The organism is Armatimonadota bacterium (genome assembly GCA_025059775.1).
Taxonomy (GTDB): Bacteria; Sysuimicrobiota; Sysuimicrobiia; order Sysuimicrobiales; family Sysuimicrobiaceae; genus Sysuimicrobium.
This window is the reverse complement of sequence record JANXCW010000010.1, coordinates 56,270-112,572: the sequence shown is the minus strand read 5'-3', so window position 1 is coordinate 112,572 and position 56,303 is coordinate 56,270. Positions and strand designations below refer to the sequence as shown.

55 protein-coding genes, 1 CRISPR repeat array and 1 riboswitch (1 of these 57 cut by a window edge) are annotated in these 56,303 nt (G+C 65.8%); of the genes, 18 read left to right on the top strand and 37 right to left on the bottom strand.

Annotation, left to right across the window (positions count from 1 at the left end):
- Positions 1-19: 19 nt before the first annotated feature.
- Positions 20-710: a CRISPR direct-repeat array (repeat unit 30 nt; unit sequence GTTTCAATCCCTCATAGGTAGGCTCTGAAC).
- 200 nt (positions 711-910) lie between these two features.
- The 25 genes from cas2 to N0A24_08790 all read right to left on the bottom strand — a co-directional run bounded on the left by cas2 (position 911) and on the right by N0A24_08790 (position 25,247).
- Positions 911-1,174 carry a CRISPR-associated endonuclease Cas2 gene (gene cas2 / locus N0A24_08910; GenBank protein ID MCS7173487.1) on the bottom strand — a complete coding sequence of 88 codons (264 nt, stop codon included), beginning with the start codon at positions 1,172-1,174 and terminating at the stop codon, positions 911-913.
- A gap of 7 nt (positions 1,175-1,181) precedes the next feature.
- On the bottom strand, positions 1,182-2,174 hold the full coding sequence (gene cas1b, locus N0A24_08905) for a type I-B CRISPR-associated endonuclease Cas1b (GenBank protein ID MCS7173486.1): 993 nt from the start codon (positions 2,172-2,174) through the stop codon (positions 1,182-1,184).
- Complete coding sequence (gene cas4 / locus N0A24_08900) at positions 2,171-2,782, bottom strand: CRISPR-associated protein Cas4 (GenBank protein ID MCS7173485.1); 612 nt, start codon at positions 2,780-2,782, stop codon at positions 2,171-2,173. Before cas4 ends, cas1b begins: the two co-directional genes overlap by 4 nt.
- Positions 2,783-2,807: 25 nt before the next feature.
- Entirely contained in the window at positions 2,808-4,988 is a 2,181-nt protein-coding gene (gene cas3 / locus N0A24_08895) for a CRISPR-associated helicase Cas3' (GenBank protein MCS7173484.1), read from the bottom strand.
- The gene (locus N0A24_08890; GenBank protein ID MCS7173483.1) at positions 4,985-5,683 is read right to left on the bottom strand and encodes a CRISPR-associated protein Cas5; all 699 of its coding nucleotides are present in this window, start codon (positions 5,681-5,683) and stop codon (positions 4,985-4,987) included. Before N0A24_08890 ends, cas3 (N0A24_08895) begins: the two co-directional genes overlap by 4 nt.
- Before the next feature lie 2 nt (positions 5,684-5,685).
- Positions 5,686-6,735 (bottom strand): type I-B CRISPR-associated protein Cas7/Cst2/DevR, encoded by a 1,050-nt coding sequence (gene cas7i, locus N0A24_08885; protein MCS7173482.1) that lies wholly within the window; start codon positions 6,733-6,735, stop codon positions 5,686-5,688.
- Positions 6,736-7,504: 769 nt separating this feature from the next.
- The gene (locus N0A24_08880; protein MCS7173481.1) at positions 7,505-8,779 is read right to left on the bottom strand and encodes a DevR family CRISPR-associated autoregulator; all 1,275 of its coding nucleotides are present in this window, start codon (positions 8,777-8,779) and stop codon (positions 7,505-7,507) included.
- Complete coding sequence (locus tag N0A24_08875) at positions 8,776-9,078, bottom strand: hypothetical protein (protein MCS7173480.1); 303 nt, start codon at positions 9,076-9,078, stop codon at positions 8,776-8,778. Before N0A24_08875 ends, N0A24_08880 begins: the two co-directional genes overlap by 4 nt.
- An 88-nt stretch (positions 9,079-9,166) precedes the next feature.
- Complete coding sequence (locus tag N0A24_08870; protein ID MCS7173479.1) at positions 9,167-10,213, bottom strand: hypothetical protein; 1,047 nt, start codon at positions 10,211-10,213, stop codon at positions 9,167-9,169.
- A complete protein-coding gene (gene cas3, locus N0A24_08865; protein MCS7173478.1) occupies positions 10,173-12,470 on the bottom strand; it encodes a CRISPR-associated helicase Cas3' in 2,298 nt (765 codons plus the stop codon). The genes N0A24_08870 and cas3 (N0A24_08865) overlap by 41 nt, the downstream gene beginning before the upstream one ends.
- Positions 12,467-13,984: a hypothetical protein gene (locus tag N0A24_08860; GenBank protein MCS7173477.1), complete on the bottom strand. Its 1,518-nt coding sequence runs from the start codon at positions 13,982-13,984 to the stop codon at positions 12,467-12,469. Before N0A24_08860 ends, cas3 (N0A24_08865) begins: the two co-directional genes overlap by 4 nt.
- A gap of 40 nt (positions 13,985-14,024) precedes the next feature.
- The gene (cas6, locus tag N0A24_08855) at positions 14,025-14,843 is read right to left on the bottom strand and encodes a CRISPR-associated endoribonuclease Cas6 (GenBank protein ID MCS7173476.1); all 819 of its coding nucleotides are present in this window, start codon (positions 14,841-14,843) and stop codon (positions 14,025-14,027) included.
- 159 nt (positions 14,844-15,002) lie between these two features.
- Positions 15,003-15,449, bottom strand: coding sequence for a hypothetical protein (locus N0A24_08850; protein ID MCS7173475.1), 447 nt, complete (start codon positions 15,447-15,449; stop codon positions 15,003-15,005).
- A 4-nt stretch (positions 15,450-15,453) separates the two neighbouring features.
- Positions 15,454-15,597: a hypothetical protein gene (locus N0A24_08845; protein MCS7173474.1), complete on the bottom strand. Its 144-nt coding sequence runs from the start codon at positions 15,595-15,597 to the stop codon at positions 15,454-15,456.
- Complete coding sequence (lexA, locus tag N0A24_08840) at positions 15,594-16,205, bottom strand: transcriptional repressor LexA (GenBank protein MCS7173473.1); 612 nt, start codon at positions 16,203-16,205, stop codon at positions 15,594-15,596. The genes N0A24_08845 and lexA overlap by 4 nt, the downstream gene beginning before the upstream one ends.
- A gap of 94 nt (positions 16,206-16,299) precedes the next feature.
- Positions 16,300-17,175: a threonine/serine dehydratase gene (locus tag N0A24_08835; GenBank protein MCS7173472.1), complete on the bottom strand. Its 876-nt coding sequence runs from the start codon at positions 17,173-17,175 to the stop codon at positions 16,300-16,302.
- 77 nt (positions 17,176-17,252) lie between these two features.
- Positions 17,253-17,699 (bottom strand): hypothetical protein, encoded by a 447-nt coding sequence (locus N0A24_08830; protein MCS7173471.1) that lies wholly within the window; start codon positions 17,697-17,699, stop codon positions 17,253-17,255.
- A gap of 56 nt (positions 17,700-17,755) precedes the next feature.
- Positions 17,756-18,709: a DUF72 domain-containing protein gene (locus N0A24_08825; GenBank protein ID MCS7173470.1), complete on the bottom strand. Its 954-nt coding sequence runs from the start codon at positions 18,707-18,709 to the stop codon at positions 17,756-17,758.
- Positions 18,690-19,571 (bottom strand): alpha/beta fold hydrolase, encoded by an 882-nt coding sequence (locus N0A24_08820; GenBank protein MCS7173469.1) that lies wholly within the window; start codon positions 19,569-19,571, stop codon positions 18,690-18,692. Before N0A24_08820 ends, N0A24_08825 begins: the two co-directional genes overlap by 20 nt.
- A complete protein-coding gene (aroA, locus tag N0A24_08815) occupies positions 19,559-20,839 on the bottom strand; it encodes a 3-phosphoshikimate 1-carboxyvinyltransferase (protein MCS7173468.1) in 1,281 nt (426 codons plus the stop codon). Before aroA ends, N0A24_08820 begins: the two co-directional genes overlap by 13 nt.
- 2 nt (positions 20,840-20,841) lie before the next feature.
- Positions 20,842-21,204 (bottom strand): chorismate mutase, encoded by a 363-nt coding sequence (gene aroH / locus N0A24_08810; protein MCS7173467.1) that lies wholly within the window; start codon positions 21,202-21,204, stop codon positions 20,842-20,844.
- Between the two features lie 2 nt (positions 21,205-21,206).
- Positions 21,207-21,662: a type II 3-dehydroquinate dehydratase gene (aroQ, locus tag N0A24_08805; GenBank protein MCS7173466.1), complete on the bottom strand. Its 456-nt coding sequence runs from the start codon at positions 21,660-21,662 to the stop codon at positions 21,207-21,209.
- On the bottom strand, positions 21,659-23,245 hold the full coding sequence (aroB, locus tag N0A24_08800; protein MCS7173465.1) for a 3-dehydroquinate synthase: 1,587 nt from the start codon (positions 23,243-23,245) through the stop codon (positions 21,659-21,661). The genes aroQ and aroB overlap by 4 nt, the downstream gene beginning before the upstream one ends.
- Positions 23,246-23,249: 4 nt before the next feature.
- Positions 23,250-24,377 carry a chorismate synthase gene (aroC, locus tag N0A24_08795; GenBank protein ID MCS7173464.1) on the bottom strand — a complete coding sequence of 376 codons (1,128 nt, stop codon included), beginning with the start codon at positions 24,375-24,377 and terminating at the stop codon, positions 23,250-23,252.
- A 6-nt stretch (positions 24,378-24,383) separates the two neighbouring features.
- Positions 24,384-25,247 carry a shikimate dehydrogenase gene (locus tag N0A24_08790; protein ID MCS7173463.1) on the bottom strand — a complete coding sequence of 288 codons (864 nt, stop codon included), beginning with the start codon at positions 25,245-25,247 and terminating at the stop codon, positions 24,384-24,386.
- A 226-nt stretch (positions 25,248-25,473) separates the two neighbouring features.
- Here N0A24_08790 and N0A24_08785 point away from each other — a divergent pair, with 226 nt between their 5' ends.
- Both N0A24_08785 and N0A24_08780 read left to right on the top strand, forming a co-directional pair.
- Positions 25,474-26,055: a phosphoribosyltransferase family protein gene (locus tag N0A24_08785; protein ID MCS7173462.1), complete on the top strand. Its 582-nt coding sequence runs from the start codon at positions 25,474-25,476 to the stop codon at positions 26,053-26,055.
- A gap of 6 nt (positions 26,056-26,061) precedes the next feature.
- Positions 26,062-27,285: an MFS transporter gene (locus N0A24_08780; GenBank protein ID MCS7173461.1), complete on the top strand. Its 1,224-nt coding sequence runs from the start codon at positions 26,062-26,064 to the stop codon at positions 27,283-27,285.
- A gap of 8 nt (positions 27,286-27,293) precedes the next feature.
- Here the strand turns inward: N0A24_08780 and gltB are convergent, their stop codons facing one another.
- The 3 genes from gltB to N0A24_08765 all read right to left on the bottom strand — a co-directional run bounded on the left by gltB (position 27,294) and on the right by N0A24_08765 (position 34,107).
- The gene (gltB, locus tag N0A24_08775; GenBank protein MCS7173460.1) at positions 27,294-31,727 is read right to left on the bottom strand and encodes a glutamate synthase large subunit; all 4,434 of its coding nucleotides are present in this window, start codon (positions 31,725-31,727) and stop codon (positions 27,294-27,296) included.
- A gap of 146 nt (positions 31,728-31,873) precedes the next feature.
- The gene (locus N0A24_08770; protein ID MCS7173459.1) at positions 31,874-32,401 is read right to left on the bottom strand and encodes a response regulator; all 528 of its coding nucleotides are present in this window, start codon (positions 32,399-32,401) and stop codon (positions 31,874-31,876) included.
- A 38-nt stretch (positions 32,402-32,439) separates the two neighbouring features.
- A complete protein-coding gene (locus tag N0A24_08765) occupies positions 32,440-34,107 on the bottom strand; it encodes a GAF domain-containing protein (GenBank protein ID MCS7173458.1) in 1,668 nt (555 codons plus the stop codon).
- Positions 34,108-34,142: 35 nt separating this feature from the next.
- On the opposite strand from N0A24_08765, the gene N0A24_08760 reads away from it, so the two are divergent.
- From N0A24_08760 to N0A24_08735, 6 genes are read left to right on the top strand one after another with little or no spacing between them, the layout of a single operon-like run.
- Positions 34,143-34,670, top strand: coding sequence for a MogA/MoaB family molybdenum cofactor biosynthesis protein (locus tag N0A24_08760; protein ID MCS7173457.1), 528 nt, complete (start codon positions 34,143-34,145; stop codon positions 34,668-34,670).
- A 48-nt stretch (positions 34,671-34,718) separates the two neighbouring features.
- Positions 34,719-35,165: a transcriptional repressor gene (locus N0A24_08755; protein ID MCS7173456.1), complete on the top strand. Its 447-nt coding sequence runs from the start codon at positions 34,719-34,721 to the stop codon at positions 35,163-35,165.
- Positions 35,153-36,025, top strand: a complete 873-nt coding sequence (locus tag N0A24_08750; GenBank protein ID MCS7173455.1) for a zinc ABC transporter substrate-binding protein — start codon at positions 35,153-35,155, stop codon at positions 36,023-36,025. The genes N0A24_08755 and N0A24_08750 overlap by 13 nt, the downstream gene beginning before the upstream one ends.
- Before the next feature lie 10 nt (positions 36,026-36,035).
- Positions 36,036-36,770: a metal ABC transporter ATP-binding protein gene (locus N0A24_08745; protein ID MCS7173454.1), complete on the top strand. Its 735-nt coding sequence runs from the start codon at positions 36,036-36,038 to the stop codon at positions 36,768-36,770.
- 1 nt (position 36,771) lies between these two features.
- On the top strand, positions 36,772-37,569 hold the full coding sequence (locus N0A24_08740) for a metal ABC transporter permease (GenBank protein ID MCS7173453.1): 798 nt from the start codon (positions 36,772-36,774) through the stop codon (positions 37,567-37,569).
- Between the two features lie 3 nt (positions 37,570-37,572).
- On the top strand, positions 37,573-38,118 hold the full coding sequence (locus tag N0A24_08735) for a DUF488 domain-containing protein (GenBank protein MCS7173452.1): 546 nt from the start codon (positions 37,573-37,575) through the stop codon (positions 38,116-38,118).
- Here N0A24_08735 and N0A24_08730 read toward each other — a convergent pair.
- Positions 38,033-38,758, bottom strand: coding sequence for a YceI family protein (locus tag N0A24_08730; protein MCS7173451.1), 726 nt, complete (start codon positions 38,756-38,758; stop codon positions 38,033-38,035). The two genes, N0A24_08735 and N0A24_08730, sit on opposite strands and share 86 nt — an antisense overlap.
- A gap of 79 nt (positions 38,759-38,837) precedes the next feature.
- Positions 38,838-38,950: riboswitch (TPP riboswitch) on the top strand.
- Positions 38,951-39,010: 60 nt separating this feature from the next.
- Here N0A24_08730 and thiC point away from each other — a divergent pair.
- Complete coding sequence (gene thiC, locus N0A24_08725) at positions 39,011-40,333, top strand: phosphomethylpyrimidine synthase ThiC (protein ID MCS7173450.1); 1,323 nt, start codon at positions 39,011-39,013, stop codon at positions 40,331-40,333.
- Positions 40,334-40,343: 10 nt separating this feature from the next.
- Here thiC and N0A24_08720 read toward each other — a convergent pair whose 3' ends face one another.
- The 5 genes from N0A24_08720 to N0A24_08700 form a co-directional block, all read right to left on the bottom strand.
- Positions 40,344-42,674: a sodium-translocating pyrophosphatase gene (locus N0A24_08720; protein ID MCS7173449.1), complete on the bottom strand. Its 2,331-nt coding sequence runs from the start codon at positions 42,672-42,674 to the stop codon at positions 40,344-40,346.
- Positions 42,675-42,785: 111 nt separating this feature from the next.
- Positions 42,786-43,220 carry a DUF1850 domain-containing protein gene (locus tag N0A24_08715; protein ID MCS7173448.1) on the bottom strand — a complete coding sequence of 145 codons (435 nt, stop codon included), beginning with the start codon at positions 43,218-43,220 and terminating at the stop codon, positions 42,786-42,788.
- The gene (locus tag N0A24_08710; GenBank protein MCS7173447.1) at positions 43,220-43,669 is read right to left on the bottom strand and encodes a DUF192 domain-containing protein; all 450 of its coding nucleotides are present in this window, start codon (positions 43,667-43,669) and stop codon (positions 43,220-43,222) included. The genes N0A24_08715 and N0A24_08710 overlap by 1 nt, the downstream gene beginning before the upstream one ends.
- Before the next feature lie 10 nt (positions 43,670-43,679).
- The gene (locus tag N0A24_08705) at positions 43,680-45,116 is read right to left on the bottom strand and encodes a lysophospholipase (protein ID MCS7173446.1); all 1,437 of its coding nucleotides are present in this window, start codon (positions 45,114-45,116) and stop codon (positions 43,680-43,682) included.
- 2 nt (positions 45,117-45,118) lie between these two features.
- The gene (locus N0A24_08700) at positions 45,119-46,150 is read right to left on the bottom strand and encodes a trypsin-like peptidase domain-containing protein (GenBank protein MCS7173445.1); all 1,032 of its coding nucleotides are present in this window, start codon (positions 46,148-46,150) and stop codon (positions 45,119-45,121) included.
- A 111-nt stretch (positions 46,151-46,261) separates the two neighbouring features.
- Between N0A24_08700 and N0A24_08695 the strand changes: the two genes are divergently transcribed.
- From N0A24_08695 to holB, 6 genes are all read left to right on the top strand, one after another.
- Positions 46,262-47,506 carry an endonuclease Q family protein gene (locus N0A24_08695; GenBank protein MCS7173444.1) on the top strand — a complete coding sequence of 415 codons (1,245 nt, stop codon included), beginning with the start codon at positions 46,262-46,264 and terminating at the stop codon, positions 47,504-47,506.
- Positions 47,467-48,702: a class I SAM-dependent rRNA methyltransferase gene (locus tag N0A24_08690; protein ID MCS7173443.1), complete on the top strand. Its 1,236-nt coding sequence runs from the start codon at positions 47,467-47,469 to the stop codon at positions 48,700-48,702. Before N0A24_08695 ends, N0A24_08690 begins: the two co-directional genes overlap by 40 nt.
- Before the next feature lie 189 nt (positions 48,703-48,891).
- The gene (locus N0A24_08685) at positions 48,892-50,418 is read left to right on the top strand and encodes an AAA family ATPase (GenBank protein ID MCS7173442.1); all 1,527 of its coding nucleotides are present in this window, start codon (positions 48,892-48,894) and stop codon (positions 50,416-50,418) included.
- Positions 50,415-51,116 carry a dTMP kinase gene (gene tmk / locus N0A24_08680; GenBank protein MCS7173441.1) on the top strand — a complete coding sequence of 234 codons (702 nt, stop codon included), beginning with the start codon at positions 50,415-50,417 and terminating at the stop codon, positions 51,114-51,116. The genes N0A24_08685 and tmk overlap by 4 nt, the downstream gene beginning before the upstream one ends.
- Entirely contained in the window at positions 51,109-51,450 is a 342-nt protein-coding gene (locus N0A24_08675; GenBank protein ID MCS7173440.1) for a cyclic-di-AMP receptor, read from the top strand. Before tmk ends, N0A24_08675 begins: the two co-directional genes overlap by 8 nt.
- On the top strand, positions 51,450-52,460 hold the full coding sequence (gene holB / locus N0A24_08670) for a DNA polymerase III subunit delta' (GenBank protein ID MCS7173439.1): 1,011 nt from the start codon (positions 51,450-51,452) through the stop codon (positions 52,458-52,460). Before N0A24_08675 ends, holB begins: the two co-directional genes overlap by 1 nt.
- Here holB and N0A24_08665 read toward each other — a convergent pair.
- Positions 52,457-52,690, bottom strand: coding sequence for a hypothetical protein (locus N0A24_08665; GenBank protein MCS7173438.1), 234 nt, complete (start codon positions 52,688-52,690; stop codon positions 52,457-52,459). The two genes, holB and N0A24_08665, sit on opposite strands and share 4 nt — an antisense overlap.
- On the bottom strand, positions 52,687-53,541 hold the full coding sequence (locus N0A24_08660; protein ID MCS7173437.1) for a deoxyribonuclease IV: 855 nt from the start codon (positions 53,539-53,541) through the stop codon (positions 52,687-52,689). Before N0A24_08660 ends, N0A24_08665 begins: the two co-directional genes overlap by 4 nt.
- A gap of 57 nt (positions 53,542-53,598) precedes the next feature.
- Between N0A24_08660 and N0A24_08655 the strand changes: the two genes are divergently transcribed.
- Together N0A24_08655 and N0A24_08650 are read left to right on the top strand one after the other, a co-directional pair.
- Complete coding sequence (locus N0A24_08655; GenBank protein ID MCS7173436.1) at positions 53,599-53,703, top strand: PLP-dependent transferase; 105 nt, start codon at positions 53,599-53,601, stop codon at positions 53,701-53,703.
- On the top strand, positions 53,700-54,155 hold the full coding sequence (locus N0A24_08650) for a hypothetical protein (GenBank protein MCS7173435.1): 456 nt from the start codon (positions 53,700-53,702) through the stop codon (positions 54,153-54,155). Before N0A24_08655 ends, N0A24_08650 begins: the two co-directional genes overlap by 4 nt.
- 142 nt (positions 54,156-54,297) lie before the next feature.
- Here the strand turns inward: N0A24_08650 and N0A24_08645 are convergent, their stop codons facing one another.
- Positions 54,298-55,512 carry an MFS transporter gene (locus N0A24_08645; GenBank protein MCS7173434.1) on the bottom strand — a complete coding sequence of 405 codons (1,215 nt, stop codon included), beginning with the start codon at positions 55,510-55,512 and terminating at the stop codon, positions 54,298-54,300.
- Positions 55,513-55,569: 57 nt separating this feature from the next.
- Here N0A24_08645 and N0A24_08640 point away from each other — a divergent pair, with 57 nt between their 5' ends.
- Positions 55,570-56,303: the 5' portion of a PQQ-dependent sugar dehydrogenase gene (locus N0A24_08640; protein ID MCS7173433.1), read on the top strand. It continues 334 nt past the right edge of the window; the window shows 734 of its 1,068 coding nt (coding positions 1-734); its start codon is at positions 55,570-55,572; the stop codon falls past the right edge of the window.

Here is a 56,303-nt window from a genome sequence, read left to right as displayed (position 1 = left end):
CCGTTGGAGGCTGTGGGAGGTTTCAATCCCTCATAGGTAGGCTCTGAACCCCCCGTGGGGGGGCTAGTCTACATCTTCAAACAACGTTTCAATCCCTCATAGGTAGGCTCTGAACGCAACAGCTGAGCTTGTTGGGGTCCCCGTGAACCGGTTTCAATCCCTCATAGGTAGGCTCTGAACGAGAGGAGGAGAGAAGAAGTGGTGGGGGTGAGTCGTGTTTCAATCCCTCATAGGTAGGCTCTGAACGGCGCAGACCATACCACAGGCTGCAAGAGTAGAAGAGTTTCAATCCCTCATAGGTAGGCTCTGAACCACGAGGGTGACGTCGCATACGTTGTGAAACTCCGCGTTTCAATCCCTCATAGGTAGGCTCTGAACCTGTACGCCCAGGCCACCGCCGAAGCGCGAATCACCGTTTCAATCCCTCATAGGTAGGCTCTGAACCAGCAGGAGAGTTCTGTTTGTCGCTCTCCTCAAATAGTTTCAATCCCTCATAGGTAGGCTCTGAACTCTGTGTTATCTGTGCCTCTCGACTTATCAGTTCCCGTTTCAATCCCTCAGAGGTAGGCTCTGAACCTTCTTCTCTTCTTCTAGTGGAGTTCTGTGATTTTGGTTTCAATCCCTCATAGGTAGGCTCTGAACACCTTCGGGCGTGCTTCGTCGCGGATGAGGGCCACCTGGTTTCAATCCCTCATAGGTAGGCTCTGAACAAAAGTGTACACTCCCCACGCGGGTTCCGTCAAGATCCCATTTCCGGTCGGCTCTCCCAAGAGGACGGAAGGATGAGTCAAGTGGCGGATCTTTTGGGATTTCGGGCGATCCTGGATGAGTCGTCGATCCTCTGAGGTCTTTGTCGCATCGACGGTAGACGACCCACCGATAGCGCCACAGCTCCTGGAGGCGACCCATCTTACAGCATCCACTTGGGCTCCCCTTTCCGAACTCCCAGATTCTGTCGCTCCAGCCAGTCTGTAGAGCGCAGGAGGTAGAAAAGCACACTGTCCTCGGACTCGTCGATTACCTCACGCACCTCCGCCTTCAGCCGCTCGAACTGGGCTCGAGTGAGGTCTCCCTCAAGTACGGAGTTCTGGACCCAGGTGAGGTATTTCCGCCCCACTTTCAGAATCTTCACAACTCGCTCTACTGCCACATCGTAAACCATGATCACGTACATACCTTCCTTACCAGCGGGTCCGAAATGGCCGGTATTCCCGATCGCCCAACAAGTGTTTTTCGAGCTTGTAGAGCTCTAACCGGATGAGCGTACGGTAGGAGACATGTCGCTTCAGTCCTCGGTGATGCAGAGTGGTCCCCAATCGCTCCTCCCATGCCTCTAAGAACCGCCGTCGTCCCTCCTCCTTAAGGTACAATCCACCTAAGGCTTCATCGAAATGTCTGGCCTGGATTTGACGCTTTTGCACAAGACTTAAAACTGTGCGATCAACGAGGATGGGCTTAAAAACTTCTGCTACGTCCAGGTTTAGAGCAAAGCGGCGGAAATTTGTCGCATGTAGGAACCCAATCCGCGGATCGAGATGGGTCCGGTAGATCTCCGAGAGCACGGCAGTATACAGGAGGCTATTGCCGAATGAGAGGAGTGCATTCATACGGTTGCGTGGCGGTCGTCGCGTGCGCTCTTCGAACTCAAAATCGGGATCCTCCAAGATCCGATCAAACGCTCGATAGTAAGCTTCTCGAGCTTGCCCCTCTACTTGCATGAGCTGTTCAATTCCTTGCTGGCTATGCACTCGTCCAAGTTGTCCTTCGAGCGCTGTGAGGATGTCTTCAAGCGCCTTACCTCTTCGCTGGTAGTACCGAAGGACGTGCAGAAGGTTCTGGATAGCGCCAAAGACGAACCGACGGGCCAGATCTAGCCGCTTCTCTGCATCTAAGTAGTGCACCACCTGTTGCAGAAGTAGATAGCCGGAGTTATTATGCTCTCGCGGGTAGAAGGTCCCCATGTACCATCCGTGGTAGCTGTAGATGTGAACCATGATCTCATGCTGGCTTAAAAATTCCAGCAAGCGCTTGTTGAATTCCACCTCTCCAAAAACGTGGATTTCAAGCACTTGTTCCACCGGCACATATCGCTTTGCTCCTTCACGCTCGAGACACAGCGTGTTCTGCTTGCGGCTCAAGGTCCCACCGCCCATAAGGTAGAGAGCCCGCCTCATACGTCCTCCGATTCGTCGAACTCATCTCCCCAGCAAAACTCATCGTAAGCACAGGAGCGGCAGACCGCCATGCGCCGGGGGACGGCAGGTGGGGTTGGCATCTGCCGAATTTCCCGAACCTTCCGGAGCGCATCTTGCAGCTCGGATTCCAGATCCGGCCCCAGCTGCACGATCTCCCTTCTCCGCTGCCGTGGATAATGCAGGATTCCTTGGGTTTCGACGCCGCGCTCGCGCAACAGCAGGAGGTAATAGGCCAGCTGGAGTACGTGCGCTCTATGTTGAGTGGGACCGCGCTTCACCTCGTGCATGATCCCCTCTGAGGTAAAGTCCACGCGGGCAAATCCCTCAATGTCTACGTTCCGCTGAGCTTGCCGCCTGAAGCTCGTCTCGTGCAGCAGCCGTCCCAAAGCGACCAGCTCGGAACCTGCTTCATGCTCCACCCCGTGCACGAAAAGCCAGCACTTGCGAGGACACACCACGACGTAATTCACCTCAACTCCCCGTACAGGCACGTCCTCACCGAAGATCCTCTCCAGAAACGACATCTCCGTATCCGGTGCCTCCGCCTCTTTCTCTCCCGGCTGCAAATCGTCTCTGTCCCGGCGCATTCCCCCACCTCCTTCCACAAACGGTTCAATCGAGGATCAGCCCACTTATTGCCTCTCCCATTTCATCCGGTGCCTGAAGTCCAAACTCGGAATCATAGGACAGAGTGGTCTGAAGACATCTTAGATCTTCCATGGGTGCGAAGAACTCTCGTTGCTGCAGCCAATAAATGGGTATGGAAACCAGCAGCTCCGGAATCTTCCACCCCTGCCCGTTTTCCCGAAGTCGGTAGGCTTTATCTGTGAATACCTTCGGAAGAACCTCGACGGATACCATCCCTCGTCGCGCCGTAAACCGGGCACGCATTTCCTCATCCATGAGGTCGATGGTGTAGCAGCCTAACCTGCTTTGAACCTCTCTCAGCATCTGCCGGCCGTCTTGTAGTTCCCGTTGCCACTCGCGTGTCGCTGTCACGTGTTCATACAACGTGTGAGCAGCCTGGAACAAATCCCTGTCGGTCGGCACATCTGGCAGGTCCCTGAGAATCTCCAAGCTCCACTCGAGAACCTCTCTGCCATAGATCCGTCGTGATCCATCCGCATATTGCCTGTAGATGACCACCGGAGCTGCTTCTTGCTGCCCACGACGGTTCACCCGTCCCATTCGTTGCACCAATGCATCGACCGGGGCCACTTCGGTAACGAGAGCGTCGTACGAGATGTCCAGACTCACCTCCACCAGCTGGGTTGCCACAGAGATCATCCCCGGCTTGGGATCACTGATCCGGGCCTCCTTTGCCTGTCGGTGACCAAAGGTGAACCGCGCGTGCAGAAGTTCTCTGCTCGACCATTTCCACTCATCCCGGAGCCTTCGATAAAAGACCTGAGCATCCCGCACAGTATTGGCCACCACGAGTACGGACTTCCCGCACCTGGCGAGCTCCGTGGCTGTCGCAAGACCATCGTCTAAGAGAGTACCGTCCCGTACCATCAGCCGGTGGCGCTGACGCTTCCACAGCTCGGGTTCGGCTTCTACCAAAGACCCTTGAGGGAAAAGCTCAAGGAGAGACCTGGGGAGCGTAGCACTGGCGAGTGCCAAGCGTCGGGGTCGTTCCCGCTCGAGGGCCTCGAGGAGGAGCCCGAGGGTGTATGGTTCATAAGCATGGATCTCGTCCAAAACCACGGTAGCTTGCCGGGCCAGCGTGCGGCGCTCTTCCCAGTGCCGGCCGTTGAGGTGCGCCAGCAAGTATTGGTCCAGCGTGGCAACGGTCACAGGTTTGGCAAAAACCGAGCCAAAGAGGCGCAGGTCCAACGGGTCTTCGTCCGACTCCTGGTGCAGCATGTAGGCAGCACGTCCGTGCGCCAGCGCCACGGCGTCGTCACCGTAAATCCGACGCAGCCGCCGCCACATGGCGTTGCTTGTGGCTTGCGTGGGCAGAAGGTAAATCAGCCGCTCCGTATCGCCTGCCCAGAGCAGGAGCGCTTCCGTCTTGCCTGTGCCCGTGGGTGCCCGGAGCCAGAGCACGCTGTCTTTTGTCGTGCGCGCGGCCTCCTGAAAGCCTCGCAGAGGGGCATTAAGCTTCTGGACGTGCTGGGCAATCGCCGTACTGCCATGTTCAAGGAAGAGCAGCTGAGGTTCCGGATTTTTCGCCGAGGCCAGCCAATCGGCCAAGTGCAGCACCGCTTTGACGCGGGCAAAATCTCCTGTTGGTAGGCGTTGCATGACGCCACGCAATGTGGTCCGCTCTCCACCGATGCACAGTGGCGTATCCAGGAGCGCTACGGGTGCGTGCTGCAAGAGCGGCTGAACCTGCTTCCAAAACTCCTCCACAGACGGCAGCCCTTCTATCCCAACTTCTTGCAGCAGGCGCCAGACGTCCTCCAGCACCTTGCGGAGCTCAGGATGGTAGTTCGGCTTATTATTGTAGTCCTTGTAGAGCTCCGGACTTAGAGGAGAATGGTGTGTGAGTACGGCGGCGGTGGCATCGTAGCGCGTCTTTTCTATCCCAAGCCGCGGATTGAGCAGCCCCTCCAGCAGCAGTGCGAACGGCAAAGACGCCAAGGCGTGGGGATAGGCTTTTTTGCGTTCCCCGCGCATGTACTCTTGGAAGTCCGTTGTGGCTTTGCCGATATCGTGCAGCGCGCACGCCAGGATCGCCTTCGTGCGCAGCGGCTCCTCAAGCCCAAGCCGTTCGGCAATCTGCGCCCCCAGCCGGGTCACTTCCGCCAGGTGGTCAGCAAGTGACGCATCGGGCTTAGCAAGGATCATATTTTTTCAATCCACACCCACGCCCGATCTTTCCACCACCACGCCGAAAGTCCGGAAAGCTCCCACTCCACACCCAGCGGCAGGAAACTCACCGGCACCGGAGGCTCCGGATGGCGAATGCCTTTGGCGTCTACCGTGAACGCAAGCGGAAGGGTCTCGACAACAGGCGGCTCGAAGACCGAACCTTCGCGCAAAATCGGGCGCAGATTGGACATCTGACGCACATCCCCGACCACCAGCGTGCCCTGAAGACGCGGCTCTCCGGGCTTGGCTTCGTCAAGCTGCACTTCCTCCACGAGCAAAAGCTCATCTTCCCGACCAAGCGAGAGCGGATACGCAGGGTCGCGGAATGCCCGCTTCAGCTTCTGCAAGAGCGCCGCGTCGCCACCGTAAAGCAGCGTGTAGCGCGTGAAAAACAGGAGCTCCCGGAAGTACGGCGAGCGGGCTTCGATGCGGGCGTTTTTGATCTTGAGCACGGTCCAAAGGTCGCGGGCACGCCCGGGCTTGGCGTCCATCCACACCGAGATCTTCAGCCCACGCATAGGGCTCTCCGGCGCCCACAGCTCTCGGTCCGAAAGCCCCAGCGCCGCCCCGGCGATGCCCTTGAGCGTCGTCGGTGGAGGCATGGGAAGCGTGCGCTGGTAGTTGTGGTCCAGCGGACGCCGGAACGACGCCACCGGCGCCCGCACCCGCACGATTAGGACTGGCTCCATAGCGTGCCCACGTCCTGCTTCGCCTGCGCAAGGGCTTCGTGAACGGTCAGCACCGCTCCATAGCCGGCAAGCGTGGAGCGAATCTCTTCTTCATTCCCGAACACGCCTGGCTCCAACCCGAAAAGGGTTTGCTCTCGGTAGTCATCAATTTTCTGGAGCGCGTTCAGGAGCGGCTCCAGCTCCAGCACGTACTTGCCGTCCTCGTAGTGCGCCGAAAGTGCCTCCAGAAAGACCGGGTGCTTCACACGCAGGCGGGCATAGGCGATGAACTTGGGCGAAAGATCCGCCAGCATCCGCGTCGTGCGGCCGCCGCCCCAGAGGATATTGAGCGCCTCCAGAAGCTTTTGGAGACGCTCGCGTTTCACCTCCGGCTTTAACTCCGCCCAAAATCCTCGTTGCGGAGGGCTGGTATCTTTGACCAGCACATCCAGAACTGATCGAAGTTCTTCCTTCTTCTTTTTATCTGAGTCAGCTTCTTCCCGCTCTCGTTCTTGCTCTTTCTCTCTTTTACTCGGCTGAATCAGTTCATACCGACTCGGCCACTTACCCACGCGGTCCAGCTCTACGAGAATCGTGCCCTTGAAGAGATTGGCGTAGAGCTCGGTTTCGTACATGTTGCCGCCGGCAGCCATGGCCTGCCCGAAGCGCTCGAAGGAGCGCGTGCCAAGGTCGCGGTCACCTTGGAATGGGAAGAGTCCCACGGCAGCCGAGACGCGTACGGGCGACGTGCGCCGCCGTCCACCGGAGGGGTCCAGGTACCCAAAAAGATCTTCGTCCACGAACTCCCACGGGCGCACAGGCGGTGTCACTTCTTGTCCGCTCACCTGCGCAAAGGGCTCCGAGAGCGGATAGCCCAGCTCTTCCAGGCGGTCCCGGAGCATCCGCCGCAGTGCCTGTCCGGAGATATAAGGCACCGTGCTTCCGTCGGGCAGAGTGACTTTCTTTGCCACCACGACGTTGCCCTCGCTGTGCGACGCATTCACATTCGCTGCCGACACTTTCGCCAGATACCCGATGACAATCGCTTTGCTCATGGTTGACCCTCCGTTATCTTTCTACTCGCACCAAGATTGCCCACGTCTCGCCGCTACGCTTGACGGTGAGGGGGAGCACGTAAACTTGCTTATCCAAGTTTGCTCCGCGTGGATTTCCACCAAAGGGGTTAAACCCATCGAACTGAGAAGAAGCGGTCAAATCCGAGAGGCGCACAACCAAACCAGCTTGCGTAGATGAGGCTTGACGAAAGGGTTTAGGACACAATGCTTCAGGTGGTCCTTCAAGACTACGACAAATCTCCACACACCAGCAGACAGAATCTGAAGTCCCAAACCGACGTATCTTAGAGAGGAGGTGAGCGATTTCCTTCGCGTCAGGTTCTGGGACTTCAATGTATACGGACAGAGGTTCTTCCAGGAGGAAGTAATCACGCACACCGGTAGACTCAACTGTGGACTTCCCCGGACCTTGTGAGGAATGAGGGGGCTTTAATCGTTTCACGAACGCTCGAAATCGTACGACCTGCCGCGGCGGGATAACGCACACACGCAAGGTCTTGACGATGTCAAAAATCCGCCGCCCCTCATTGACGTTCCCGCTCCATCGGATCGCTGTATCTACCAGCGCCAGCTTGACTGTGGCCGGGGACGGCACTGGCGATCCAATGGCAAACTGAGCAGAAGCGTCGGGCATGCGATAGGAAAACGTGCTTGGGAACTCGTAATCCGCCTGAAGCCAGACCATTGGCTCCGCTGGTGATGGTGGAGCCGCTGTAGGTTGAGAAGAACGGCGCCGTGCCATGGGCGCTCACTCTTCCGCAGTCTCGGTCCCTGTGGGCTCTTTGGCTACCTCAGAGCCCCCAGGTGCTCCTCCTGCCCGCCGACTTCGACCGCCCCGCCGTCCGGTGGCTTCTCCGGCAGAACCCGACTCACCAGTTGACGGCGTTTCTTGGAAAGACATTCGGAATGGAGCTTCTTCTTTAAGTTCGGCGAGGATATTCACGAGCCCATCCAGGTCGTCAAACTCTCGAGCTTCTACCTCCTTTTCAGCCAGTCCCTTCACCTTTTCCCGGCAATCTTCTTTCCGAGCTTCTACCCCCTTCAGTCCCTTCACCTTTTTCCGGTAATCTTCTTTCAATGGGCTGAGCATAGGCACCGGAACAGGCTGCCGTGAAATCAGCACGATTCCCTCTATGCCCAAAATATGCGGAAAGCGCGTCGTAGTCATTGCGCCATCCGGCCGTTTCAGAGCCCACTCATAGGCGGTAAGAGCCACCTTGAACCGGCGCTTCTGCTCATCAGCGGCAAGGACATAAGTGTAGTTCACTTCGTTGAGCCCGATGCGCCAGGGCTGGAACAGCGTGACCAAAGCATAAACGCCAGAGCGGGTAGGACGGTGGTAAAGCATCTGGGCTGCAACTTCGGTTCCCTTAGCCTCATCTGTAGCCTGCTGCTGGGCTTCTTCTTCCTCGCCGCCTTCCTCAGTTTTATCTGCAACCCCACGCTCGGCCACAGCATGCCGTGCATGAACGTGAATATCTCGGTAGAACTTCCCAGGCACTCCTACGATCCAACCAAACTCCACAGTTGATTGGCGGTGAATCGTGGGACGTTGCACCAGAAAGCCATGCAAATCACACAAGACGCAGCGCGTAATGGCAGTCCCCATTGCCTGAGCATTATCATTTTGGTTAAGTTCTTGACGAGCAGCGTCAGCTCGTTGCGGTTGGAAAGTCCGGCATGCGGGACAGAGCGCAAGATTCTTGGTCTTTGCCTGTAGCCACGTCCAGTAGGCGTGGATGTGCTTCATCATCTCGCCGCTGACGCCGTCGGTCTTAGTGCCATCCCAGAGCATAACGGTCCGAGGTTCCGTTACGTTGCCAATGGAACCCTCGTTGTTCAGCGAATGGAGGTTCCATGTGACACGTGCCAGAATAGCAATCTCAAAGACACCTTGTTGATTGGCATCAGGTGTGCTTTGAGACTGGGTTTGCTGTTCAGATGGCAGAGGTATCCCCTCGACGCCCTCTGTATCATGGGACGCCTGTCCTTCCTGCATCGAAAACAGGTCTTGTTCTGTCATGACTGTCCTCCTTCTTCTGATGCCACTGAAGTCGTTACCGAACTTTCTTCGGTTTCAGCTCCCATCTTGTTAGGAACCTTCTCAACTTTCTGTTCACCCTGAACGAGAGCGTGACTGATCAAAGCTGCACGAACTATTTTAACCCCGTGAAAATCTACGAGACTGACAACAGCCTCAAGCGATTCTTGGGTGGGACGACGTAGCTTCTTGCGCCTTGCCAGTCCTTCAAAACGACGGAGAAAGCGTTTCAACGCCTCTGCAAAGGCTTCTGGCGTCTCAGCAAACTCCAGATCCAACAAGGAGGCATAATCCTCACCTATCCGTAAAGCGCGACGCAATGTTACTCCAAATTCCTGCACTGCAGGATGGCTGAAGACTTGGCTGAGTTCATGAGATGCTGACATAGCTTATCACCTTTTCCAAAGTTTTCGTGTCTGGAAGATTTTCTCGTTTAATATGCTTCTGGTACCGAATCATCGTTCGCACCAAACGGTCGTAGGTGTCCAGGTCCCAGCGCATGACGAGTTCAGTCGCCGCCAGGGTAAGGTCTTCGGCACCAGTCGTGGAACCCAGGCGAAAACAGTAGTCCAGCCACTGTAGCATGGGTTGCGTTTTATCCGGGTCTTGGGCAATCGCTTTCATTAGCGGTTCCAGGCGGAGCTGGTTGCCCTGAGCAGGTTTTATCTGTTGACGTGCTCCAAAGAGGCGGAAGTAGAGCACAGCCGAGTAGCGGTCCTGAAGATCGCCCTGAGCAGCTGCTCGGCGCCGCAGGCGTTCGGCTAACTGCACCGCATAATGGGCTGCGGCATTCTGGACACCGTGATATTTGAGTCCGGGCACCCGAAAGAGCTCTTGCACATCACGGAAGTAGCTAAAGTGGATGTTCTGCGGCACAGGCAAAAGCGCCAGCCAGTTAGACTGCCCAGCCTCCTTGGCATCGCGATAGGTTCCGCACCTAGCCATTCCCAGGCAGGCAAGAGCCCAGTGGTCTTTGCGCACCTTGAGCTGTCCTTCCTGATATTGAGCACGAGTTGTGTGTCTTAGCCCCTTGAATCCGGTGGGGTCCAGCCCGCCGGGAAGGCTTTCGCCTGTTCCAAAAGGAACTATGTTAGTTGGGTTTTGTAAGTCACAGAGTATGGTAGCAATTTGCTGCTGCAGGGTATTCCTTGCCTTATCACGCTTAGAAGACCAGTCTCCTTTTACTGTCAGAAACACGCGCTGCCAATTCCCATCTTCAAATAAGGTTTCCCATCCAGTGTTACCTGCTAAATTGGGGTTAGCAGAAACAGCTGATGCAGGTTCAACGATATATGCCCAGTATGAGTCGGTAATTCGCACCTCATCACCCGTGATGACATTTATCGTCGTCCCAAGGCCCCACGCTCGGGCCGTATCAAAAGCATCCAAACCAGTTTTCGTAATGTAGTACGGCATCGGGTCCTCCTGTTGCGATGCGATCAGCCAGTCGGAGCCAACGCGAAAGTAGCACATAAGCCGTGTACAACTTCTCATTCTCCAGAGGGGGAAACTTTTCTCGCAGATTAGTCGGGCTCGGCTGGCATGAAAGAATGCAGCCCACATTAACACTGCCGCTTAATCCGTATTGGCGCAAAGCTTCACTGACCGCTTCTTCCCACCGCCGATGGAATTCGTAGCTCGGTACCTCTTTAGCCCGCACAGAGTGATGATGGGCGATAGCAAAACAAACCGCTTTTGCCAGCAATCCGGGCAATGTGCCACCATCTACTTCTACTAATGCAGGCCAGAGCGCATAGGCACTGACCGTGGCATGCGGGGGGAACTGAACGTAATCACGCCCATCTGAGTGGGCCAACAAATCCTCCGGACCTGCTGAAGGCGTCACTCCTGCTTTCTCTTGCCACTCTTGATTCAGCTTACCCAAGTCGTGTAGGAGTGCTGCAAGTTTTACTGCCTGTTTCACCGTGTCCTCGGATACCCCCAACAACCGAGCTAGAGCGGAAACAGCGTGGTATTCATCCTTTAACACCTGGTCTATCGTTTGGGCTACCCGCACATTGTGTTCAATCCAGCTCTCCCGCGAAAGAGTTCCGTGCAACTCTTCTCGTTCTGAATCGCCCCCTACTGGAAAATCTTGGCCGCCTCTATCCCACCGCAGACCTAAATCGTCCGAATATGCAAGCAGCGAAGGAGGAAAGACCAAGCGGTCCCCAATAAAGATGTCATCCGCCTTCTGGATAGCTTCCATTTTCACTGTCACGTGGGCATCGGACGGGCTGCGATCTATTTCTATCCGCCACACTTGAGACTTGGCTTGATGTGCTTCTTGCGCCCACTTCTTGGCCGTGCCGATGTGCACACTGAGAGTCGGCAAGCGTAGCACGTCCCGTCCTAAACGTGAGGGATTGCTATGAAGGGTCACTTCCACGGTGTTGATATCTCGTATGGCAGCCTCTGCTTGGCTCCGGCTCCCCTCAAAGGCCGCACGGCTGAGCTGAGCTACTACCTGCTTGTAGGCGTTGCTTTCACGGAGAATCGTGCGGTAGGAATCGTTGAGGACTTGATTGACCCAGCACTTCACTCTCGTCCAGTCTAAGGCAGCTCCTGATTCTTTCTGAAGAAGCTCTTTTGACTGGTTTACGAGCTCTTGCCGATAAGGAGCGGCATGCTCCACATCGTAAACCCAGACCTTACCGTTGCCGCCCCATCGGGCTACGCGTCCCGCACGCTGAATCAGCGCATCTATGGTAGCCACTTCTGTCAGGAGCAGGTCTGCGGAAATATCCAGGCCGACTTCCACCACCTGTGTGGCAATAAGGAGCGCCTTTGTGTTTTCGGAGCTATTCTTGCCGAAATGCTGTTCAATCCAATCTTCTTTTCTCCTTCGGCCTTCAGGCAAAAATCTGGAGTGAAGCACGTTACACTCGTATCCTTGTTGTTTCGCTGCGCTTGAAACCTGCTGATAGACCTCTATGGCTTTGTCTACGGTGTTACAAACAACAAGTATTCGCCCAGCCTCTCCCAGGGCTTTTATCACCTCATCCGGGGTAAGAAGGGAGGCTTTCCATTCTATAGGTACCTCGCGCTGGACAAACTCACTGTAGGCTTCCACGACTTCGGCACCCAACTGGTCGTGCCAGAATTCTAGTACCGAGTCTGGCAGGGTCGCCGAAAGCACTGCATAGAGCAATCCTAACCGATTCAACCGCTCGCAGATCAGCCGGGTAGCCTGAAGCCCGAGCTCGGGGTCAAAAAGATGCACCTCGTCAAAAACCAGAAAGGAACTCATGACGGCACCCGCAGGAATATTCCCGTGGCGTACGGGCAAGGTGAGAGGAGAACAGGCATAGGAGGTAACCACTTGATCAATGGTGGCTACAACAATATCGGCGGTGAACAAAACCGATTCGGGGGACTCGCCATGCTGGAGACGCACTCGTAGAGAACCTTGCTGAGATCGGGCAGCGTAGCTCTCTATCCTCTCCGAAAGCCGGTTGGCAAGGGAACGTAAAGGCAAAGCATAAATCATGCGATGAGGCAAAACACCTTTCCGAAAATGCAAAAATGGCAATGCCACCGCCTCGGTTTTTCCCGAGCCAGTTGGGGCTCGCACAATAACGGGCTTGCCTTGAGATAGGAGTTCCCAGCAGGCCTTTTGATGCGCGGCCGGACTTTGTCCCGAAAGCTGCGTGTAATACTTCTCGCACATCATGAGACCCCGCTAACTTCAACTGTTTCGCTCTCCTGCTGCGGTGCGCCCTTTTGCGCAAGAACGCGTTCCAAGAACGCGTTCATGGCGTAGATGGAGAGCAGGGTCTTCACACGCACCCACGGTGTGCCAGCGATGCGCTCTCCTCGCTCGATCTTGAGGAGTGCCTCGGGAATCGGGATCCCGAGCCGAAACTGCGCATCGTTGAGCATCCGGTAGAAGTCCTCCGGATTCTTGGCGTTGCGCAAGGCGTAGAGCAAGCCCATCTCGTTGTGCTCGTGGGCAGCCGTACCGAGCGCACGTCCAAAGCCTGCAAGAATGCGTTGAAATTGCTCGTTCATACCGAGTACCTCCCGCACGTAATGGTTCAACACCTCTATCGTACCCCGCACCAGCGGGCGGGGATGGTCTTCTTTCGCACGGGCTTCGTAGAGAAACTGTTCCACAAAGGGCAGCGGATCGCCAAACTCCAGGATCGCCCAGCAGATCTTGTCACGCCAGATGCTTTCCGCGCTTTTGCCCTGCTGCTGCCCAAACTGCTGTAGCACCTTCACAAGACGCCGATGTGGATTGGGGTCCTGCGTTTCCCGCTGGATGACCTCCAGCCACTGCTCGTAGAGCCGATAGAGCCGTTGGAGCTTGGAGAATTCCCGCACGGCCTGCATGGTGAAGGCTTGTCCGGACGTGCCCGTGATGGCGTAGAGCGTGATGGGCGCAGGTGGGGCATCCGCGGCGCCTAAGAGCGTTGCCAGGAGCTCGCGTGCTTCCTCGGAGAGCCGGTCGGACTCCCGCACATGCCGGAAGAGCCCCAAAAGAAGCCCAAGAGTGGTCTCGTGAATGTAGGGTCCAGAAAACTCCACCGGCGCTGTCCCGACCTTCTCGCCGCTGATTCGGAGCGGCCCCAGCACCTCCCTGTGAAGGCGCACGAGCTCCTTCAGTTCCGAGTGAAACACGAAGAAATGCAGTACATCGCCTCCTTGTGCCCTCCAGAGCCAGCCGAGATATGCCGCAAGCCCCGCCAAGGCGCAGCGGGCGCAGAGCCGAAGCCCCCGCTTCGTGCCGGAATAGAAAGTACCGAACTTCTGCGGGTCCACCACGAAGGGATACATCCACATCTTGGCATCGGTGAGCGGCGCTCTGTTGCCACAAAGGTCACAGGGGTCCGAACGCTTGCTGAGATCTAAGTCAAGCTCAAACTGTGGAGGTTGTGTGGGATAGTCTTGGCCATTGATCTTGACCTTCTTCCCCGATTTGCCTGCAACCTTGATGAAGATGTTCGTCGGATAGACCCAGTTGACTTTGTCGTACTCCCGAAGCTGTTTGGTTGCTTGGTCGTAGTATTCACCCTTTTTGCCGGTGGGCTGCACGAGCTGCTTCAGGAGCCAGTTGAGCACATCGTCCACTGAGTGTTCTCCTTCGCCGAACTGTTCAACAAGCACCACCAGGCCGGTATCTATCCAAAACTGCCCGCTTGGCTGATCCAGGCTAAGCCATATCGTAGGTGCCGAATCCAGCATAGCTCACCTTGCTGAGTGATCAACACGGGCACAAGTGAGCTCACTCATAGTAAGCCTCCTGAGACAATTTAGCTTGGACTACTCCCTTTTCCCTAATCGCGTGGGGATACCCGGGAGCACCAGAACTCCTGGGCCTCCACACCTCCACACACCCGAACCCCTGGCTGTTCTTCGATCCCAATCCGGCGTCGAGGGCCATGCGGAAGTAGGGCTCGGGGGCACGGAGCTCATACACCCCACTCCACCCCTTGATGACCGTACCCTTGTACAGGACGATATGCTGGTTGCGGGCACTCACCCGTGCGGGCCGGAAGGAGGCAGCCTCCTCCGGGATGTCCTCGCCCGTCCAGGCCCGGACCTTGCGGCGGAGGTTCGACAGCACTAAGCGTTCGAATTCATCCTCCGGGGGTGCGTAGTAGTATGTCTTTTTACGGCCGTCCGGGGTGAAGAGGGTGCTGTAGACCACGACAGGAGACAAAGCCCGTAGGAGCACGGGGTTCTGGTAGGGCTGTTGGAACTCCACCTCTACGGCCTCCACGGCAAACCGGGCCGGGCCCAGCCGCAGGATGCTATTGGTGACGAGGTGCAGGGCGAAGGACTCCAGAAACGGAACCATGGGGGAGGCCACCACCAAGCGCAGGGTGCCCTTGGGCTCCAGCCAGCCACCCTCCACCCGGCAGGGGCCCAGAAGTCGGGAGAAGGTGAAGAGCTTGAGGCGGCGAAGGCCCTCCGGGATTCCCTCCTCGTGCAGGGCCCGGGCCAGGTGCTGGTCCAGGTGGGTGTAGATCAGGGCCTGGAGGTACTCGTTGTAGTGCACAGGAAGCCGCTCACCGGGCTTCTCCGGATGCAGACGAAGCATGAGCCGCACGTGGGGTCCCCCCTTTCGGGCTTCCCCGATTCGCTCCTCTACCCCGCGTTCCTGCCCCACCTCCCTGGGGCCGAAGACCTAACCAAATTATAATTATACCGAATTATACCGACACCGCGAGCACGCGGCAGACGTCGATGGGCCACCCCTTCACGCGATGGAAGTACAGGGGGTGGTCCACAGAGGGGGGTCGGTGGGGTGGGCTGGTTCGCCCAGGAAGTGGCGGGCCACCCGATGGCTTCGGAGACGCTCTTCCTCGGTGCTGAGCCCTACCTCTACCCGGCGGTAAGTGTGCAGGAGAGTGCGGATCTGGAGGTAGGTGCCCAGGAACTGCGGGGCCACCTCCTCTGTGTGCGAGAGCCAACGCACCACCTCCGGATGATCCACGGCCAGGCGGACGGTGCGGCCGTAGCGGCGGGCAATCCACAGGGCTCGCAGCACGGCCCGCAGCAGCACGCCGCGGAGGTCGCCGGCCTCCACCGCTCGCCCCAGTTGCCGCAGGACCCGGCCCCGGCCCGACCGGATCACGATGCCGTACGCAAACCGGCCCTCCCGCTCCGCGGCGCTGACAAGAACGTGCACCCGGTACACCTCCATGAGCCTATACCCACCTCTCCAGCACCAGCCCCAACACGAACAGTAGACCAATGAACCCCAGTTTCAGTCCCGCGCCCCGGCGGTCGTCGTACCACAGGGACCACGGATCTCCGGGATCGCGCCGGGTGCTCCGGACCGGAGCGGTCACGACCGCACCTCCGGATATCGGCGCAGCAGTCCCACCACCTTCCCCACGATCCGGAACGGTTCCCGGATAGGTGGGTAGGCGGGGTTCTCCGCGCGGAGGAGGTAGCGCCCATCTTCTACCCCAAGCCGCTTCACCGTGGCCTCCTCCTCGACGAGGGCCACCACCAGATCTCCCGGGAGGGCCGTCTGCTGGCGGCGTACGACCACGAGATCCCCATCGAAGATCCCGGCGCCCACCATGCTGTCCCCCCGAACCCGGAGGAGGAAGCATCCTTCCTGCCAGCCCAGGTTTCTGGGGACCGGGAGGAAGTCCTCGATGACCTCCTCCGCCACGGCTCCCCGGCCCGCGGCCACCCGGCCCACGAGCGGCAGGTGGACCACGTCTTCGCTCCCCAGGGGTTGCAGGAGTTCCAGGCCCCGCATCCGGTGGGGAATTCGGCGCAGGTAGCCCTTCTCCACAAGCGCGCGCAAGTGGCGCTGGGCCGTGGCCGGGGAGCGCAGACCCAGGTGCTCCGCCACCTCCCGCACCGAGGGAACCACTCCGCGCTCCCGGATGCACCGGGTCACGAACTCCAGAGCCTCCCGCTGGCGTCGGCTAAGCGTCTTCATGAGCACCTCCCATCCTCAGTATGGCGAACATATATTCGCATGTCAAGCCCAAAATCCCCTATCGGCAGGTTACGGATATGTGAACAGATGTCCGCTAGGAGGCTAGGAGGGAAGTAAGGAGGGTAGGGTCTATGTTACCGCCGCTCACCACGGCCACGGAGGGGACCTGAGGGGTGTCGAGGAGGGCCGCGGCCACGGAGACTGCACCCGAGGGTTCGGCCAGCACCTTCCCTTCGAGGAGCAGGAGGCGGGTGGCGGAGAGGATCTCGTTTTCCGGCACGGTCACGAAGGCGTCCACGAGTTGGGAGGCGATCCCCCAGGGGAGCTCTCCGGGCTCTGCGGCCCGGAGTCCGTCCGCCACGGTCTCCACCCGGTGTAAGCGCACGCGGCTTCCCGCCCGCCTGGAGGCGAAAAAGCAGGCGGCTCCTTCGGGCTCCACCCCGATCAGTCGTACCTCGGGATTGAGGGCCTTCACCGCCACCGCGATCCCGGAGATGAGGCCGCCTCCCCCGCACGGCACGTAGATCCTCTTCACCTGTGGACACTGCTCCAGGAGCTCCAGACCGACGGTCCCCTGACCCGCGATGACGTCGGGGTCGTCGAAGGGCGGGACGTAATGCAGGCCCTGCTCTTGAGCCAGCCGCAGGGCAAGCGCGATGCGCTCCGCGGTGGTGCGGCCGCACCGGACCACCTCGGCCCCCAGCCGCTCAATGGCCCGGAGCTTGGTGGGTACTACGTCCTCGGGAAGCACCACCACGCATCGAACTCCCAGCTCCCGGGCCGCGTACGCCACCGCCTGCCCGTGGTTGCCGCTGCTGGCGGTGATCACCCCACCTGCGCATGCCTCCCGATTCCGGAGGATGTGGTTGAAGGCACCCCGCGGCTTGAAGGAGCCGGTGACCTGGAGGGATTCCAGCTTGAGGAAAAGCGGGAACTCCCACGCCCACAGGCGCACCAGCGGTGTGCGCATCACTCGGCCCTCCAGCCGGCGGGCCGCCTCGCGCACCTCCGCCAGGTCGGGAGGGGGCCTACGGATCACCTTAGATCTTAGATCTGGATGTCGATAATGGCGGAAACACCCACCCCCACTACCCGGCGCAGGTGTCGCCAGGGCTCCAGGCTATCTACGGGGATGAGGGCCCGGATCTGGAACACCCCCTGGTAGTTGGCATCCACCGCCGCCACCGCCTGCACCCGCCGGACCGCGGCGGCAGGACCGGCCACCTGGGCGGCGCCGATGGTGGCCCGGCCGGGCGCGTTGAGGCCGATGGAGACGCTGAGAATGGGGACCACCTTGGTGGTCTGCTGGGTGGCGGCGTCCCGGGAGAGCAGGAGGCCGTTGATGAAGTCGTTGATCTGCGGACCGAACATCCGCACCGCGGCCCCGACCCCGATGACCTTGATGAGGGACGTGATGTCCTGGGCGTAGGCAATGGTTCCGCCCGCGGCGAGGGCCAAGCACAGGATCAGGACTACCGCCGTATTCTTCCTCATGGTGTTCCCTCCGAGGAGTGTCCTCCTCCAGTGTACGGGGTCCTGGGCGGACCGGTTCACGGCTCCTGCAGGAGCCGCAGGAGCATCTGGGCGTTCCTGACACTACTGCCGCGCACGTGGTTGTTGAACATCAAGAACAGCCGGTCTACCTCTTGGGCAAGGGAGCGGGCCCGGTAGGCCCACGGCCGCAGCTCCTCCTCGGCGTAGCAGTAGTCGTAGACCTCCAGGGTGGTCGCCCCTCGTCTGCTCCAGGCGGCGGCGTTCCGACCGTGGAACCGTACCACGGACCAACTGGAAGTCACCGCCACCTCCGGCGGGACGGTCCAGGGAAGGTCGGGCTCGTCGGGCACGGTGTAGATGAAATCCAGGGCCCGCAGGCTCTCCAGGGTCTTCCGGCGGTTCGGTGGCACAAGCCAAGAGCGGTGCCGGAACTCCACCGCCACCCGGTAGTCCCTCAGCATGGCCCGGATGTGCTCCAGCTCCGTGAGGGCTTTTTGGGAAAACGTCGCCCACCGGGGGAATTGGAAGAGCACGTATCCAAGCCGGCCCGCCTGCTGGAGGACCCGCAGGAACTCCAAAAACGCCTCCCAGCACAGGGTCTCGACCTCCTCCGGGATCTCCTCCCGCACAAGGCGGGGCCTGTGGAGGAGCTCTGGAGGGAGAAAGGACTGGATGTGGGGAGGAAGCCGCCGGGGATCCACGCCGTGGCCGGTGAACAGCCCGAAGGCCTTCGTGTGCAGCAAGAACCCTGGGGGCGTCCACTCCCCATAGCGGCGGGCGAGGGCCGGAGGGAGGAGGGCGTAGTAGGTGGCATCCAGCTCTACGGTGGGAAAGACCGAGGCGTAGTACCGCAGCCGGAGATCCGGCCTGTGGCGCACCTTAGGAGGGTAGAAGTCGCCTTCCCGTACGAAGTGGGGATCGGCCCACGAGCAGGTGCCTACATACACCTCCGCCCGTCCCAGGCGCAGGGGGTAGGCGGCGGGAGGATGTTCAAACAGAGGCTCCGGCATCGGTGCGCGACTCCACCTGCGTGAGGAACGCCACCAACTCCCGGTGGAATTCCTCCGGCCGCTCCCGGGGTACCCAGTGTCCGCACCCGGTAAGGACCACGAGGCGCGCGTGTGGGATCCGGTGCGCGGCCTCCCGAGCGGATCCCACCGGTACCAGACGATCCCGGTCTCCATGCAGAAGCAGGGTGGAGGGGCGCAGTTCGTGCAGCCGGTCGAGGTAGCAGGTGCGCACAGCCTTTCGATCGAGCTCCGTGGCGAGCCACGCGTAAAAGAGACTCCGGGGTCCCCGCGTCCGCATCGCCTCCCGGATCTCCCGCAGCAGGTCCGGGGAGATGGCTCCGGGATCGGATACGATCCACCGGAGGCCCAGACGCAACAGGAACGGGTTCGGGGAGGCGCGCAGGCGGGCGAGGAGGGAGAGGAAAGGGGGAAGGCGTACGAGGCGGTAGGCGAGGGCGTGCAGGGGCACCCGGCGCATAAGGCCGTAGCTGGCCACCAGCACCAACCGGCCCACCCGATCCGGGTTTTGAAGTGCGAATCCCAAGGAGATGGCACCCCCCAAGGAGAGACCTACCAGGGCAGCCCGTTTGATCCCCAGAGCGTCCATGAAAGACCCGAACCACCGGAGGTACGCCTCCGTGGCGGGAGGACCGGGAAGAGATGGGGTGTGGCCGTGGCCGGGGAGGTCTGGGGCGATGACGCGGAAGTGTTCGGCCAGCACCGGAATGGTGGGCCGCCAGGTGAGCTCGGCACTCCCGAAGTCCGCTCCGTGGAGGAGGAACACCACGGGCCCCGAGCCGGCCTCCAGGAACCGGACCGGTACGCCCCCGGCGGGGATGCGGCTTTCCCTCACGCCCCACATAGCGATCCCAACGTCCGCTCAAAGTCCGGGAAGCTGGTGGCGATGCAAGCGGAATCCCGAACGATGCCCCCCTCCTCCGACAGCAGGCCCGCCACCGCAAAGGCCATGGCGATGCGATGGTCCCCGAAGGATTCCACCACTCCTCCCCGGATCCGGCCTCCTCGGATGACGAGGCCGTCGGGAAGCTCCTCGGCTTCGATCCCTACGGCCCGCAGGTTCAAGACGAGGGAGCGGATACGGTCGGACTCCTTCACCCGCAGCTCCGTGGCATCCCGGATGACCGTCTCTCCTTCCGCCGCGGCGGCGGCCACCGCGAGGGCTGGAATCTCGTCGATGAGCCGGGGGATGATCTCCCCTCGGATCTCCGCCCCGTGCAGCTCCGCGCCCCGCACCACCACGCACCCCACGGGCTCCCCGCCCTCCTCCCGCAGGACAGCGGCCTCCAATTGGGCTCCCATGGCGCGGAGGGCTTCGAGGACTCCCGTCCGGGTAGGGTTGAGGCCCACGTCCTCTACCACAAGCTCGGAACCGGGCTGCGCCGCGGCCGCCACCAGGAAGAAGGCGGCGGAGGAGAGATCCCCGGGAACGGTGAGCTCCAGGGCCCGGGGTTGGGCGGGTCCGGCCAGGGAGATCTCCCGTCCAACGGTCTCCACGGGCACGCCCATAGCTCGCAGCAGACGCTCCGTGTGATCCCGACAGACCTGGGGCTCAAGTACCGCGGTCCTCCCCTCCGCGGCCAGGCCCGCGAGCAGGATTGCCGATTTGACCTGGGCGCTCGCCACGGGGAGGGCGTAGCGGATGGGCCGCAGGTCTCCGCCCCTCACCCGCAGGGGCGCGAACCGGTCCTCGCGGGCCTCAAACCACGCGCCCATCTCCCGGAGAGGCCGCATGACCCGATCCATGGGCCGGCGGCGGATGGACGCATCCCCGTCCAGGGTGGCCTCAAAGGGGTGCTGGGCCAGAAGCCCGCACAGAAGGCGCAGGGTGGTGCCGGAGTTGCCCACGTCCAGGACGCGCTGAGGCGGCAGGAACCCCCGAATCCCACGGCCCCGCACCGTGAGGGTGTCGCCGTTGAGCTCTGCTTCCACGCCGAGCGCTTGCAGGCAGCGCACAGTGGATAAGGTATCCGCGGCGACCAGGAACCTCCTGGCCCTGGTGGTGCCGGAGGCCACGGCGCCCAGGAGGGCGGCCCGGTGGGAGACGGACTTGTCCGGGGGTGGACGGAGGCGGCCGCGCAGGCAGGCAGGGCGTACCACGAGCTCGGGCATGGCTACTGGGCACTCTGGAGGTCGGGCCGCAGCTTCTCGGCCTCCCCGAGGTATACGTGCACGATCTCCTCTTGAGGAAGGGAGGTGTTCACCAGCATGAGCACCCGGAGCACCCGGGTCATCGCCCCGGGTACGTCCATCTCCTGGCCGCAGAGCAGCGGGACCCGGTTCCATCCCATGTCGCGGGCGGCCTCCGCGGGAAAGGTGGCGTTGAGGTCCGGGGTGCAGGTGAAGATCACCGCGGCCACGTCCTCGGGTTCCACGGCGTTGGCGCGGACCATCTCCTGGAGCAGCCGACGGGAGGCTTCGAGGATCGCCTCCGCGGTGTTGTCCTCCACCCGGATGGCTCCGCGGATTCCCCGCACCTTCACCGCACTTCCTCCTTTCCCCGCGCAAGCCGCACCGCGGCCTCCAGTCCGAGGACGTAGCTCTCAGGCCCGAACCCTATGATGAGGCCCCGGACCACGGGTGCCAGCACCAGCCTTCTCCGGAAGGGCTCCGAAGCCCGCGCGTAGACGTTCGTGAGATGCACCTCCACCACAGGGAGGGATAGGGCCGCGATGGCGTCCCGCAGGGCGAGGGAGGTGTGGGCGAAGGCCCCAGGGTTCAGAACCACCGCCGCACAGTCCCGACGGGCCGCGTGCAGCGCATCGATGAGCTCCCCCTCGTGGTTGGACTGCACAAACCGCACTTCTACCCCCAGCTCCTCCGCTCGCCTGCGTACCTGCGCCTCGATCTCCGCCAGGGTAACGGTACCGTAGATCTGCGGTTCCCGCTCACCCAGCAGGTTCAGGTTCGGTCCTGAGAGCACGAGGATTTTCATCGCCGTGACTCCTGAAGGATCTCCAGGACGAGTGGGGGCTCCACGGAAACGCCCGTCCGTACCCTCCCGATGCGCTCCGGGAGCGAAAAACGCAACCTTCCCGCGCGCACCTTCTTGTCGAGGCCCATCCGGTTCAGGAGGTCGTGGGGATCTAGGGGAGGAAGGCGGGTTGGGAGGCCGGCCCGTGCAACGAGGGCTTCCAGCCGAGCCGCCTCCCCGGCCCCGAGCAAACCCATCCGCACGGCCAGCCGGGCTTCCGCTACCATGCCCTGGGCCACCGCCTCGCCGTGGGGGATCCGGTAGTCCAGGGCGGCCTCGAGGGCATGGGCCACCGTGTGCCCGAAGTTCAGGGCCTCCCGGGCTCCGTCCGTCTCCCGCTCGTCCGCCACGACGAACCGGGCCTTGATGGCCACGTTGCGGGCCACGAGGTCGGTGAGAACCCCCGGCTCCCGGCGGAGGATCTCTGGCAGGCGCTCCTCCAGCCACGCGAAGAGCCCCTCGTCCGCGATGGCCGCGTGCTTGATGGCCTCCGCAAGTCCCGCCCGCAGCTCCCGAGCGGGCAGGGAGTGCAGGGTGGCCACATCCGAGACCACCGCCGCGGGCTGCCAGAAGACACCGATGAGGTTGCGGGCCGTAAGGTTGAGGGCGGTTTTCCCGCCGACGCTCGCATCCACCTGCGCGAGCAGGGTGGTGGGGAGGAGGAAAAGGGGGATCCCGCGCATGTAGGTGGCGGCCACAAACCCTCCCAGATCCCCCACCACTCCCCCGCCCAGGGCCAGCACACCGGAAGTACGGTCCAGGCGGGAGGCGGCCATGGCCTCGTATACCCGGCGCGCGGCCGCGAGGGTCTTGCTGCGCTCCCCCGGGGGCACGAGGATCGGGGACGGCTCGATCCCCCAGGCCCCCAGGGCTGCGGCGAGTCTTTCGCCGTAGCGGCGCCACAAGGACGGGTGTGTGAGGAGGGCTGCCCGGCGGACTCCCACCCGGAGCAGGTCTAGGGCCACGAGCGGGAGGATCCCCTCCCCTACGTGAACGGAGTATCGGTGGTGGGGGAGGACCACCTCCACGGTGCGGCACTCGAGCTCCGCGATCCCCTCGAGGATGCGCTCCGCGGCCGCGGATACGGAGAGGTCCGAGGTGTCCACCACCAGGTCTGCCACCTCCCGGTAGCGGGGTGTGCGCTCCCGCAGGAGCTGTTGCGCGCGGCCCGCAGGATCCCCTTGCAGAAGCGGCCGGTTCGCACTACCGCCCACCCGCGCCAGGACCGTGGGGAGGTCAGCCTCCAAGAGCACAAGGCGGCAGGTGCGACGCAGCTCCAAAACGTTCGCGGGATCCATAGGAACCCCACCCCCGCACGCGATGACCGCGGGGTGCATGCGAGCCGCCTCCCGCACCGCCTCCCGCTCCAGGGCCCGGAAGGTAGCCTCCCCGTCCTGCACGAAGATCTCGGAAATGGAGCGTCCCGCTCGGAGCTCCACGAGTTCGTCCGTGTCCACAAAGGACCATCCCAACCGTCGCGCCAGCTCCCGGCCCACGCTGGTCTTCCCGCTTCCCATGAACCCGATGAGGGCAATGCTCCGCATGCGCTTACGGAGGGCTCCAGTGGATGCGGCGGAGATAGCGGTCGTAGGCCTCCCGCATCTCCTGAAGGGTGTCGGATCCGAACTTCTCACAGAGGGCGTCCGCGAGCACCAGACACACCATGGCCTCGCACACCACCCCCGCCGCGGGCACCGTGGTGACGTCCGACCGTACCACGGCCCCGGGACTGGGCTCCCGGGTGCGCAGGTCCACGGAGTGAAGGGGGGACCGGAGGGTGGCCAGAGGCTTCATGGCCGCCCGGATGAGGATGGGCATCCCGTTCGTGACCCCGGCCTCCAGCCCTCCCGCCCGGTTGGTCTCCCGGTAGAACCCCCGGGCGGGGTCGTAGAAGATCTCGTCGTGAGCCCGGGAGCCCGGAGCGGCGGCGATGGCAAACGCATCGCCGATGGCAACCCCCTTAATGGCCTGCACGCTCATCACTGCCTGCGCCAGGCGGCCATCGAGGCGCCGATCCCAGTGCACGTAGGAGCCTAGCCCCGGCGGAACGCCCAGGGCCACGATCTCCACGACCCCGCCCAAGGTATCCCCGCGGGCCTTCGCCTCGTCAATGGCCTCCCGCATGCGGGCGGCGGCTTCAGGATCCGCGCACCGCACCTCGCTCTCCTCCGCGGCCTGGGCGATGGCCTCCCAGGAGTCCGGGAGATGCTGCACGGAGACCCCACCCAGGGTGACCACGTGGCTGAAGACCCGGATCCCAAACTGCTCCAGCAGCAGCCGGGCCAGGGTGCATCCCGCTACCCGGGCTGCGGTCTCCCGGGCGCTCGCGCGTTCGAGCGCATACCGGACGTCGTCGAACCCGTACTTCAGGGCGCCCACGAGGTCCGCGTGTCCGGGCCGGGGGCGAGTGATGGGATTCTCATGAGTGCGCCAGTCCCGGTTCCACACGAGGATCGCCACCGGGGCTCCGATGGTGCGGCCGTCCAGCACCCCTGAGAGGATCTCCGCCCGGTCCTGCTCGATCTGCATCCGACCGCCCCGGCCGTAGCCCCGCTGCCGGCGTGCGAGCTGATGGTCCAGGGCTTCCGCGTCCACGGGAAGCCCCGCGGGAAGCCCCTCCACCACCGCCACGAGACCCCGGCCGTGTGACTCCCCCGCGGTGAGGAGGCGGAGCACCACGGGTCACTCCTCCAGTACGCCGATGGCCCGGAGCATGACCTCCACCGGCGCGGGCTTTCCGGTCCACAGCTCGAAACTGCTGGCGCCCTGATAGGCCAGCATCAGCAGCCCCCCGATGGTCCGGGCTCCCGCCTGCTGCGCCATCTGCAGCAGGCGCGTACGGGGGGGATTGTACACCAGATCGAAGACCGCCATGCGGTGGTGCAGGAATTCCGGGGAGGGGAGGGGGCTTGCGTCTCGATCCGGGTGCATGCCCACGGGCGTGGCGTTCACGAGGAGATCGGCCCCCACCAGGTGCGTCCGGAGGGCCGCGGGCTCGAGCGGATACGCCGCAAAGCGCACCTGGGGAAAGAGGGTGCTCATCTGTCCAGCGAGGAACTCCGCCCGCTCCACCCGCCGGGCGAAGAGAGCCACCTCCGCCACACCCTCCTGGGCCAGGGCCACGCACACCGCCCGGGCCGATCCGCCGGCCCCCAGCACCGCGGCCCGACATCCCGCCGGCCGGAAGCCCGCGTGCTCCAGGGTGCGGCGCACGCCCGCCACGTCCGTGTTGTAGCCGTACGCCCGGCGGCTCTCCCCGAAGACAACGGTGTTCACGGCCCCGCAGGCCCTGGCCACCTCATCCAGCCGATCCACGAGCTGCACCGCTGCTTCCTTGTGGGGGACGGTGATGTTGGCGCCCGCAAACCCCAGGGCCCGCAAGCCCCGTACCGCCTCCGGGAGATCCGAGGGAAGAACCCGCAGGGCCACGTACGCCCACCGCAGCCTCAGGGCCGCGAAGGCCGCGGCATGCATGCGGGGCGACAGGCTGTGGGCCACGGGGTCGCCCAGCAGAGCCACGAGCTGCGTTCCCGGTGGAATCTCCATGGCTTTTGCCTTTCATTTTAAGCCTTTCTACCCGTGACGGCTCCGCGAGGTGGCGGAGAAGCCAAGCAGGGCCGATCCTCCACCGGGTCGGCGGAATCCGCGAAGATGGGGCTTGGTTCTGCGGGCGTGTGCCAGGTACGGGGGGCTACGGAGCTGACAGGGAACGCACAGAGTGCTAGTGTAAGTGGATAACAAAGACCTCACGCTTCCGTTCCCGAGGGAGGCCATGCGCTACGAGGGTCAGACCCACTACGAGCTCCGGGTAGCCGGGGTCAGACGGCTGCTGCCCGTGGAGGAGGTCCGGCCGGGCGTGTGGGTGCCCTTCTTCCGGATGGTGGGAGATGTGGAGCTCACCAACGCCTGCGCCCGGGCGCTCGCGGCGGAGCTGAGACAGTGCGAGTTCGAGGTGCTGGTGGCCCTGGCCATGAAGTCCGCCGCCCTGGCCCACATGATCTCCACTTACCTCTCGGAGCCCCGCCACGGGCAGTTCTTCCCGTACGTGGTGTGCCGGCGGGCGGTGAAGCGGTACATGCGGAATCCCGTGGCGGTGGAGGCCCGCTCCATCATGGAGCCCGGGGCCCACACCCTCGTGCTCAACGGCCTCGACGCGGAGGTGGTGCGGGGTAGGCGGGTGGGGGTGGTGGACGACGTGGTGAGCACGGGGGGGACCTTCCGGGCCGCGACGGCCCTCATGGAACAGTTGGGAGCCCGCATCACCGCGAAGGCCGCGGTCCTGCTGGAGGGAGACGCCTACCGTGACCCCGAACTCATCCACCTGGAGCGCCTCCCTGTGTTTACCACGGACTGAGACCGCGTGGCGGGGCGGGCACGACCCGGACTGTATGCCCTGGGAGGTCTCGGAGCCTCCCTGCTCCTCCAAACCCTGGTCCTCTGGGTCTACCCCTTCTACGCACCGCCCACGGGGGACCGCCTCCTGCCCCCGGGGCAGGTGGGGTTGGCCCTGGCCCTGGGCCGTCTCACGAACGCGGTGGCAGAGCCGCTGGTGGCTTCCTGGAGCGACCGCCTCAGGTCCCCGTGGGGCCGTCGGCGCCCGTTCGTGGTAGGCGGGGCGCCGCTGCTGGCTCTGACCTTCGCGCTGGTGTGGATGCCGTCTCCCGGGCAGCCGTTCATCTCCCTGGCGGGACTGCTCTGCAGCTTTTTCTTCCTGTTCTCTCTGGTGGTGAACCCCTACCTTGCCATGCTGACGGAGTTCTGGCCCGGCAGGGAGCGCGTCTTAGCCGCGGTGGCACAGGCGGCGGGGAATGTGGTGGGCACGGGCATCGCCTACACCCTCTCCGCGTGGCTGGTGCACGGCTCTGGCTTTCCCGCCATGGGTGGGGCGTTCGCGGGGGCCGCGGTGCTGCTCCTGTGGGCCGCGAGCCTCGCGGTACAGGAAGGAGGGCAAGGAGGTCCGGAGCCCCTCAACCGCACCCTGGCTGAGGTCCTGGGCCGACCGCAGCTCCGGGCGTACTTGCTGAGCCTAGGGCTTGCCTGGGTGGGGCTCAGCCTCCTCCCGCCGGTCCTGGTGTTCTTCGCCACCGTGCTCATGGGCGTGGCCCTGGAGGCCGTGGGGAGGGTTCTCAGCCTCGCACTTCTCTCGACCCTCTGCGGACTCCCCGTGATCCTGACGTGGGGAAAGCGACTCGGCCCCCGACGGGCTTTAAGACGGGTGCTGGCCGTGGCGGTGCCCCTGCTGCCGCTGGTCTCCCTCATTGGCCTCGTACCCGGGATCCCCCCCCTGTGGCATGGATACGCCCTCATCGCCCTCGCGGGGCTTCCGCTCGCGGGGCTGTATGCCCTGCCCAACGCGGTACTGGCGGAGATCGCCGCGGGGAACGGGGGGCACGAGGCCCTGCACTTCGCCCTCCAGGGGGTGACGTTGAACCTGGCCAACGCCATAGCCGCGGCCCTCAGCGGCCTTCTGCTCTCCCTGGGATACGCGCCGGGAGAGGATCTAGGACTTCGCCTCGTCCCCCTCTGCTCTGCGGGGCTTTTGGGCGGCGCCCTCCTCGTGTTTCGGGTCCTCTGGCGGGAATAAAATGGGAACTACCCCACCCGCCGCCGGACCACCGGGACCGGGGCCTTGGCCGCCTCTGTGACCCTGGGACGCACGCCCCAGATCAGCTCGGGCCACGCTTGCCGCCGCTGGAGCAACCACTGGGCCCGCGCGCTGTAGGTGGCCTCGTAGTACCGTACCAACAGCCGGTGCAGCTCCTCCGCCTCCCCCTCCACGAGCTGTCCGACCTCCACGAACTCCGGGTTGATGCGGCGTTCCAGGACCCGGCGGTCCATCAGCACGAAGGCCTTCCCGCCCGTCATGCCCGCCCCGAAGTTCCTCCCCACAGGCCCGAGCACCACCACCATCCCGCCCGTCATGTACTCGCAGCAGTGGTCGCCTGCACCTTCCACCACCGCTACGGCCCCGCTGTTGCGCACCGCGAACCGTTCCCCGGCCCGTCCGGCCGCGAACAGCACCCCGCCTGTGGCGCCGTAGAGGGCGGTGTTCCCCAGGATCACGTGCCGATGGCTCTCCCGCCGCAGCTCCGGCGGGGGCACCAGCACGATCTCTCCGCCGCTCATCCCCTTGCCTACGTAGTCGTTGGCCTCGCCGACGAGGCGGAAGTGCATCCCGGGAACGAGGAAGGCTCCAAAACTCTGCCCCGCGGCCCCCTCGAACTCCAGCCGCAGGGTGCCATCCGGCAGCCCATCCTCTCCCCACCGGGCCGCGATCTCGCCAGCCAGGGTGGCTCCCACGGTGCGGTCCCGGTTGGTGATGGGGTGATGGCCGGTGGCCGGGGTGCCGCGTTCGATGGTGTCCCGATACTGCTGCACCAGGCGCTGATTGAGCGTCCCCTCCACCCGGAGGGGCGGGTTCCAGCCGCCCCGGGCGGGCCCTCCCGCGGGCTCCAGGAGCCTGGAGAGATCCAACCGCTCGGACTTCGGCAGCGGCACGTCCTCCCGTACCCGCAGCAGGTCCACCCGGCCGATGATCTCCTCGAGGCTACGGACCCCGAGCCGTGCAAGCCAACCGCGCACGTCCTCTGCCAGGGCTCGGAAGAAGGCCTCCACCCGCTCCGGGGTACCGGGGAACTTGGCCCGGAGATCCTCCCGCTGGGTGGCGATGCCCACGGGGCAGGTGTTGGCGTGGCACTGCCGGGCCATCACGCACCCCAGGGCCACCAGGGCCGTGGTCCCGAACCCGTACTCGTCCGCACCCAGCAGGGCCGCCAGGATCACGTCCCGCCCCACCTTGAATCCGCCGTCCACACGGATCCGAACCCGGTCCCGCAGGTTGTTGCGCACGAGCGCAATCCGTGTCTCCGCGAGTCCCACTTCCCACGGCATCCCCGCGTTTTTGATGGAGTCGAGCGGAGAAGCTCCGGTTCCGCCCTCGTGCCCACTGATCTGGATCACGTCCGCGTATCCCTTGGCCACGCCAGAAGCGATGGTGCCCACGCCCGTGGTGGCTACCAGCTTCACGGCCACATAGGCTTCCGGGTGGACCTGCTTGAGGTCGTAGATGAGCTGGGCTAGGTCCTCGATGCTGTAGATGTCGTGGTGGGGCGGCGGGGAGATGAGGGTGGTGCCGGGCTGGGTCTTGCGCAGCCGGGCGATCTCCTCCGTCACCTTGTGGCCCAGGAGCTGTCCGCCCTCCCCGGGCTTGCTGCCCTGGGCCATCTTAATCTCCAGCTCCACCGCGGAGCGCAGGTACCCTGCCGTGACTCCGAACCGGCCACTCGCGACCTGCTTGATGGTGGTGTTGGGCCAGTCGCCGCTGGGGCGACGCCTGCGGCGCTCCGGGTCCTCCCCACCCTCGCCGCTGTTGCTGCGCATCCCAAGACGGTTCGCGGCAATGGCGAGGGTCTCGTGCGCCTCCCGGGAAAGCGCTCCGTGGGACATAGCGGAGATCACGAACCGCCGCAGGATGGCTTCCGCAGGCTCCACCTCCTCGAGGGGCACCGGGGGCCCCGCGGGCACGATCTCCAGCAGATCCCGCAGGGCCTGGAGCGGTCGCAGGGTCGCGGTCTCCACGAGAGTCCGGAAGTCCTCCTGGCGGCCGGTCTGGCTCACCCGGTGGATGGCCTTCACCACCGCGGGCTCATACCCGTGGGCCTCTCCACCGTGCCGGTACCGGTAGAACCCGATGTCCGGAAGGTCGGAATGCTCCCGGGCATGGCAGTATGCCGCATGGCGCCGCAGGACGTCCTGCGCGATGGCTTCCAATCCCACTCCAGGCGCGTGCACCGGAGTGCCGGTGAAGTACCGGGCCACCAGCTCCTCGTCGAGTCCGATGACCTCGAAGATCTGGGCCCCGCAGTACGCCGCAAAGGGCGCGATGCCCATCTTGGCCATGACCTTCAGAATTCCCGCTTCCAGGGCCTTGCGGAGCTTCGCACTCCCCTCCGGGTGCAACCGGTCCGCGGTCTCCAGGGCTAGGTACGGGAAGACGGCCTCCGCTCCGTAGCCCACCAGACAGCACACATGGTGCACTTCCCGGGCCTCCCCGGTCTCCACCACCAGCCCCACCCGCATGCGCAGGCCCTCCCGGATCAGGTGGTGGTGCACCGCGCCCACCGCGAGCAGCATGGGAATGGGGGCCCGGTCCGGGCCGACGTCCCGGTCGCTGAGCACCAGGATCCCCGCCCCCTCCCGCACGGCTCCCGCGGCCTGCTCCATCAACCCTTCCAGGGCTTCCCTGAGTGACTGGGCTCCGCCCCGGGGATCGAACAGGGCCTCAAGCCGTACTGTTCGGAAGGGGCAGGCGGGGCTCAACAGCCACTGGAACTCCTCCGGGGTAAGGATGGGGCTCCGGAGATGCACCAGGTCCGCGTGCTCCGGGGTCTCCTCCAGCAGGGAACGCCGCGGCCCCAGGAGCACGTCCAGGGACATCACCGTGTGCTCCCGCAGGGAGTCGATGGGCGGGTTGGTGACCTGTGCGAAGCGCTGCCGGAAGAACTGATACAGGAGCCGGGGATGATGCGAAAGGGCGCTGGGCGGGGTATCATCGCCCATGGAACCCACCGCGTCCTTTCCCTCCACGGCCATGGTACCCAACACCCGCTGCACGTCCTCCTTGGTATACCCGAAGGCGAGGTGCAGGGCATGCAGGAACGCCTCGCCATCCCCCGAGGCCGCGGAGAGCACCGGGGCCTTGCCTGCTTCCTGGATCCGCTGGGCCCACACCGCGTACGGACGGCGACGGCTCAGCTTCTGAAGGATTTCCGCGTGGTGGTAAACCGCGCCCGCGCGGAGGTCCACGGCGATCATCTGGCCCGGGCCGAGGCGGCCCCGCTCCAGGATCCGTCCGGCCGCCAGGGGGAGAACCCCCACTTCGCTTCCCGCGATCACCAGTCCGTCCCGGGTGATGGTGTACCGGGCGGGCCGCAGGCCGTTGCGATCCAGGGCCATCCCGATCACCTGCCCGTCGAAGAAAGCCAGGGCCGCGGGGCCGTCCCAGGGCTCCACAAGACAGGCATGATACCGGTAGAAGCCCCGGACCTCGGGAGACAACTCGGGGTCCTTCTCCCACGCCTCCGGCACCAGCATCCGGAGGACGTGGAGGAGGTCCCGGCCGCTGTGGCGCAGCAGCTCCGCCGCGTTGTCCAGCATGGCGCTGTCGCTGCCGCCGGGCTGGATGACGGGGAGGAGCTCGGTGATGGCCTCGCCCCACAGGGGACTCCGGAGTTCCGGTTCCCGGGCCCGCATCCAGTGGATATTGCCCAGCAGGGTGTTGATCTCTCCGTTGTGCGCCAGCAGCCGGAAGGGCTGCGCGAGAGGCCAGGAGGGGTTGGTGTTCGTGCTGTAGCGCTGGTGGAAGACCGCGGCCTGCACGGAGAAGTCCGGGTCCTGCAGATCCAGGTAGAACTGCTCCAGCTGCGGCGCGCTCACCAGGGCCTTGTACACGATGGTGCGGCACGAGAGGGAGGGAATGTAGGCCCCCAGGGGCACCACGTGCCGCTCGATCCGCCGGCGCAGCCGGTACAGGAGCCGCTCAAACGCCTCCTCCTCCAGGCCATCAGGCCTGCGCAGGAGCGCCTGTTCAATCCACGGCAGGGTGGCGAGCGCGTATTCCCCCAGAGCCTTGGGCTGCACGGGGACCCTGCGCCAGCCCAGGAGCGACACGTCCAGGGCCGCGAACTCCGCCTCGCAGGCCCGGCGGCACGTCTCCCGCACCCGGGGATCCCGGGGGAAGAAGAACATCCCCACCGCGAAGGCAGGCACTTCCCCACGGATCCCCATCTCGTGCAGGATCCGGCGGAACATCCCCTGGGGAATCTGCGTGAGGATGCCGGCCCCGTCGCCCGTCCGGCCATCCGCGGCCTGGGCCCCCCGATGGGTCAGGTTCCGCAGGGCCTGTAGAGCCAGGCGAAGAACCCCATGCGAGGCGGCTCCATCCGTGCGGGCTACAAAACCCACCCCGCAGGCGTCCCGCTCCCCGAGGAGCAGCGTTCCCAGGTTCGAGTGGTCCGTCCACGACATCGCGGTCGCTGGCTCCGTCCTGCGAAATATGGGAAAGCCCGAGAGGGCCGAAGCACGTCCCCTCGGGCCCACAGCACCTACAGTTGCCCTTTAGGTAACAGTTCCCGGGCCGGAATGTCAAGGAAGTCTGTGATAAATCTTGTTAATCAAGGTGGCTCCTGAGCCAGGATGGCCTCCGCCACCGCCCGCATGGGACGCCGGGTGCGCCGGGCCTCCTGCTGGATCCGGCGGTACGCCTCCTCCTCCGTAAGGCCCTCCCGGCGCATGAGCACCCCCTTGGCCCGCTCCACGACCTTGCGGTCCTCCAGGGTCTGCTGCAGTTCCACGATGCGGCTTTCCCGCTCCCGCAGGTCCCGGAACCGGGCGAGGGCCACCTCGAGGGTAGGTACCAGGTCCTCCTCCTTAATGGGCTTCACGAGGTATCCCAGAACCCCTGCGGTCTGGGCCCGGCGCACCAGTTCCCGCTCGCTGTAGGCGGTGAGCATCACCACCGGGGTAGGACAGAGCTCCTGGATTTTCTGGGCTGCCTGGAGGCCGTCCATCTCCGGCATCTTGATGTCGAGGATCACCAGATCCGGACGCAGCTTGCGCACCAGCTCCACGGCACGGCGTCCGTCGGAGGCCTCCCCCACCACCCGGTAGCCTTTTTCTTCCAACATGGACCGCAGCCCCATGCGGATGAGGGATTCGTCGTCCGCGATCACGATGCGGATCACGCGCCCAACACCTCCCGGGGAATGCGCACGAGGAACACCGCGCCTTCCCGGTTCTCCGCCCGCAGCTCCCCGCGCAGATCCTCCTGGACCAAGGTGCTGGCGATGCGCAGCCCGAGCTCGCTGGAGGCCCGGGGATCAAAGCCCGGGGGCAGGCCTTGGCCGTCGTCCGCCACCTCGAGGAGCACGTGGGTGGAGGTCTGGCCGAGGCGCAGGGTGAGGCGACCGCGGCTTCGGTTCCGGAAGGCATGTTCCAGCGCGTTCTGCACCAGCTCTGTGACCACCAGGGCCGCGGCGGTGGCGGGCTGAGAGGGGAAGTACACGTCCTCCCCCTCCACGGAGACCTCCAGGACGAGGTGGGGGGGGCACATGTTTGCTACCACCGCACGGGTCACCCGGTCCAGGACCTCCCGCAGGTTCACGGTGCGGAAGCCCTCCAGGGAGAGGATCTCGTGTACCGCGGCGATCCCCAGGACCCGGTTAATGGTCTCCGTGAGCACCTCCCGTACCCGGGGATCCGGATCCCCGCTCAACTGCAGCCGCAGGAGCATGGCGATGGTCTGGAGGTTATTTTTCACCCGGTGGTGCATCTCCCGCACCACCGCGGACCGCATCACAAGATGCGCGTTCTCGATGGCGAGGGCGGTTTGGGTGGCCAGGGCGGTGAGGAGGTTCACGTCCCCCGAAGAGAAGGCGTGTGGCTGCCCTCGGTAGCAGTTCAGCACCCCGATGGTGCGATCCCGGACCCGGAGGGGAACGCACACCATAGAGCGCAGCCCCTGCTCCCGGGCCAGCTGGGGGTCGTAGAACCGGGGGTCCTGCACGAGATCCCGGATCACCTCCACCTCCCCAGTAGCCGCCACCCGGCCCGCAATCCCCTCCCCGAGGGGAATAGGGTCCCGGTCCGTGTAGCGGCCGTCCGGGGGATGGGCCGCGGCCCGCCGGAGCGCTCCGGACTCCTCATCGAGCAGCAGCAGGCTCACCAGTCGCGCGTCCAGCATGCGGGCGGCCATCTCCACGATCACCTGCAGCACCTGCTCCAGGTAGAGGGGGGAGGCCAGGGTCTGGCTGAGCTCCGCCAGGGTGCGCAGCTCGTGGAGCTGCCGGCGCATGTGGTCGTAGAGCTGCGCCTTCTCGATGGCACCGCCCGCCAGGTCCGCGATGAGGCTCAGGAGTTCGATCTCCTCCTCCCGGAACTCGTGCTCGGCCCGGGTCTGGACGTTCATGGCTCCCAGGATCCGACCCCCCACCGTGAGGGGCACCGCCAGCAGGGATCGGAACCGGTACTCCTGGGTCTCCGGGAGGAGAACGAATCGGGGGTCCCGGGCCGCGTGGCTGCTCCAGGCGGGCTGCCCGTGCTTGGCCGCCCACCCCGTGAGTCCTTCCCCCAGGCGCAGCCGGGCCCGGCCCACCGCATCCGGCGCAAGCCCCGTGGTGGCCTTCAGCACCAGATACTCCCGCTGGGGATCCAGCAGGTAAAGGGAGCAAGAATCCATGCCCATCACTTCCGCGGTCTTGCGGGTGATCAGGGCTAGGGTGGAGTCCAGATCCAGGGCCTGGCTGATGGCCCGGCCGATCTCCCGCAAAGCGGCGATCTCTGCCGCCTTGCGCTGCAGCCGCTGCTGGAGCTCCGTGGGGGTCATTCCAAGGGGATTGTAGGACCACATCCTTCGGCCGCCAAGCACGTGCCATAATGGGGGCGATGGCGTCCCCCAGTGCACAGCAGCATCGGGGGACCGCGCCCACGAGCGTGGGGTGTGCGGTCCTCACCATCAGCGACACCCGAACTCCGGAGACGGACACGGGCGGCAACCTCCTCGTGGAGCTGCTGACCGCCCGCGGGCACCGGGTGGTGCGGAGAGGGATCGTCCGCGACGAGCCGGAGGCCATCCGCGACTGGGTGGAGCAAGCGGTCCAGGATCCTCAGGTGGAGGCCATTCTCACCACGGGCGGGACCGGGATCGCCCCGCGTGACGTGACGTACGAGGTGGTGGAAGCGCTCCTCGAGAAGCGCCTGGATGGATTCGGGGAGCTGTTCCGCATGCTCTCCTACCAGGAGGTGGGGGCCGCCGCCATGCTGAGCCGGGCCATCGGGGGGGTCTACCGGGGAAAGGTGATCCTGAGCATGCCCGGCTCCCCGCACGGGGTACGGCTGGCCATGGAGAAGCTCGTCCTGCCGGAGCTGGGGCACTTGGTGCGGGAGGCCCGTCGGTCCCCGAGCCCCCGCTGAGCGGCGACCCCGGATGCGGTGTTGACGCGGAGGGGCTTGCCCGTATAATTGAAACTGAAATTCGATTTCAAATTGCCCACCATGCGGAACCGGCCTTCCCACCGCCTGACTCCCCAGCGCCGGGCCGTCCTGCGGGCCCTGGAGGAGCTAGGCTGCGCCCAGGACGTGGACGCCATTCACGCCCGCGCCCGCCAGTTCCTGCCCCGGATCGGCCGGGTCACCGTGTATCGAGCCCTGGACCTGCTTCAGGCCCAGGGACTCGTAGAGGTCCTGTACCTGGGAGACGGCCGAACCCGGTACGAGCTCGCCCGCCCGCACCACCATCACCTCATCTGCCTGCGGTGTGGGCGGCTGGAGCCCTTTGAGGGGTGCAACGTGACCACGCTGGCGCGGGCCGCCCGGACCCGCGGGTTTCGGGTTACCGGGCACCGGCTGGAGCTCGTGGGCTACTGTGCGCGATGCCAGGTCCACAAAGAGCCCCCATGCGAGGCATAGCGTTGGTCCTGCTGCTCCTCCTCGGCGTGCCCGGGGCACCGGGGAGCCCACCGGGGGTTCTGGTGGTGGCCTCCTTTTATCCCCTCTTCGAGTTCACCCGCCGGGTTGGAGGAGATCGGGTAGAGGTACGGCAGCTGGTGCCTCCGGGAGCGGAGGTGCACCACTACGAGCCGACTCCCCGGGATGTGCTCACCCTCCGCCGGGCCAGCCTGCTCCTCTACAATGGGGCGGGACTGGAGCCGTGGGTGGAAAAGCTCCGCCACGAGCTCTCCGGACACACCCTCCTCGTGAACACCACGGAAGGGCTGCCCTTGCTTCGCACCGGTGCTGGGCAGGCGGATCCACACGTATGGTTGGATCCCGTGCTGGCGCTGCGCCAGGTGGAGCGCATCCGGGCAGCCCTTTCCCGGGTGGATCCCGGAGGGGTGTGGGTTTACCACCGGAACGCCCAGGCCCTGCAGGCGGAACTCACCGCCCTCCACAGGAGGTTTCAGGAGCGCCTGAGACGGTGCCGCACCCGGGTCTTCATCACCGCGCACGCGGCCTTCGGATACCTCGCGCGGCGGTACGGGCTCCAGATGATCTCCATCGCAGGACTCTCCCCGGAGGTGGAACCCTCGAGCGCGAAACTCCGGGAGGTGGTGCGTCTTGCCCGTCTGCACCGCGTGCAGGTGATCTACTTCGAATCACCCACGAACGCCCGGGTGGCGGAAGCCATCGCCCGCGAGGTGGGTGTGCGCACCGCGGTACTGCATTCCCTGGAGAGCCTGCGGCCGGAAGACCTGGCCCGGGGACATACGTACTTCACCGTGATGGAGGAGAACCTCCGGAACCTCGCCCATGGACTGGGATGCCGCTAGAAGATCTGTGGTGGTGGAACTCCACCAGGTGTGTGTGGAACGGGACGGTGAGCGAATCCTGGAGGACGTGGACCTGGTGGTGCACCGGGGTGACTTCCTGGGGATCATCGGCCCGAACGGCGCGGGCAAGACCACCCTGCTGCGGGTGATGCTGGGACTGGTATCTCCCAGCCGCGGACTCGTGCGCCTGTTCGGGGAGGATCTCCGCTCCTTCCGGAGCTGGCATCGCATCGGGTACGTGCCCCAGCGGTCCGTACCCTACGAAGCGCGCCTGCCCGCCACGGTGCTGGAGGTGGTGCTGAGCGGCCGGATAGGGCGTGTGGGGCTCGGGCGGCGGTTCACGAGGGCGGACAGGGAGGCCGCGGAGCGGGCCCTGCTGACCGTAGGGATGGAGCGGTACCGGGACCGGCCCGTGGCCCGGCTCTCCGCGGGCCAGCAGCAGCGGGTGCAGATCGCCCGGGCCCTTGCCACGGAGCCGGAACTGCTGATCCTGGACGAACCCACCGTAGGAGTGGACGTGGAGGCCCAGGAGCAGTTCTACGGGCTTCTCCACCGGCTCAACGGGGAAGGCGTCACCCTGGTGCTCGTCTCCCACGACATCGGGGTGGTGGCCCGGGAGGTCACGCAGCTCGCGTGCCTGAACCGTCGTCTCTTCTTCCACGGAAGCCCCCAGGAAGCCCTCCGCTCCGGGGCCCTGGAACGGCTGTACCCGGCGGGAAGCTGGCTCGTGGCGCACCGGCATTAGGATGCCCGAGATCCTGAGCTATGGATTCATGCAGCGGGCGCTCGCCGCGGGCGCGGTGGTGGGTGTGGTGGCGCCGATGATGGGCGTGTTCCTGGTACTGCGACGACTGAGCCTCATCGCGGACACCCTTTCCCACACCGCCCTCGCGGGCATCGCCCTGGCTCTCCTCCTGGGTGCCGATCCCCTGTGGGGAGCTCTCGGGGCCGCTCTCCTGGCTGCGGGAGGGATCGAGCGGCTGCGCGCCCGGAGACAGATTCCGGGAGAAGCGGCCCTGGCGGTGTTCCTCTCCGGGGGGTACGCGGTGGCGGTGGTGCTCCTCAGCCTGGGTCGGGGGTTTAGCCCGGACCTCTTCGTGTACCTCTTCGGCGCCCTCACCGCGGTCCAGCCCCGGGATCTCTGGCTCCTGGTACCCCTCGGGGGGATCGTGGCGGGGACCGTGGGAACCCTGTACAAGGAGCTCCTGGCCATCACCCTGGATGAGGAGGCAAGTCGCACGCAGGGGATCGCGGTGGACGCCCTTAACCTCCTCTTCACCCTGCTCGTGGCCGTCACCGTGGTGGCAGCCACGCGGGTGGTGGGAATCCTCCTGACGGGTGCCCTGTTGGTCCTGCCGAGCCTCTCGGCCATACAGGTGGCCCGCAGCTTCCGGGGTATGTTGGGGCTTGCGGTGCTCTTCGGGCTTCTCTCCGTGCTGGTAGGGCTCACGGCGAGCTTCTACCTGAACATCGCGCCCAGCGGTGCCGTGGTGCTGACCGCCCTCGCGGTGTTCGCGGGGAGTACCCTCCGGATCCGCGGGTAGCGCATGCGTGCTCCGGCTGGCTGCGAACTCCCTCGCACCGTGCACACCATCGGCCACTCCACCCGCCCCCTCGAAGGCTTCCTGGACCTCTTGGAGGCCCATCGGATCGAGATTTTGGTGGACGTGCGCCGGTGGCCCACCTCCCGCCGCTTTCCCTACTTCCGGAGGGAGGCCCTCTCGGAGGCCCTGCGGAACCGAGGCATAGGGTACGTGTGGCGCGGGGACCTGGGCGGCTACCGCACGCCACAGCCCGGAAGCCCCAACACGGGCTGGAGGGTGGGGGCCTTTCGGGCCTACGCGGACTTCATGCTCACGGAGGTGTTCGCGCACATCCTCCGGGAACTGGAGGCCCTGGCCGCGATGCACCGGATGGTCCTTATGTGCGCGGAGGCCAGCCCGTGGCGGTGTCACCGGCAGCTGCTGAGCGACGCCTTCCTGGTCCGCGGCTGGAACGTCCGCCACATCACGGACCGTGGCTGTGCGCCACACCGGCTCCCGCGGTTCGCCCGGGTGGAGGGGACCCGGATTCTCTATCCTGCGCTCGACTAAGTGTTCGCTCCGTTCCAAGGAGGTTCCGGCCTGGGGGGAGAGACCACGGGCGCGCGGTCCGGAAGAAGAGATCCACCGTAACCCGCACCGGATCCTCTGCCACGAAGAGGAAAAACCGCGGGATGGGGATCCCGTACTCGCTCATGCGGATGATGAGCTCCGCCCGGCCGCGGAACCCATCCGGGTACGGAATGATGCGGGCCGGAAACAAGAGCTTGCCCTGAACGCCGTGCAACAGGAGCGTACCTTGGACCTCCGCGATGAACTCCGAGGCGACCCGCACCCGTTCCGCCACGGTCGTCCCGGTGAAGGCGATCACCGGATACCGATCCGTATGCAGGTGTGATCGATGCATCTGCGTGTCCCGTAGCCCGAGTCCCGTGGTGAGGGAACGGGTCGGCACCCGCACGTCGAGCTCCGCCGCATAGGCGAACCCCTCCGTCTGCCGCACCCAGGCCCCGCCCTCCATCTCCCGGGCGTACCCCCAAAACCCGCCCCGGTTATCCCGCACGAGGAAGGTGATGGAGGAGGCCTCGGGGACCAGCACGAACCACTCCGTGGGAAGGGGCTGGGCGCGGGCAACGATCAGGGTCGCTGCCACCAGGAGGGCCGCCAGACCCGCCCGAATTCCTCTCCGCACGTCCCCACGGGTACCCGTTCTCTGTATCGGCCGTGTCACCGTGTTGACACCCCCTCGGGCGGAGGCGTAAGGTAGCCGGTGAAGGACCTGGGGGAGCCCGGGCAACCGGGCTGAGAGGGCTCCTGGTGCGGGGCCGACCCCTGGAACCTGATCCGGATAATACCGGCGGAGGGAACGGTCCTGGAGTTCCTCGACGAAGGCCCTCTTCCCTTTCCCCTCCCGGTCCTTCCATTGCCGCGCAGGAGGTGTGGTATGGCGACCCAGATGGAGCTCGCCCGCCGGGGGAAGATCACAGATGCCATGGCCTACGTGGCTGAGGTGGAAGGGGTTTCGCCGGAGGAGATCCGGGAGAAGGTGGCGGCAGGGGTGGTGGTTATCCCCGCAAATCCCCACCACGGAACCCTGACCCGCTACACGGGGATCGGCAAGGACCTCTCCGTAAAGGTCAACGCCAATCTCGGGACCTCCTACGATTCCGTAGACCTCGAAGAGGAACTGGAGAAGCTGCGGCTCGCCCTTACGGCCGGAGCCGACACCATCATGGACCTATCCACGGGAGGAGACCTCCCCGCCATCCGCCGTGCCGTCCTGGAGCGCTGTCCAGTACCCCTCGGCACGGTCCCCATCTACGAGGCGGAGTTCGAGGCGGCCCGCAAGCGGGGGTCCTTCTTCCACATGACGGTGGACGACCTCTTCGCCACCGTCGAGCGCCACGGCCGGGAGGGGGTGGACTTCATCACGGTGCACTGCGGGGTAACCCGCCACGCCCTGGAGCACTACCTCCGCACGGAGCGGGTCACGGGAATCGTCTCCCGGGGCGGGGGGCTGCTGGCCGCCTGGATGCTTCACAACCACGCGGAGAACCCCCTCTACCAGGAATTCGACCGGCTCCTGGAGATCGCCCGGGAGTATGACATGACCCTGAGTCTGGGAGATGGCCTGCGCCCCGGGTGCCTCGCGGACGACCTGGACCGTCCGCAGGTGGAAGAGCTGGTGGTGCTCGGAGAGCTCGTGGAGCGGGCCCGACGGGCGGGGGTTCAGACCATGGTGGAAGGCCCTGGACACGTACCCCTCAACGAGATCGCCACCAACGTGCAGCTGGAAAAGAAGCTGTGCCGGGAAGCCCCCTTCTACGTGCTCGGCATGCTCCCCGTGGATACCGCGGCGGGCTTCGATCACATCGCGGGCGCCATCGGGGGCGCGGTGGCTGGGATGTACGGGGTGGATATGCTGTGCTACCTCACGCCCGCAGAACACCTGGCTCTGCCCACGCCCCAGCAGGTCTACGAGGGCGTGGTGGCCTTCAAGATCGCCGCGCATGCGGCGGACGTGGCACGGGGAAACCGGCGGGCTCTGGAGCGCAACCGCCGCATGTCAGAGGCCCGCTACCGGCTGGACTGGGAGACGCAATTTCAGCTGGCCCTGTATCCGGAGGTGGCCCGGGGGATCTTCGAGGCCAGGAAGTCCGCCACCCGGTCCTGCTCCATGTGCGGTCCGTTCTGCCCTATGAACCTGGTGGAGCACATGGCCCGGCGGGTCCGGTCGACCGAACCCTCCACGGTCGGGAGCCCCTAGAGCTCGCGGATCACTTCCCCGGCTCCGGCACGGGAACCGCGCCTGGCCGCGGCACGAGGGCACCCCGCTTGCTCATCCACACCGCAAGCGCGATCACCACGAGCGCGACCGCCACCACCACGCCCCGGGCCACCACGGGAAGATCCTGGATCACCAGGGGAGCAATGAGGATGGCCACTAGGTTCATCACCTTGATGATGGGGTTGAGGGCCGGACCCGCGGTGTCCTTGAGAGGGTCCCCCACGGTATCTCCCACCACCGCGGCCTTATGGTACTCCGTACCCTTTCCGCCCAGATACCCGTCCTCGATCTTCTTCTTCGCGTTGTCCCAGGCCCCCCCGGTGTTCGCCATGAACACCGCCAGGAGCTGCGCGGTGAGGATGGCGCCCGCGAGATACCCCCCCAAAGCCCCGGCACCCAGCCCGAACCCCACCAGCACGGGAGCCGAAATGGCCACGAGAGCGCTGGGCAGGAGCTCCCGCTGGGCCGCGGCAGTTACGATGTCCACGCACCGGGAGTACTCCGGCCGGGCCCGCCCTTCCAGCAGGCCCGGGATCTCCCGGAACTGCCGGCGCACCTCCTCCACCACCTGGAAGGCAGATCGGCCCACGGCCCGCACGAGGAAGGCGGAGACTAGGAACGGTACCGCCCCGCCCACCAGCAGCCCGATGAACACCAGGGGCAGGTTCACCTGGATCCCGACCCGTTCCAGGGCCGCCAGCAGGCCCTGGCCACCCGCCTGCACCGCCCGCTGCAGTTCCCCGGGATCCGCCAGAAGCCTCGCCTCATCGATGTAGGAGCGGAACAGGGCCGTGGCCGCCACCACCGCGGTGGCGATGGCGAACCCCTTAGTGAGAGCCTTGGTGGTGTTGCCCACCTGGTCCAGGCGCGCCACGATCCGGCCCGCCAGCGAATCCCCTCGCTCCACGCCCGACATCTCGAAGATCCCGTTCGCGTTGTCCACAATCGGGCCATAGGTATCCTCCGCGAGGATGAAGCCCGTGGTGGTCAACAGCCCCAGGCCCGCCAGCGCAATCCCATAGGCGGAAAGCGCCACATCTCCACCGAAGATGGCGAAGGAAGCCAGGATGGTGGCCCCGATGGCCGCGATGGACCACACACTACTCTCCATCCCCAGTCCCAGCCCCGTGAGCAGCAGGGTGGCGGAGCCGGTCTTGCTGGCGTAGGCGATCTCCGTAACGGGAGGCCGATCCGTGTGCGTGTAGTAGTCCGTGATGCGCTCGATCACCACCGCGAGGACGATGCCCATGAAGGTGGCCCAGAAGAACCGCCAGTCCCCCAAGTACACGTGGGTAATGGCCCCGAACCCTACGGTGGCCAGAAGGGCGGCGGTCCAGAAGCCCCGGCTGATGGGCTTCATGGGATCCCCCACCTCCTCCTCCGAGCCCCGCACCACCCAGGTACCCACCACGGAGGCAAACACACCCACGGCCCGCACCAGGAGGGGAAAGAGGATGAGCTTGAGGGCGAAGGCCTGGGCGGTCGCTTCGTCCGGAAACCGAGCCCGGAACCCGGGATCCAGCAGGGTGGCGGCCCCCAGGATGATGGCGGCCACCAGGGTCACCTCATAGGACTCGAAGACGTCCGCGGCCATCCCCGCGCAGTCGCCCACGTTGTCGCCCACGTTGTCCGCGATGACGGCGGCGTTGCGGGGGTCGTCCTCCGGGATCCCGACTTCCACCTTCCCCACGAGATCCGCTCCCACGTCCGCGGCCTTCGTGTAGATCCCACCCCCCACCCGCATGAAGGCGGCCACGAGCGACCCGCCGAACCCGAACCCCACGAGGACCCGCATGGCGTCCTCGCGGAAGAGCATGAAGATGATCACGGCACCCAGGAGCCCCAGACCGACCGTGAACATCCCGGAGATGGTGCCCGCCTGGAACGCCAGCTCCAGGGCCTCCTTGAACGACCGGCGGGCGGCGTTCGCGACCCGTACGTTGCCCTGGACCGCGGAGGTCATCCCCACATAGCCCGCCCCGTAGGACGCCAGGCACCCCATGAGGAATGCACCCGCCACGCCCACCGCCAGGACGGGCTTGTCCCGGTAGAGGGGGAGGTATAGCAGGTACAGCCCCACCGTGAGGAGCGCGACGAACCACGCCATGGTGCGAAACTGCCGGCTCAGGTACGCGTACGCGCCCTCCTGGATGGCACGGGCTACGGAGACCATGGCCTCCGGTCCGGGATCCGCCCGCAGCACGCGGGCCCGGAGGTAGGCTCCGTACAGGAGCGCCAGAAAGGCGGACCCCAGCACGGCCCACAGCAGGGCCAGCTCGGTACCCGAGAAGGGCGGGAGAACGATCTTGGCCTCGGACATCTCGAATCCTCCTGAGCTCCCCTACCGGAGACTCTCAGCTCCCGGAACTTCCTCCGGGAGACCATCCCCTATCTTACCAACTCGGGCCGTGCGGGTCAGTCCTCAGGCGGATCAGGCACGGGCGATCCGGAGAACGCGGGCGCAGTTGTGGGCTTGACCCGCGGAGAGCACAAGCATCCCTCCCTTGCCCGCGAGCGGAAAGAGGGACAGCGCCCGGCGTTCCGCCACCAGGACGTATTGATTGAGCCGCAGGATCCGCAGATGGAGGGCAGTCAGGGGGTGGCGCAGACCGGAGACCACGAACCACCCGTTCTGCCGGACATATCCCTCCGAGGGAAGTCCCCACCCCCCGGATCGGAACCGCATCCCCATGAGCACGAGGGTGTCGCCCTGGACCCGGTAGGTCTCGATCACGGGAGTCCGCTCCACGGAGTGCACGTACCGGAGCTCGAAGAAGGGGGACTCCCTCAGACAGAGGAGGACTCGGGGCGTCCCGGACTGCCCGGGGGGGAGTGCTAGGAGGAAGAAGAGGAGCAGCCAGGACATCAGCGCAGCGGTCGGTAGCGGACCAGGGCCCCCACGGTGATCCCGTGCCGCGCGAAGAACCCCTGGTTTACCTCGAGGGCGTACTGAGCCTCCGCACGGGAGACGTAGATGGGGATCTCTCCGCCCGGACGGGGCAGGTCCATATCCTGGATATCCACGATGCGCCACCGGGGGTCCATGAAGGCGATGGAGAGTGGGATCAGGGTGTTCTTCATCCAGAAGGCGAGGCGCTGCGGGGATTCGAACAAAAAGAGCATGCCGTGATCCTCGGGGAGGTGGGTGCGGAACATGAGGCCCCGGGCGCGGCTCTCCGGGGTGTCTGCCACCTCCACCTGCACCACCACGCGCCGGGATCCCTGCAGGAGGGTCACCACGCCCCGCTTGAACCCCGGGACCGCTCCCGTCTGCGCCGCCACGGTCAGCACTACCACCAGGGTCAACAACCGCATGGAGCGCTCCTCACGGGATCCGGTTCTCCATCCACCGCAGGAGGAGGGGAACTGCGGGATTCTCCCGGGCGGTCACCACGTCCAGGTGGGCGGCCTCCGGCAGGATGTGCACGGTGGCGTCGCGGCTGGCGGTCCGACGCAGAAAGAGCCAGTGCATCCAGGGATGCCGCAGGAGCCCCTGCCCCGCGCCCACGGAGAGCATGGGCAGATCCAGGGTGTCCGGCGAGCGTACCCGTCCGATGCCGGGAACTCTGGACGGAGTCTCCATACGCACCTCCACCGCCACATCCAGGAGCAGCCGAAGGGGGAAATACCACTCCGAGAAGTCCGTTTCCTCGTCCACCGCGGCGGAGGCGAGCTCCCGCAGGTCTGTGGGTTCCCCAACCTCCGGTCCGTTGCGCCACCCCACCAGCTCCCGGCCTGGGTGGGGACGCAGGGAGGAAAGGACCACAAGTCCCCGGCTGCGGCCGGAGGGGTCCGGGGCGAGCTCAAAGGTGCCGTCCGGAAGGCCCAGACGCAAGCGGAGGGCAAAGTTCCGCTGCGCGTTGTCGTCCAAGCTCATCCCCAGTGCCGCCTCGTTGGTGAGCGGCATGGGATAGGTGGGCGCGATGGGAAGGCCGGAGCGCTCCTGGGGCCGGAACCGTGCGAGGAGCACGGCCACGGAGAGTGCTCGGGTGAGGGACGGGTTGAGGGTGGGGAAGGCGAGGTAGGGAGGAACGCGTCCCTGTACCAAACCTTCCACCCCCGGAACCCGACCTACCCCAGGGAGCGTGAACCCGCTCCGGTACGTCCGTTCGTCCACCGGCGGGAGCACGGGGACCGGGAGTCCGTCGAGGAACACGAGGCCCCGCACGGGGCGGAGCCCCGGATCCGGATGCGCTTCGGTGTCGAAGTCGTAGGCAGCATACAGGGCCGCGAGCACCCCTCCGAGGGAGTGCCCGCCCAGGAAGGTGGGCACACCGGGGCGTCGGCGTCGGATCTCCCCGAGGAGGGCGTGCAGGTCCCGGAGGTGCACGTCCAGGCCCCAATGGGCCAAGGCCCGGAGGGCCTGCGGATCCGGCCCGGCAAACCGCCGGCTCCTCAACTCGAACCCGGGTGCGAAGTAGTAGGCCACCGCGAACGTGGGGTTCTGCGTCCGCAGGGCCTCTCGCAGGCCTGTATGGTCCTCCAGGAGGTTGCTGCGACGTTCCCACACCCAAACCTCCACGGATCCCCGGGCCGCTAAGGCCCGGGCCAGAAGGCTCAGAGAGCCCGCCCCGCCGCTCAGCCCGGGGATCAGCACCAGGACCGCCCGGGGCGGGCGGTCCGGATCCGCGTACCGGAAGGCCAAGCTCCGGTTGAGGGCGGGCGGGGTGTGTGGCTCTGGGAAGCCCGCCACCTCCACCCGCTCGCGAGCCACCCCGCCGAACGTGAGGACCAAGCCGAGCATGAGTCCCAGGACCGGCATCCCTACCGTTCGTCTACCAGCTCCCCGGGCACCGCTTCCAGCTCAAAGCGCCGGCCGTTCCGGATCCCGTGCACCACGAGCGGGACGCCCGGGGGATGCTGTCCCAGCACCGCCTGCAGGTCGTCCAGACTGCGCACGGGCCGGCCCTGCAGGGCCACCAGCAGATCACCCGGCCGCAGCCCTGCCCGCTCCGCGGCGGAACCCGGCTGGACCTCCAGCACCCGCACCGCGGTGGAAACCCCGAGTTGGTGACGCGTCACCAAAGCACGATCCAGGGGGACCGTGGAGGCCGCGATCCCCAGGTACGCCCGCCTCACCCGCCCGTAGCGGATGAGCTGGGCGGCCACCCACTTCGCGGTGTTTACAGGGATGGCGAAGCACAGGCCCTGCGAGCCCGCGATCACCGCGGTGTTGATCCCCACCACCTCTCCCCGGGCGTCCACGAGCGGTCCTCCGGAGTTCCCGGGGTTGAGGGCCGCGTCCGTCTGGATCACGTTCTCGATGAGCCGGCCCGTCTCCGATCTCAGGGTACGGCCCAGGGCACTCACCACACCCGTGGTGACCGTAGCGGAAAACCCCAGGGGATTCCCGATGGCGATCACCAGCTGCCCCACCCGGAGTTTGGAGGAGTCCCCGAGGATCGCGGCGGGAAGCCCGCTTTCCGGCAGCCGCAGCACCGCGAGATCCGTGTGCGGGTCCTCTCCCACCGTCCGGGCCGTGAACTCCCGACCGTCCACCAAGCGCACCTCGATCCTCTCGGCTCCCCGCACCACGTGGCTATTGGTGAGCACGTACCCGTCCGGGGTAAGGACCACCCCGCTTCCGATCCCCCGCACCTCGGGAAGACCCCGTCGGCGCAGGGCCTCCGGCGCCCGCCGCACGAGCCCCACGCTCACCACCGCGGGCCCAACCCGTTCCACGGCCCGCACCACGGCCTGGGAGTACGCGTCCAGGACCTCTTCCTCCGTGGGGAGCTCAGGCCGGGTGTCGGGCTCTCTCCTCTGGTTCTCCGCGACCGTCCACTGCCACTCCATGGCTCTCCTCTGGCCCCTGCTGAGCCCACAAACGCCCAAGCGTTCCGGGGAATTCCCCCTCCGGAACGATCCGGAGGTATTCTCAAGGGGAAGACCTTGAGGGAGGGGGCCATGGCCATCCTGTGCGATCTCCACCTGCACTCGAAGTACAGCCGGGCCACCAGCCGGGACATGGACGTGGAGAACCTGAGCCTATGGGCCCGGCGCAAGGGAATCCAGGTGGTGGGCACGGGCGACTTCACGCACCCCCTGTGGCTGCGGGAGCTGCGCAGCAAGTTGCGGCCCGCGGAGGACGGTCTGTACGAGTACCAGGGAGCGCGGTTCGTGCTCACCGTGGAGGTGAGCAGCGTCTATCCCCAGGACGGGAGGCTACGCAAGGTGCACACCCTCCTCCTGAGCCCTTCCTTCGAGGTGTGCGACCGGATCAACGCGGTGCTGGGCCGGTTCGGGAACCTGGGGGCGGACGGACGCCCCACCCTCACCCTCAGCTGCGCGAAGCTGGTGGAGTACGTGATGGAGATCTCACCGCGGTGTCTCGTGATTCCCGCGCACGCGTGGACCCCCTGGTTCTCCGTATTCGGATCGCAGTCGGGCTTTGATTCCCTGGAAGAGTGCTTCCAGGACCAGCTTCGGCACGTGCGGGCGATCGAGACGGGACTCTCGAGCGATCCACCCATGAACTGGCGGATCTCCTGGCTCGACGGGATCACCCTGGTCTCCTTCAGCGACGCCCACTCTCCCACGAAGCTCGGGCGGGAGGCCACGGCCCTGGAGGCGGAGCTGAGCTACGACGGGATCGTGCAGGCCATCCGCACGGGCCGGGTGGCCTACACCGTCGAATTCTTCCCGGAGGAGGGAAAGTACCACTACGACGGTCACCGCGCCTGTGGAGTGCGGCTTCACCCCCGGGAGACCCGTGCACTGGGAGGTCGGTGCCCGAAGTGCGGCCGGCCCGTGACGGTGGGGGTTCTGCACCGGGTGGAGTCCCTGGCGGACCGACCGGAAACCGCGGCTCCTTCCGGGCGACCTCCCTACCGCAACCTCATTCCCCTGGAGGAGATCCTGGCGGAGGCCCTGGGACAGGGAGCGGGGACCGTACGGGTTCGGGAGGAGTACCGGAAGCTCGTGGAGCACTTCGGAGGGGAGTTCGCGGTGCTCACGGATGTGCCGTTCGAGGAGCTGCGCCGGGTCACGCAGCCCCGGGTGGTGGAGGGGATCCGGCGTATGCGCGCAGGACAGGTGTACATCGAGCCCGGGTACGACGGGGAGTTCGGTCGCATCCACCTGTTCGCGGAGGAAGAGGAGGCGTCCAAGGGGTGGGAAAGGGGACAGCCCGCGCAGATGAGCCTCTTCTAGTCGTGCGGGATCCCGAATCCATCGAGGGCACCGTGGTCCTCCATCGGGGGCGGGAGCGGCGGATCCTCCCCGGGCATCTCTGGGTGTACGAGGGCGAGGTGGCGGAGGTACGGGGGAACCCCGCCCCCGGGGCCATCGTGGATGTCCTCACCTCCCGAGGTGCCTTCTGCGCCCGCGGGTTCTACAACCCCCACAGCAGGATCCGGGTCCGCATCCTCACCTTTGAGGAGGAACCCATCGGCCCGGCCTTCTTCGCCCGCCGCATCGCCCAGGCCCTGGCGCTGCGGGAGCGGGTGGTCCGGGAGACCACCGCCTACCGGGTGGTGTACGCGGAGGGGGACCTTCTTCCCGGGCTCATCGTGGACCGATACGGGGACCTTCTGGTCATGCAGACCTTGGCTTTCGGGATGGACGCCCGCAAAGAGCTCCTGGCGGACCTCCTCCTGGAGCGAACCGGAGCCCGGGCGGTGTACCTGCGTAACGACCCGGGGGTGCGGTCCCTAGAAGGCCTGCCCCGCCACCAGGGCTTTCTCCGGGGAGAGACCTCGACCCGGGTGGAGATCGTGGAGGGGCCGGCCCGGTTCCTGGTAGATGTGGCGGAAGGACAGAAGACGGGATGGTTCTGTGACCAGCGGGAGAACCGCCTCAGCTGTGCCCCCCTCGCCCGGGACGCGGAGGTCTTGGAGGTGTTCTCGTACACCGGGGCCTTCGGGATCCACGCGGCTCTCCACGGAGCCCGGTCGGTGTTGGGCATGGATGTGAGCGAGGAGGCGGTGGCCCTCGCCCGGGAGAACGCCCGGCTCAACGGTGTACTGGGCCGTTGCCGGTACGAGGTGGCGGACGCCTTCGAGGCGCTTCGGACCCTGGAGCAGCACGGAGCCCGGTTCGACCTCGTGATCCTGGACCCATCTGCCTTCGCCCGCCGGAAGGAGGCGGTCCCGCGGGCTCTGGCGGGCTACAAGGAGATCAACCTCCGGGCCCTGAAGCTGCTGCGCCCCGGGGGGTACCTGGTGAGCTGCTCCTGCTCCTCCTTCGTGGACGAGGGGATGCTGTGGGGGGTGATCCTGGAGGCAGCCCGGGACGCGGGGCGGCGGTTGCGCCTGTTGGAGCTGCGGGGGCAGGCCCGGGACCACCCCATGCTGGGTGCCATGCCCGAGACCCGATACCTCAAATGCTTCGTGCTCCAGACGGTATAATGGAGGCGGAAGGAGCGAGCCTCCGGGTGCCGATGCGAGGGTGCACTGCGTGGTCGGGGAGGAGGGAACGAGAGTCCCTCCTCCCGCCGTTTTCTCCGGGAGCGACGGGTGCACATCTCCAAAAGGGAGGGGTTTGGGTTGTCGGCGGCACACTTGGCTTCCTTGAGCCCGCACGGACGAGAGCGGCGGATCCCCGCCCGCTCCATCCAGATCACGGATAACCTCGACCTGCTGCTCGCGGTCCTCCCGCCCCACATCCGGGAGGTCGTGGAGCGCAAGCCCTACCGGGACAGCCTCATCGAGGTGGTGATGGACCTGGGCCGGATGCCCGAAGCCCGGTATCCGGGCGGGGCGGAGGTGCTCAGCAAGGAGCCCATCACCCGCGCGGACATCCACTACGTGGTGGAACGGGTGGGGGCCTTCGGAAAGGACAACCGGGCCGGCATCAGCGGGACCCTGCACCGGATCTCCGCCATCCGCAACCGGCTGGGCGAGATCGTGGGGCTCACCTGTCGGGTGGGCCGGGCGGTGTTCGGGACCGTGGACATCGTGCGGGACGTGATCGAGTCCGGAAAGTCCATCCTCCTGCTGGGCCGGCCGGGCGTGGGCAAGACCACCCTCCTGCGGGAGGCGGCCCGGGTGCTGGCGGACGAGCTCGGGAAGCGCGTCATCGTGGTGGACACCAGCAACGAGATCGCAGGGGACGGGGACATCCCCCATCCGGGCATCGGCCGGGCCCGGCGCATGCAGGTTCCGGAACCCGCCCTCCAGCACGCGGTGATGATCGAGGCGGTGGAGAACCACATGCCCGAGGTGATCGTGATCGACGAGATCGGCACGGAGGCGGAAGCCCTGGCTGCCCGCACCATCGCAGAGCGGGGTGTCCAGCTCATCGCCACCGCCCACGGGAACACCCTGGAGAACCTCCTCCAGAACCCCACCCTCTCGGACCTCATCGGGGGCATCCAGGCGGTCACCCTGTCCGACGAGGAGGCCCGGCGGCGGGGCACCCAGAAGACGGTGCTGGAGCGCAAGGCGCCTCCCACCTTCGACGTGGTGATCGAAATCCACGACAAGGACAAGCTGGCGGTCCACCACGACGTGGCGGAGGTGGTGGATCGAATGCTGCGGGGCATTCCGCCCCGGCCCGAGCTCCGGGTGCGGGCCAGCAGCGGAGAGGTGGAGATCCAGGCTGCGGAGACCGAGGAACCGACCCGGTCCTTCCTGGTGCATTCCCCCGAGGCGAAGCCTGAAGGAAAGAAGGTCCTGCGCATCTACCCCTACGCGGTGAGCCGCAACCGCCTGGAGCGGGCCATCCGGGAGCTGCGGGTGCCCGCCTACGTGGTGGACCGCCTGGAGGACGCGGACGTGGTGGTGACCCTGAAGTCCCAGGAGAAGCGGCAGCCCAAAAAGCTGCGGGACGCCCAGGAGCGGAGCGTTCCCTTGTACGTGGTGAAGAGCAATACCGTCACGCAACTCGTGAACTTCCTGCGCTCCCTCTTTGAGGTCGGAGAGGAGATGAGCGCGGAGGAGGCGGCGCTGCGGGAGGTGGAGGACGCCATCCAGGAGGTCCTGCGGCGGGCCCAGCCCGTGGAGCTCTCCCCGCAGAACGCTTATGTGCGGCGGCTGCAGCACGAGCTCGTGCAGCGCTACGGACTCGCCTCAGAGAGCAAGGGAGAGGAGCCGTTCCGCCGGGTGGTGATCTACCCACGGTGACGGAGCCCGCTCAACGGCTGATCCCGCGAGGGGTGTTCCTCGCCCTGGACGGCCCGGAAGGGGCAGGGAAGACCACGCAGCTACGGCGCCTGGCCGAGCGCCTCCGATCCATGGGGGTGGAGGTGGTCACCACCCGGGAACCTGGGGGAACCCCACTGGGGGAGGCCATCCGGGCCCTCCTCCTGGATCCCGCCTTCCGGGGGATCTGCCCGCACGCGGAGATGCTCCTCTTCGCCGCGGCTCGGGCCCAGTACACCCGGGAGGTGGTGCGTCCGGCCCTGGAAGAAGGCCGGGTGGTGCTCTCGGACCGATCCGTCTATGCCTCCCTGGCCTACCAGGGGTACGCCCGAGGGCTGGGGATGGAGGTGGTGCGGTGCGTCAACGAGGTGGCCACGGGCGGCCTGTACCCAGATCTCACCCTCCTCCTTGATGTCCCGGCGGAGGTGGGGCTCCTGCGGGTGAGCCGGGCCCGCGGAGAGGAGAGGTTGGACCGGGTGGAGGGGGAGGACGTCGCGTTCCACCAGCGGGTCCGGGAAGGGTTTCTACGGTTGGGCCGCGAAGATCCGCGCGTGCGGGTGGTACCGGCCACGGGGAGGGTGGAGGAGGTGGCGGCCCGGATCTGGGCGGAGGTGGAGCCGGTGCTGCGGGCCCGGGGCCTCCTGGTCGGCACGCCTGAGGGGGGGGAGGGCTGTGGGTAGCGGGACGCGGCTGGTGCTGGCCATCGTACAGGAGAAGGATGCCCCCCGGCTCATCGAGCAGCTCACCGCCTCCGGATTCCAGGCCACCATGCTGGCGAGCACCGGAGGATTCCTGCGTGCGGGGAACGCCACCGTCCTCGTGGGAACGGAGGCAGAGCAGGTGGAACGGGTGCTGGAGATCGTGCGGGCCACCTGCCACACCCGGGAGCAGTTGCTGACTCCGGTCCCGCCCGTGATGGAACCCGTGGAGGTTTACGCCGCGTATCCCGTGCGGGTCCGGGTGGGAGGAGCCATCGTGTTCGTGCTGGACGTGGTGCGGATGGAGCGGGTGTAGTGCGGTTCGCGGATGTCCTGAACCAGTACCACGCCATCGGCCTGCTGCGCAGCGCACTCCGCACGGGTCGGGTGCACCACGCCTACCTCTTCGTGGGGCCCGCGGGTACGGGGCGCCGGGAGACCGCCTGGGCCTTCGCCCAGGCCCTTCAGTGTGCGGACTACGTGGAGGACGCGTGCGGAGTATGCCTGCCCTGCCAGAAATCGGAGCGGCGGGTGCACCCGGACATCCGGTGGATCGAACCGTTGGAGGGCCGCCAGGGGATCGGCATCGACCAGGTCCGGGAACTGCGGCAGGAGGCTGTGTACGGGCCGTACGAGGGGAAGTATAGGGTATACATCGTGGCACCCGCGGAACGGCTCCTCCCGGAAGCCCAGAATGCCCTCCTGAAGCTGCTGGAGGAACCGCCGCCCCGCACCGTGATCCTCCTGGTGGCGGAATCCCCGCACGCGCTGTTGCCCACGGTGGTCTCCCGCGCACAACTGGTGCGGTTCAACCTGGTCGCAGCCGCGGACATCGAACGGGCCCTGCGGGTGCAATTCGAGGTACCTCCCGTCCGGGCGCGGGTGCTCGCGGCCCTGTGCGCGGGTCGGGCCGCCCTCGCCACCCGGTGGGCCCGGGATCCGAACGCCCTCGCGGACCGGGATCGGGTGGTGGACTGGTTCAGGCGCGTGGAGCAAGAAGGGCTACTCGCGGCCCTGGAGGTCGTGGAGTCCCTGGCTCAGGAGCGGGAGCGTCTCGCGGAGCTGCTGGACATCGCCCTCCTGTGGTACCGGGACGTGCTGATAGAACAGCATGCGGCGGACGAGCGCCTGCTGGTGAACCTCGACCGCCGGGAGGAGATCCGCCAGCTCGCGGCCCACCTGGGTCCCGAGGCCGTCTACCGGCGGCTGGAAGCCATCGAGCGGGCGAAGGCGGAACTGCGCCGCCATGTGCAGCCGCGCTTGGTGTTGGAAGCCATGTTCCTGCAGTTCGGGCTGCACCCGACCCCCACGGCTTCCTCCGCCTAACGGAGGGCCAGGAGAAACCAGAAGAGCAAGAAGAGCGCGGCTCCCGCGACCGCCCACGCCCACAGGGCCCCGGGCCGGGAGCGCGGCCGGGCCGGCGGTTCGACGCACGGCCGGCACAGGTTCCCGGATGCGGTCTTCACCACGCACCCCGAACAGAGGGCGCGGCCGCACCGGGTGCAGTAGTACAGGGCGGACCGATCCGGGTGGTAGGCGCACCGGATCTCGCTCACGGTTCCGCCTCGCCCACCGCCTCGGTCCGGAGGGACTTCAGGAGCTCCAGGTTGCGGCGGTCCGGCCCCTGCTTCCCGAACCCCGGAGTCTCGATGATCCCGCACAGGGAACCGAGCCTGGGGTGGTTCACCAGGGCCCGGAACCCCGCAAGCCCGATCCGGCCCGTGCCGATGTTCTCATGGCGATCCCGCCGGCTCCCACAGGGAACCCGGGTGTCGTTGAGGTGCACGAGCCGCAGACGCCTCAAGCCCACCTGGACGTCGAAGGCTCCCAGCATGGCCTCCACCCCATCCGGATCCCCCAGGTCCCACCCCGCGGCGTACAGGTGCGCGGTGTCCAGGCAGATCCCCACCCGTCCGTCCCCGTCCAGGGCGTCCAGAAACGCCGCGAGCTCCCCGAACGTCCCTCCCAGGGTACTCCCCGCACTCCCCTCCAGGAACACCAGGACACGACCCGTGGCTTCTAGCCCTCTCCGCACCGCCCGTGCCACCCGCCGCACCGCCTGTGCAAACCCGCAGTCCCTGGCACTCCCGATGTGGGTGACCACCCCGAACCCCTCCAGAGCCTCCAGGACCTCCAGGGTGTGGATCAGGGCTCGCACGGACCGCTCGTAGACCTCCCCGCTGGCCGCGAGGTTCACGAGATACGGGGCATGGGCCACGAGGGGATCGAGGGAGTGGGCTGCGCGGGCACGGCGGAACTCCTCAAGCTCCTCTGGGGAATACGAGGCGGGGCGCCACTGCCGGGGATTTCCCACGAAGATCTGGAGGCACTCACACCCGATGGCCACAGCCCGGGTGACGGCACTGGGAAGGCGGCCCCGGATGGAGACATGGGCCCCGAACCGCACGGCTTTACTGTAGCAGACCTAGCCTACCATGGGAGGAGAACCACGCGGGAGGCTTGAGTGGAGCGTGGAGGTCACCCCTGTGGATCCGGAGAACTACGCCTCTCCGTGGGCATCGAGGATCCCGAAGACCTCCTTGCGGATCTAGAGCAGGCCCTGGCATGAAGCTGGATCCCCGGCTTGTGGAGCACCTAGCACGGGCGCGCATCGTGGTGGACCCTGAGCCCCTCGTCCAGGTGCACCTCCCGCGCTGGGAAGCGAGGGCGGTGCAGCGACGGGCGGATCGGTTCCACGCACCCTTCTGCCTCACCTTCGAGCCGAACGGGGTCCGGGTGGTCTGCCGGGAGACGGAGTGGGCACAGGTGGGCCGAGGGCTGCACGCCATCCGGGTGGAGGCCGGCTACCGGATGGTCACCCTGGACGTGGCGCCGCATGCGGGGGCTGCAGACCTCCTCGCCGCGGTCATCGACCTCCTCCAGCGGAGGGGGATCTCCGCTCACCCGCTTCCTACCTTCCACCGAGACCGCATGCTGGTGCACCACTCCCAGCTGGAACAGGCCCTCCGGATTCTACGGGACCTCCAGGCCTCCAGCCCGCAGCAAGGCCATTCCTCTTGAGCGCTTCCCCAGGGCTGTAGCCCGGGGCAACCCACCGTCCCGAGAAAGGTCCTCCGATCCGCCCCTCGTCCGGGAGACGGCAGCGGTTCACCGGGTGGGGGAGTTGGATCCTGAAGGTGCGGGTGACCCTGGGGGTGCAGCCTTAGGCCCGAGCGGGAAGGCGCGAGGCGAGGAACGCCCCGAAGGCCGCCAGGGCTGCTGCAACCCAAAGCACGGTGGGAATGCCTGTGCGGTCCGCGAGGAAGCCGAACGGCGTGGCGAATAGGGAGGCAAAGGAGGAGACCGCCACCTGCATCCCCCCTCCCAGGGCCCGCCGGCTCGGCAGATATTGCTGACCCAGCACCAGGGAGACCGGAAAGGTTCCCATGGAGCTCGCGCCAACCAGCACCATCATGGGGTACACGCCGCCGGAGGGGGCCATTGGGAGCAAGGCCACGAGCACGGCCAGGACCGCGATGGTGACGGCCAGCACGGGCTTGGGACCGAGGCGGTCCGCGAGCCGGCCCAGGAGGGGAGAGGAGACGATGCCGCTGGCGAGCAGCAGGGAGAGGGCCAGGGAGGCCTCCGTCCGGCTCCGGCCCAGGGTATCGATGAGGTAGCCCAGGTAGAAGATGGTGACCGCCAAGTGGACGGCTCCCCGCAGAAGGCTCACCAGGAGAACGTTGAGGTACGCCCGCCAGTCATCCCGGTCTTCCCTATCCGGAGCCAAGGGGGTCGCGGCGGGGGAGACGGAGCCAGGGGGTGTGACGAACCCGAGGAAGGCCGCTATGGGGAGCCCTACCAGCAACCACCACCGCATTCCCCCCAGGCCCCACAGGCCCGTGAGGAGCGCCACCACGGCCGGGCCCAGCGCCCATCCCAGGTTGCCGCCGATGCTGAAGGTCGCCATGGCGGTGGCCCTTCGCTCTTCCCCGGACAGGTAGACGGTACGGACCGCCTCCGGGTGGAACAGCGCGCTCCCCAGCGCGATCAGGGCGAGGGCCACGGTGGCGGTGCGCGCGTCGCGGGCGAAGCCCGCGCCTCCGAGCCCTAGGGTGGTCAGGGCCACGCCCGCCGCGGGCATCCACGGTTGGGGTCGCCAGTCCGCCCACAACCCCGCGCCGACCTGCGCCACACCTCCGCCGAGGGAGGCGGCCGTGACAAGGATCCCCGTGAGGGTGTAGGAAAGCGCGAGTTCTGTGCGGAAGTGCTGGACGAGGGCGGGAAGGGCGCCCGCGCCCGCATCCACTGCCGCGTGTCCCACGATGAGGAGGAGCAGAAACCACCCCAGACGTCGCGGGGCCCGAAGAGCCGGGGTGGAGTCGGTGGCGATCGGGCTGGTGGTGTTCACAGCACACCTCGGGAACGACTCCATCATAGCGTCCTTCACACCTTCTTGATCCCCTGGAGGTGTACTCCGGAGGGAGGTGGATCCATGCGGTGGGGAATCCTCGTCCTCGCGGTGGTCCTGACAACCAGCGGGCCCGCTGAGCCTGCCCCGCAGGTCACGGTCTACGCCCGGCGGCTTGAGATCCCCTGGCAGATGGCTTTCGCGCCGGACGGCCGCGCCTTCGTGACGGAACGACCGGGCCGGATCCGGGTGATCCGCGCGGGTCGACTGGAGCCGGATCCCGTGGCCCAGCTCCCGGTGGCCCACGTAGGGGAAGCGGGCCTGCTGGGAATTGCCCTCCACCCGGAATTCCCCCGACAGCCCTACGTCTACGTGTACTACACCTACGAGGCCGGAGGGCTGCGCAACCGCGTGGAGCGCCTGCGGGAGGAGGGCGGCCGGCTCGTGCGGGATCGGGTGATCCTGGACGGCATTCCCGGGGCATTCGTCCACGACGGTGGTCGCCTGCGCTTCGGTCCCGACGGCATGCTGTACGTGGGCACCGGGGACGCCCGCTCGCCCACCCTCGCCCAGGACCGCTCGAGTCTTGCGGGCAAAATCCTGCGCGTGGCGCCGGACGGAGGCATTCCCCGCGACAACCCTTTCCCCGGCTCTCCCGTCTACTCCCTCGGCCACCGCAACGTGCAGGGGCTCGCGTGGCATCCCCGCACCCGCCAGCTCTATGCTACGGAACACGGACCCACGGGAGATGGGGGCTTTGCCCACGATGAGGTGAACCTGATCCGACCGGGAGCCAACTACGGATGGCCGGAGGTCCT

What these genes read in the sequence shown, in the direction of transcription:
- cas2 (MCS7173487.1), bottom strand. Translation starts at nt 1,174, where the DNA reads ATGTACGTGATCATGGTTTACGATGTGGCAGTAGAGCGAGTTGTGAAG.
- cas1b (MCS7173486.1), bottom strand. Translation starts at nt 2,174, where the DNA reads ATGAGGCGGGCTCTCTACCTTATGGGCGGTGGGACCTTGAGCCGCAAG.
- cas4 (MCS7173485.1), bottom strand. Translation starts at nt 2,782, where the DNA reads ATGCGCCGGGACAGAGACGATTTGCAGCCGGGAGAGAAAGAGGCGGAG.
- cas3 (MCS7173484.1), bottom strand. Translation starts at nt 4,988, where the DNA reads ATGATCCTTGCTAAGCCCGATGCGTCACTTGCTGACCACCTGGCGGAA.
- cas7i (MCS7173482.1), bottom strand. Translation starts at nt 6,735, where the DNA reads ATGAGCAAAGCGATTGTCATCGGGTATCTGGCGAAAGTGTCGGCAGCG.
- N0A24_08880 (MCS7173481.1), bottom strand. Translation starts at nt 8,779, where the DNA reads ATGACAGAACAAGACCTGTTTTCGATGCAGGAAGGACAGGCGTCCCAT.
- N0A24_08870 (MCS7173479.1), bottom strand. Translation starts at nt 10,213, where the DNA reads ATGCCGTACTACATTACGAAAACTGGTTTGGATGCTTTTGATACGGCC.
- cas3 (MCS7173478.1), bottom strand. Translation starts at nt 12,470, where the DNA reads ATGATGTGCGAGAAGTATTACACGCAGCTTTCGGGACAAAGTCCGGCC.
- N0A24_08860 (MCS7173477.1), bottom strand. Translation starts at nt 13,984, where the DNA reads ATGCTGGATTCGGCACCTACGATATGGCTTAGCCTGGATCAGCCAAGC.
- cas6 (MCS7173476.1), bottom strand. Translation starts at nt 14,843, where the DNA reads ATGCTTCGTCTGCATCCGGAGAAGCCCGGTGAGCGGCTTCCTGTGCAC.
- N0A24_08850 (MCS7173475.1), bottom strand. Translation starts at nt 15,449, where the DNA reads ATGGAGGTGTACCGGGTGCACGTTCTTGTCAGCGCCGCGGAGCGGGAG.
- lexA (MCS7173473.1), bottom strand. Translation starts at nt 16,205, where the DNA reads ATGAAGACGCTTAGCCGACGCCAGCGGGAGGCTCTGGAGTTCGTGACC.
- N0A24_08835 (MCS7173472.1), bottom strand. Translation starts at nt 17,175, where the DNA reads ATGCGCACACCGCTGGTGCGCCTGTGGGCGTGGGAGTTCCCGCTTTTC.
- N0A24_08830 (MCS7173471.1), bottom strand. Translation starts at nt 17,699, where the DNA reads ATGAGGAAGAATACGGCGGTAGTCCTGATCCTGTGCTTGGCCCTCGCC.
- N0A24_08825 (MCS7173470.1), bottom strand. Translation starts at nt 18,709, where the DNA reads ATGCCGGAGCCTCTGTTTGAACATCCTCCCGCCGCCTACCCCCTGCGC.
- N0A24_08820 (MCS7173469.1), bottom strand. Translation starts at nt 19,571, where the DNA reads ATGTGGGGCGTGAGGGAAAGCCGCATCCCCGCCGGGGGCGTACCGGTC.
- aroA (MCS7173468.1), bottom strand. Translation starts at nt 20,839, where the DNA reads ATGCCCGAGCTCGTGGTACGCCCTGCCTGCCTGCGCGGCCGCCTCCGT.
- aroQ (MCS7173466.1), bottom strand. Translation starts at nt 21,662, where the DNA reads ATGAAAATCCTCGTGCTCTCAGGACCGAACCTGAACCTGCTGGGTGAG.
- aroB (MCS7173465.1), bottom strand. Translation starts at nt 23,245, where the DNA reads ATGCGGAGCATTGCCCTCATCGGGTTCATGGGAAGCGGGAAGACCAGC.
- N0A24_08790 (MCS7173463.1), bottom strand. Translation starts at nt 25,247, where the DNA reads ATGGAGATTCCACCGGGAACGCAGCTCGTGGCTCTGCTGGGCGACCCC.
- N0A24_08785 (MCS7173462.1), top strand. Translation starts at nt 25,474, where the DNA reads ATGCGCTACGAGGGTCAGACCCACTACGAGCTCCGGGTAGCCGGGGTC.
- gltB (MCS7173460.1), bottom strand. Translation starts at nt 31,727, where the DNA reads ATGTCGTGGACGGACCACTCGAACCTGGGAACGCTGCTCCTCGGGGAG.
- N0A24_08770 (MCS7173459.1), bottom strand. Translation starts at nt 32,401, where the DNA reads ATGGGGCTGCGGTCCATGTTGGAAGAAAAAGGCTACCGGGTGGTGGGG.
- N0A24_08765 (MCS7173458.1), bottom strand. Translation starts at nt 34,107, where the DNA reads ATGTGGTCCTACAATCCCCTTGGAATGACCCCCACGGAGCTCCAGCAG.
- N0A24_08760 (MCS7173457.1), top strand. Translation starts at nt 34,143, where the DNA reads ATGGCGTCCCCCAGTGCACAGCAGCATCGGGGGACCGCGCCCACGAGC.
- N0A24_08750 (MCS7173455.1), top strand. Translation starts at nt 35,153, where the DNA reads ATGCGAGGCATAGCGTTGGTCCTGCTGCTCCTCCTCGGCGTGCCCGGG.
- N0A24_08740 (MCS7173453.1), top strand. Translation starts at nt 36,772, where the DNA reads ATGCCCGAGATCCTGAGCTATGGATTCATGCAGCGGGCGCTCGCCGCG.
- N0A24_08735 (MCS7173452.1), top strand. Translation starts at nt 37,573, where the DNA reads ATGCGTGCTCCGGCTGGCTGCGAACTCCCTCGCACCGTGCACACCATC.
- thiC (MCS7173450.1), top strand. Translation starts at nt 39,011, where the DNA reads ATGGCGACCCAGATGGAGCTCGCCCGCCGGGGGAAGATCACAGATGCC.
- N0A24_08720 (MCS7173449.1), bottom strand. Translation starts at nt 42,674, where the DNA reads ATGTCCGAGGCCAAGATCGTTCTCCCGCCCTTCTCGGGTACCGAGCTG.
- N0A24_08715 (MCS7173448.1), bottom strand. Translation starts at nt 43,220, where the DNA reads ATGTCCTGGCTGCTCCTCTTCTTCCTCCTAGCACTCCCCCCCGGGCAG.
- N0A24_08710 (MCS7173447.1), bottom strand. Translation starts at nt 43,669, where the DNA reads ATGCGGTTGTTGACCCTGGTGGTAGTGCTGACCGTGGCGGCGCAGACG.
- N0A24_08705 (MCS7173446.1), bottom strand. Translation starts at nt 45,116, where the DNA reads ATGCCGGTCCTGGGACTCATGCTCGGCTTGGTCCTCACGTTCGGCGGG.
- N0A24_08700 (MCS7173445.1), bottom strand. Translation starts at nt 46,150, where the DNA reads ATGGAGTGGCAGTGGACGGTCGCGGAGAACCAGAGGAGAGAGCCCGAC.
- N0A24_08695 (MCS7173444.1), top strand. Translation starts at nt 46,262, where the DNA reads ATGGCCATCCTGTGCGATCTCCACCTGCACTCGAAGTACAGCCGGGCC.
- N0A24_08650 (MCS7173435.1), top strand. Translation starts at nt 53,700, where the DNA reads ATGAAGCTGGATCCCCGGCTTGTGGAGCACCTAGCACGGGCGCGCATC.
- N0A24_08645 (MCS7173434.1), bottom strand. Translation starts at nt 55,512, where the DNA reads ATGATGGAGTCGTTCCCGAGGTGTGCTGTGAACACCACCAGCCCGATC.